Here is a 55,912-nt window from a genome sequence, read left to right as displayed (position 1 = left end):
AGCGGTAAATATCGTCGGGAGTCAGCCCGCGGGAGAGCATGATGACCTGCGCCCAGTACATGAGCTGGGAGACTTCCTCCGCCAGCTCCTCCTTGGACTGGTATTCCGCAGCCATCCACACCTCGGCGGCCTCTTCCACCACCTTCTTGCCTATGCTGTGGACGCCGGAGGCCAGGGCGGCGGCGGTGGCGGAATCCTCCGGGCTGGCCTGCGCGCGGGACTGCAATTCCTGATACAGCGAGTCAAAGTTCTTCACCCGCAGGATTATCTCATGCCGAGGCGCACAGAGTGAACCATCTCTCAACATCCTCGGCCCGCACCCCGTCAAAGGAACGCGAACCATCGCGCATCTCCTGCATGAGCAGCACCCCGGGCACCGCGTCGCGGGGATCCTCCGGCAGGCCGATCACCCGGCACCCGGCCGCCACGGCGGCGCTCATGCCCGCCGGGGAGTCCTCAAAGACCAGGCACTCCCCCGGCGCCGCCCCCACCCGGCGAGCGGCCTCCTCGTACATATCCGGGGCGGGTTTAAAGCGCGGCACCTCGTCCCCGGTCACGGAATCGCAGAAGAACTCCGCCCCCACGGCGGCAATGGCCTCATCGGCCAGGCTGCGCTCGGTGTTCGTGGTCACCAGCATGGGAATCCCGCGTTCGCGCAGGGCGGAAAGCAGGGCCCGCACCCCGGGCCGGGGCCCCAGGGACTGCGCAAAGAGTTCGCCCACGCGGGCAAACATGGCGTCGTGAAGCACCCGTTCCTCCCGCTCGGTGACGGTAAACCCGGCGTGCTCGGCGCAGACCCGCAGGGTGTTGCCGAAGGAACCGCCCACGGTGGCGGCGCGCAGCTCCGGGGTCAGGCGGCGGCCCAGGCGCTCGCTGAGCTCATAGGTGGCGATCCCCCACAGCGGCTCGGAGTCCACCAGGGTGCCGTCCATGTCCCAAAAGATGGCGCGGGGGCTATTCCAGGACGGGGAGGTCATGCAGGGCCTCTTCCTCTAATCCGGCGGAGCGGGCGACGGCGCGGAAGAGATCGTTGAGTTCCGCGTATTCTTCCGGCTCCAGCACCGCCCCGTGATGCTTCTCGTTGAAGGCGTGCAGCTCCGCGATGGTGGCCCGCAGGAACACCGGAACGGCCTCCGGGGGTTCGCCCTCCATGCGGTCGAGCAGGGTGTGCAGGATCGCCCGCAGCTCCTCCAGCGCGCTGGGATCGAAGGGCTGATCCCAGCGATCCCGCTCCTCCTCGTGCAGGTAGGCCCCGGAGACGAAGGTGGTGAGATCCGTGAGAAACTGATCGACGGCCGACTGAAACTCGCTGCGAAGAGCGGCGGAGGGAGTGCTCATGGACTCCATTGTGGAGTATGTTGCCTACAAACGCACGCCCAGCAGGGCGTCCACGGCCGCCACCACGGCGCTGCCCTGGCCCTCCTCGGAGCAGGTGCGCGCCCACTCGTCTACTGCGGCCAGGGCGCCGGGGGCATTGAGGTCGTGAGCAAGGCGCTCCCGAATCGCGGAGACCACGGCGCGCGCATGGTCGGCGGAACCACCGCGCCGGGCCGCCTCTCGCCAGCGGGCAAGGCGCTGCTCGGCCTCGGCAAGCACCTCCGTAGACCAGTCCCGGTCGCTGCGATAGTGCCCGGAGAAAACGCCCAGGCGAATGGCGCTGGGATCGTGGCCCTCGCGCACCAGGTCGGAGACAAAAACCAGGTTTCCCAGGGACTTAGACATCTTGGTGCCGTCCAGGGCCATCATGCCGGTATGCACGTAGTGCCCCGCCATGCGCTCGCAGCCCAGCGCGGCCTCCGCGTGCGCGGCGGAAAACTCGTGGTGCGGGAAGATCAGATCGGAACCCCCGCCCTGCACCGCGAAATGCGCGCCCAGGCGGTTGGTGGCGATGGCGGAGCACTCGATGTGCCAGCCGGGACGGCCGGGGCCGAAGGGGGAATCCCAGGCCGGCTCACCGGGGCGCTGCGCGCGCCACACCAGGGCATCCAGGCTGTGCGCCTTGCCTGGGCGTTCGGGGTCCCCGCCGCGCTCGGCAAAGAACTCCGCCATCTGGGCCCAGGAATAGCCGGACTCGTAACCAAATTGCTCCGTGGCGTCCACGGAGGCGTACACATCCGGGTACTCCGCGTCATCGACGGTATAGGCCGCCCCCCGATCCAGCAGCGCGGACACCATCCGAATCACCTCGTCCACGGATTCCATCGCACCCACGTAATCCTGCGGCGGGATCACGCTCAGGGCCTCCATGTCCCCGCGGAACTTGTCTATCTGCGAGGTTCCCAGCTCCCGCCAATCCACCCCGTCGCGCGCGGCGCGCTCGAAGAGTGGATCGTCCACGTCCGTGATGTTTTGCACGTAGCGCACCGCGTGTCCGTTATCTAGGAGCACCCGGTGCACCAGGTCAAAGGCCAGATAGGTGGCGGCGTGGCCGAGGTGGGTGGAGTCATAGGGGGTGATCCCGCAGACGTAGATCCCCACCGGGCCGTTCTCCGGGATTTCCACCTCGCGCACGGCCCGATCAGCGGTGTCATAAAGGCGCAGCGCCACGGGGCTGCCGGGAACGGAAGGAATGGAAGGCGAGGGCCAAGAACGCATGGCATACACCCTAACCTTTTTGCGCTGGCGGTGGGCGCTGACGGGTAGCAATCGGGTAGCAATCGCTGGTGGGCAGGCCCTGCCGCGCTCTACAACAGGCCCACCGCCAGCAGGATCATCACGAGGATACCCAGCGGAATGCGATACGCCGCAAACCACGCGAAGGAATGGTTGGCCACGAACCTGAGCAACCACGCGATGCAGGCGTAGCCCAAGACAAAGCAGATCGCCGTGCCCGCCAGCAACTGCCCACCCGAGGCGGCCTGCCCCACGGCGGGATCAAAAACATCCTTGAGGGAGAACAGGCCCGAGGCCATGACGGCGGGAATGGCCAGTAGGAAGGAGAACCTCGTGGCCACCTCGCGCTCTAGGCCCAGGAACAGACCGCCGGAGATGGTGCCACCGGAACGAGACACCCCGGGAATCAGGGCCAGGCACTGGCACAGGCCCATGACCAGCGCGTCTTTCATGGTCAGTTCCTCAAAGGAGCGATCCTTGCGGCCGATCCTTTCCGCGAGGATAAACACGAAGGAAAAGAGAATGAGCACCGTGGCCGTGATCCACAGGTTGCGCAGCGTATCCCGGATGGCGTCTTGAAAAAGCACCCCCACGACGCCGATGGGCAGGGAACCAGCGATCACCATCCAACCCATGCGGTAATCAAATCCCCGCTGCGCCTTATCGAACAACCCCCGGAACCAGGCCGTCACGATCTTCCAAATATCTCGGGCAAAGTACACCACCACCGCCAACTCGGTGCCCAGCTGCACCACGGCGGTAAAGGAGGCCCCGGCATCGGCCCCCCAGAACAGCTCGGAGACGATGCGCAGGTGCCCGGAGGAACTCACCGGCAGGAACTCGGTGAGACCCTGGACGATGGAGAGCACGATCACCTGAATCCAGGACATTTGCGCGGGATCGGCGGCAGCGGAAGCAAGCACGGTCATGTCAGTCACCCGCATGACCCTACTACTAGGCTAGGGACGGTGGACTTAAGAACACTGGGGCAATCCGGGTTGCGGGTATCCGCGCTGGGTCTGAGCACCGCGCACTGGGGGCACCGGGTGGCTATCGACGCCACCCCCGCCCTCCTGCGCGCCTTCCTCGACGCCGGGGGCAATCTGATGGACATTTCCTCGGTGGAGGCTCTTTCCGGCTTGGGCCGGGATATTCACCAGCGTGACCTGGTGCTTTCTGCCGCCTCCGGGGTCAACCCCGACTCCCCGGCCGGTCGCCGCGTGGATTGCTCGCGGCGCGCCCTGCTCAATGACCTCGATGGGATCTTAAGAAGACTCAACCTGGAGCACCTTGATCTATGGAGCGTGGCCTACTGGGACCCGCACACCCCCGTGGAAGAGGTGGCCGCAACCATGGATTACGCGGTGGAGACCGGCCGGGTGCGCTACGCCGGGGTGCGCGGCTATACCGGATGGCAGCTCGCCGTGACCCACACCCGCCGGGGGGTGGTGGCCGCGCAGGCGCCCTATTCCCTGCTCATGCGCGAGGCCGAGTGGGAGACGATGCCGGCTGCGGAGTACCTGGGCGTGGGGATCATCGCCGCCGATCCCCTGGCGCACGGCGTGCTCACCGGGGAGATCGCCCCAGACGATCCCCACGCGCCCCGGCTGCGCGGCCAGCGCGCGGGCCAGATCGCGGAGGCCCTGCGCACCGCGGCGGAGGGCCTGGGGCTATCCGCGGATACCGCGGCGGTGGCCTGGGTGCGCCAGCGCGAGACCGTGGCCTCGACCCTGGTGGAGGCCCGGGTGCCGGAGGACATCGCGCGTTGCGCGCAGGCGAGCCTGCCGGGGCCGATCCAGAAGGCGCTTGACGATATATCTCGATGAGGGCGCTGCTAGAGTTCCTAAGTGTGAAAATGGGTGTGAAGATGGCGAACAGGGCGAAGTACACGGCCATGCTTGCGCTGGCGGGCACGGCGCTGCTGGCGGCGGGCTGCCAATCGCAGGTTCCCTCCGATCTGGGCGATGAGATGGGAAACGCCACCGCCGCGCCCTCTGCCCCGAGCGTTCGCCCCGCAGGGGAGGTGATCGCGCTGCCGGAGCAGGTGGCCCAAGTGCAGGCGATGGAGAGCGTGGGCGAGGTCCTTGCCCTGCGTTCTGCCGGGGCGCTGAGCGTGGGTACGGTGGCGGATTTCCGGGACAACTCCGCCACCACGGTGAAGCTCTCCCCCGAGTGCGGTGAGCTGACGGCCGCCGGCTCTACCTTCGTGGTGGCCTGCGGCAGCGAGGTGCGCTTGTACCCGGCGGATAATCCCCGCGACGAGCAGGTGCGCGAGGTGGAGCACCCGGCCACCGCCGCCACGGTGCTTAGCAGCGGAGAGCTGGTCACGGCCAACGATGCGGATAACGAGGTGGTGATCTACCCCCAGGGGGAGGAACCCACCACCATCGGGGTGGCCGCCCCCACCACGCAATTGGTGTCCCTGCCCATCGAGGGCGCCCCCGACGCCATCGTGCGCACCTGGGCGGAGGACACCACCATTCAGGACGTGGATTGGACCCATGACCGCGAGGGCGGCCGCCTGCGCGTGGGCCTGGGCGTGGGGCGCATCAGCGCCGGTTCCGAGGGGCTGCTGCTGGCCTCCGATACCACCGGCAACCAATTGGCGGTGTGCACCGCAGATGATGTGATCCGCCTCCACCAGACGGTGCCGGTGCCGCCGTCCCCCTGGGGCGTGGCCTGGGACGATCATCATCGCATGGCGTGGGTGGCCTCCACGGCGGATAATCTCCTCACCGGCTGGGATATTTCCCAGGGGGTGCCGCAACAGCGTCACGATCTCCCCACCGTGGCACAGGCCACCTCCCTCGTGGCCCTCGACTCGGGAACCCTCGTGCTGGCCTCCGCCAGCGGCGAGGGTCTTCAAGTGATTTCTAACCCCACCTCTTCCACGTAAGGATTCCTATGGGTGCTATTCGCAATACCGCCTACCGTCTGATTCTCAAGGGTCTTTTCACCATGGAACCGGAGCGTATTCACGGCATGGTGAGCGACGTCTTGGGCATGTTGCAGTTTGTGGGGCCGCTCAATCGCCTCATCGGCCGCGTGATGCCGGTGCGCGACCCTATCCTGGAGCAGGAGGTCTTTGGGGTGGTCTTTCCCCGTCCCCTGGGGCTGGCGGCGGGCTTCGATAAGTCCGCCAACTCCCCCGACCTCTGGACCCCGCTGGGCTTCGGTTACGCGGAGATCGGCACCGTGACCGCCTCCCCGCAGCCGGGAAACCCCGCACCGAGGTTGTTCCGGCTCAAAGCGGATCGCGGAATCCTCAACCGCATGGGCTTCAATAATCCCGGTGCCGCCCAGGTGGCCACCAACCTGTATCGCCGCCGCTACGAGGACATCGTGGGCGTCAATATCGGCAAGACCAAGGTGGTTCCCCTGGAAGGGGCGGTGGAGGATTATCGTCGCTCCGCGAATCTCCTGGAGCACCTGGCCACCTACCTGGTGGTCAACGTCTCCTCCCCCAATACCCCGGGGCTGCGGGATCTTCAGGCGGTGGAATCCCTGCGCCCGATCTTGCAGGCGGTGCAGGAGACCACGGACGCCCCCGTGCTGGTGAAGATCGCCCCCGATCTCTCCGACGAGGACGTGGACGCGGTGGCGGATCTGGCCCTGGAATTGGGGTTGGCGGGCATCGTGGCCACCAACACCACCATCTCCCGGGAGGGTCTAGCCACCCGCAAGGTGGAGGAGCTCGGCCCCGGCGGAATCTCCGGCCCCCCGGTGGCGGCGCGCGCCCTGGAGGTTCTGGCCCGGTTGCGCGGGCGGGTGGGCGACCAGCTGGTGTTGATCTCCGTGGGCGGAATAGAGACCCCGCAGCAGGCCTGGGAGCGCATCGCCGCCGGGGCCACCCTGCTCCAGGGGTACACCGGGTTGATCTACGGCGGCCCGGATTGGATCCGGGATATTCACCGCGGCCTGGCGGAGCAGATCCGCGCCCAGGGCTTCAACAACATCGCCGAGGCCGTGGGCTGCGGGCGTCCCTGGGTGGATTAGTTCTCGTACCAGCCCCAGAGCACGGCGCGGCCCAGGGAGTGGAAATAGAGCTGGAAGCCCAGCACGGTGGGGCTGGCTGAGGCGTCGATGTCGAGGCTTTCCACGTCCACGGCGTGCACGGCAAAGAGATAACGGTGCGGGCCGTGCCCCTCGGGCGGCTGCGGCCCGTAGTAGGCGCGCTGCCCGCTATCGCCCACGAGGGTGAGGGCGGCGTCGAGAGTCTCGCCGTTGGCGATCTCGGATACGTCGGCGGGGATATTGCACACCGCCCAATGCCAGAAGCCGGCGGCGGTGGGGGCGTCGGGATCGAAGCAGGTGATGGCCAGTGACTTGGTTCCCTCGGGGAGGTCGGCCCAGGCGAGGTGGGGGGAACGGGACGTTGGTGCGGCGAGGGCGTCGGGCAGGCGCTGGCCGTCCTCGAAGTCCTGGGAGCGCAGCGGAAACTCGGGAAGATCCTTGAGGGGGGCGTAGGGGTCGGGGCCGGGGAAACGGGGATCGGTGGCGTAGGAATAACTCATGCCTCCACTTCTACACGAACTTTCACACGTGTTATTCCCATTCTGGGAAAATGCGCCGTGAACTGCTGATTTGTGGGCAAATATGGGGGTGGGTTAAGGTAAACGTCGTTCGCATGAACCACCTGCCCGGGTGGCGGAATGGCAGACGCGCTAGCTTGAGGTGCTAGTGTCCTATTAACGGACGTGGGGGTTCAAGTCCCCCTCCGGGCACAACCGGAAAAAGACCCGCCCCCTGGCGGGTCTTTTCGTCTTTGTAGGATGTTCTTATGCTTATTCGCTCATACCAGCCCAGTGACCGGGACGCAGCCGTGGGGGTTCTAGCCCGTGCCTTTCACGGCGACCCCTCCTTCGCGCGGGTGGCCACGTTGGCCACCTCCTCCGACACTTGGGGCGTGATCCACGAGATCTTTGATCTCCAGATCACCCACGAGTACGAGCCCGCCGGAGTCATCGACGTAGCCGAGGAGAACGGAGAAATCCTCGGCGTGGCCCTGTGGAACACCCCGGAAGGGAAAAAGGCGGGGCTTTCCGATCAAGCAACCGCGCTCAAGCGATACGCCAAGCTCTTCGGCCGCCACCTGCCCACCATGTATCTCCGGGAGCGGGAACTGGCGGCCCACCACCCCAAGTTCCCCCACTGGTACCTCTACGCCCTCGCGGTCTCGCCCGCAGCCCAGGGCAAGGGAGTGGGCTCGCAACTGCTCAAGGCGGGCATGGAGCGGGCCGGAAACCAGGCCGTGTACCTGGAATCCTCCACGCGGCGCTCGGCCAAGCTCTACGCCTCGCTGGGTTTCGCTCCGCTAGGGGAACTCCCCCTCCACGGAGAAGGCCCCACCGAGGTGGCCATGTGGCTGCCGCCGAGCCTGCCCGAAGAGTGAGGGACTTCCTCACCCTCCTGCTTCGCGACGCCTGGCGGGCTGTGGGCGGCTGGTCGTGGGGGCGTCGCCTGTGGGTGGCGGTGGCCCTGGCCTGTTTCCTCGCGGTCACCCTGTGGGCGGAGGTGCCGGGGCTGAGCACCCTGCGCGCGTGGTCGGAGCACACGGGCGCGTGGTTTCCGGTGTTCTTTTGGTTCCTCTACGTGGCAATCACGCAGTTTCCCATTCCCCGCACGGTGCTCACGCTGGCCTCGGGGGTGCTTTTTGGCCCGTGGTGGGGCGTGACGCTGGCGCTGAGCGCCACCACGGCCTCCGCGGTGGTCTCGCTGGTGCTCGTGCGCGGGTTACTCGGCGAGTGGATGCGCCCGCGCCTGAGGCACCCCGCCGTGGCCGGGCTGGTCATTCGCCTGGAGCGGCGCGGCTGGCTGGCCGTGGGGTCGCTGCGGATGATCGCCGGCATCCCCTTTAGCCTGCTCAACTACGCGGCGGCCCTCTCCCCTGTGCGCGTGCTTCCCTTCGCCGCGGCCACGGCGGTGGGTTCGGCGCCGGGAACCCTCGCCGTGGTATTCCTCGGAGATTCCCTGACCGGAACTCCCGACTCCTCCTTGATCGCGGTGCTGGCGCTTTTGGCCGTGGTCGGGCTGGCGGGGTTGGTGGTGGATCGCCGGTTGCCGGTGGGAACAGGGCGCTAGAATGAAGGAATGTTTGCCCTCCATGCCCGGTATCGCGGGCGCGCCACGCGGCGCGCCGATCTGGTGGAACGCTCCGCGCGGGCGCTGAGCACCGTCGCGGGGGTGGGCACGTTTGAGTCCCTGGGAGTGGAGGACATTCGCGCCCGCATCGAGACCCCGGAGGCGCTGTGCAACGTGGTTATGGCTTTGCTTTCCGATGGCGACTGGGCCGTCGGCATCGGGCTGGGTGAGGGGGCCGTGGTCGAGGCCACCGGCAGCCTCAGCCGCGCGGCACGCCCCGGCACCGTGAGCGTGGGCGCCACACAGGGAGTGCGCGGTGCGGAGGATATCGCCGCGGTATTCGCCCTATTGGGGCAGGTCTTGGCCAAGCGCACGGTGGAGGGGCGGGAGGCCACCTCCCTGGTGCGCGGGGGCCTAAGCCAGAACGAGGCCGCCGCCGAGTTGGGCATCTCCAAGCAGGCGATGTCCCAGCGCTTGCAGGCCGCCGGTTGGCACGCGGAAAACGCCGGCTGGCGGCTCGCGGTGAACCTGCTGCGCAGGGCGGCGGGCTAGTTCTCCTGTTCCTCCTTGACCAATTCGGCCAGGGAGGGATCCACGGGCTTATTGGCCACGGCGTTGGCGGCCGCTACGGCGGCGGCGATCTCGGGATCAGATTCCGTGGAGAACCAGCTATCGGTGTTCTCAGGCTCGGCCATCTCCTTGGTTTCTGCGTCCACGGCCTGCGGCTCGTAGCGGAATACGCCCTCCTCGTCCTTCTTGGCCATGGCACGGGCGAATTGTTCGAGGGAGTCACCGAACTGCGAGGGCACCATCCACATGGTAGAGGCCTGGCCCTCGGCCATCTTGGGCAGCTTTTCGAGGTACTGGTACGCCAGCACCTCGGGGGTGAGCTTGGCGGATTTGATGGCGGCGTTGACCTTTTGAATGGCGCGGGCCTCGCCCTGGGCCTCCAGGTAGCGCGCGGCGCGGCGGCCCTCGGCCCGCAGGATCTCGGCCTGGCGGTCGGCCTCGGCGGCCAGAATGGCGGCGTGCTTCTCGCCCTCGGCGCTGAGGATCGTGGCGCGCTTTTCCCGATCCGCCTTCATCTGCATCTCCATGGACTGCTGAATGGAGGGCGGCGGGTCGATGGCCTTGAGCTCTACTCGGCTGATGCGCAGGCCCCACTTGGTCGTGGCGGCGTCGAGTTCCCCGCGCAGGCGGCGGTTGATGACCTCGCGCGAGGTGAGGGTCTCCTCCAGCGTCATGCCGCCTACCACGTCGCGCAGGGTGGCCACGGAGATTTGCTCCACGCCCACGATGTAGTTGTCCACCCCGTAGATGGCGCGGGCGGGGTCGTTGATCTGGAAGGTCACCACCGTGTCAATGGCCACGGTGAGGTTATCCTGCGTGATGACGGCCTGAGGCGGGAAGGACACCACGCGCTCGCGGGTGTCCACGCGGGCGCGCACCCGGTCGAGGAAAGGCACGAGGAAGGTCAGGCCTCCCTCCACCGTGCGGGTGTAGCGGCCCAGCCGCTCGATCACGGCGGCTTGCCCCTGCGGGATCAGCGCGATGGCCTTGATGACCAGCAGGGCTATGAAGAGAATAAGAACAATGAGAACAAGGAACCCTGGTTCCATTTAGTTTTCCTTCCAGACGATGGCTGTGGGGCCGTCGATACGAACGACGGTGACGTGCTCGCCCTCGCTGTACGAGGCGTGGGGATCAACGGTGACGGCGGACCAAATGCTGCCGTCGAGCCTGATTTGCCCGCCCGAGCCCTGATGCACGGTCTCTAGAACCTCCGCTGCGTGCCCCACCAATGCCTCCGAGGAGGTATCGAGGGCCAGCGGAACCTGCATTTTGCGGCGCAAAATGGGCTTGACAAAGAACAGCAGTCCGAGGGAGACGAGGGCGAAGGCCGCCACCTGACCCCACAGCGGCGCGGCGGTGAGCGCGACGCCGCTGGCGGCGAGCGCCCCGCCGCCGAGCATGAGAAGGGTAAACTCCCCCACCGCTAGTTCTAGTCCCGCCAAGACGAGGGCTGCGATGAACCAAGCGATGATTTCCACCCCGCCCAGCCTACCGAAACCACGCCGCTTAGGTAGCCCTGGCTAAACCTAGAGGAGATCGGACTTGCTGAGTTCCGGGGTGGTCACGAAGTCCACCAGGCGCTCCACGGCGCCGATGAGGGTGGAATCGACGTCCCGGAAGGACCCCACGGCCCCGTACACGCGGCTCCACCCCTCCCTGGGATCGGACCACCCCAACCGGCGGCAGACCCCCGTTTTCCAGTCCTCCCCGTAGGGCACGTCCGGCCAGGCCCGCATGCCCAGGCGCTGCGGTTTTACCGCCGCCCAGATGTCGATGTACGGGTGCCCGGTGACCAGCACGTGCGGGCCCACCCGCTCGGTGAGCCGCGTTTCCTTGGAGCCCTCCACCAGGTGATCGGCCAGCACCCCCACCCGTCGGCCCGGGCCGGGGCGAAATTCCGCCAGGCGCTCGGGCAGGTGATCCAGGCCCTCAAGGTATTCCACCACCACCCCCTCCACGCGCAGATCGTGGCCCCAGATCTTTTCCACGATCGCGGCGTCGTGCACACCCTCGACCCAGATGCGGGAGGGGGCGGCCACCTTGGCCTGTACGTCGCGCACCCGCCGCGAACCGGAGTTGGAGCGCTGGGGGGTTTGCGTGGGCACAGAGCGAGTTAGCGTCACCCGCCTTCCCTCGTGGAGGAAGGCGCCGGGGCGCATGTGAAAGAGCCGCTGGGTGCCGTGGCGATCCTCTAGGCGCACGAAGTCACCGTCGTAGGTGCGCTCGGTGCCGATGATTGCGCCCACAAAATCCTGGGCCGGCACCTCCACCACCTCGCCGGGTTGGGCGGGCATGGTGGGATAGGTGGGGCGCTGGTTGCGGGAATGCCCGGAAAAAATATCGCCGTAGGGGTCGTTTCTCGCCATGGTGCCCTACACTACTGGGATCATGTCTATCCGCCCTCATGTGTATTCCCCGCTCCAGCACAGCGCCCTATGGTTGGGGGCATGGTTCCACGGCCAGGAATCTACGGACGCGCTTATCGACGCCCTGCTGGACCTCCACCAGCCGCACTCCGTGCAGGTTGTGCACAGGCTCCGCGCCACCGCCCTGCTTCACGGCGAGGAGCCCGCCGTGCGCCTGGTGCTGGCCGGCCCCGCGCAGCCCACCGGGCTTCCCGATCCCGCCGACGAGCACGGGGCTCTGCTCGTTCCCGACGGCGACGGGCGCCGTCATCACGTGCTCGTGGCGGTGCCGGGGGCGGAGGAATGGCAGTGGCGGACCGTCGAGGATGTCCCCGCGCCTCTGTCGCTCTCCCCCGGTGAGGCCGATCTACGCCTGGCCGATGCCACCCGTCGGGCGGCGGCGCTGATCGAGGCGCGCGGCTATCGGCGCGGCGACCTCGCCAATCCGCGCCTGAGCGTGGGGCGGCTGAGCGATTTCTATGAGACCCCGGGCGTGCCGCGCTCCACCCCACCCCGGGCGGCCAAACTGATCGCGCGGGCGGATCGGGTGGCAGCGATCACGGAGACGCTGCTGGATCAGGCTGGCGATCACAGCCTTGACCCGGAACTGCTGAGCCTGGGGCGCTATGTCCGCGAGGCCAGGATGGCCGCGGTGGATTACGCGGTGCGGGAGATGGGGCGCTTGGCGGGCTGACAACAGCCCTCGTGGCAGGCCTCCCCGTTGACGGTGCAACCGTTGAGGGTGACCTCGCCTAGCCCCTCCGGCTCTCGGCCCGAGGTGTGTTCCTCCACCAGATCCACCACCATCTGCGTGAATAGCTCGGTGGGGCCCGCCGTGCGGGTGCGCTCCATGTGCATGCCGCGCTCGTCGGTAGCCTGGCGCAGCTCCGTATCGAGGTCCCAGACCACCTCCATGTGATCGGAGATGAAGCCGATGGGGCACACCACGATGTTCTCAACCCCGTCTTCATCGTGCAGCGCCGAGGCGTGATCCACGATGTCTGGTTCTAGCCAAGGGATCGCGGGGCTGCCCGAACGAGACTGCCACACCAGGTCATAGTCGTGGATTCCCGCCTCCTGGGCCACCAGACGGGAAGCCTCGGCCACCTGGCGCTCGTAGAGCTGGGCATCCTCGGGCCCGCCGGCGGCGTTATTGGCGCTCAGCGGCACGGAATGCGCCGTGAAGATCATGCGGGGAGAGTCCTCGGGAGAAAACCGCCCGTAGGACTCGGTGACGGCCTGCGCCATGGCGGTGATGAACTTGGGGTGGTCGTAGAACTGGCGCAGCTTGGTAAAGGTGATCTCCGGGAGGCCCCGATCCGCGAGGTGTTGGCGAATCCGCCGAATGTCCTCGTCGTATTGGCGGCAGCCGGAGTACCCGCCCCAGGCGGAGGTGCTAAACACGAGCGCGTTGCGCACGCCATCGGCCGCCATCTGCTCCGCGGTCTCCTCCCCGAAGGGGTGCCAATTCCTATTACCAAAGTATATGGGCAGGTCATGGCCGCGCCGAAGCAACTCCTGCTCCACGTTGGCGATGATCTCTTTGTTGAGCCGGTTGAGGGGGCTGATGCCATCGAAGTGGAAGTAATGCTCCCCCACCACCTTGAGGCGCTCCCGGGGGATGCCGCGCCCCCGCGTGACGTTTTCCAAAAATGGAACGACCTCCTCGGGCCCCTCGGGGCCACCGAAGGAAAGAACGAGGAGGGCATCGTAGTGCTGCTCAAGGCTCATGGCATCAAGCCTACGACGTGGGCGAGAAGCAGAGCAAAGCTACACCATGCGCACGGCGTAGGGGCTCATTCCGGCCCAGCGCACCGGGGAGATCTGCACATAGGAACCGGATTGCGGGGCTTCGATCATCTGCCCATCGCCCAGATAGATCGCCACGTGATTGTTGCCGGCCGGGCCGTAGAAGATCAGGTCACCACGCTGCATATTGCTGGGATCAATCTGCGTGCCGCGCTGGTACTGGTAGCCCGTGTAATGCGGCAGGGAAATACCGGCCCCGGCAAAGGCGTAGAGGGTCAGGCCGGAGCAGTCGAAGCCCACCTTGTTGTAATCGCCGTAGGAATCGGCCACGCCGCCGTCGCGAATACCCTGGCTGGGGCCGCTCGCCGTGCCGCCGCCCCAGGCGTAGGGCTGCCCCACCTGAGACATGGCGCGGGCGATCACCGTCTCGATGATCTCGGAGCGGGCGCCGCTGGACGCGGAACTAGAAAGCTCGGAGGAACCGCTCGATCCCAGGGCACCGACACCGATCTCCTCGGCCTCCCCGCTGCCCTCCACGGCGGTCTCCGCCGCCACGGTTTCCTCGGTTTCTGGCTCCTCGACCTCCGCAGTGGCGCTGAACGAGGGTTCGGCCTCCTCAGTGCCGCTCTCCGCCTCCGGGGTGGCCTCCCAGGTGGGTGCCTCTTCGGCGGTGGTGGGTTCCGCCGTCTCCTCGATCGTGGGTTCCTCAGTCGTAGGTTCCTCGGTCGGGGTGATGGTGGTTGCTTCCGCGCTGGACTCCTCGGCGGCACCCGGGTTTTGAATCTCCGCCACCTCGGCGGCCTGGGCATCCTCCTCCTGGGGGTAGGGGTTGTCCAGCCGGGTGTGCTCGGGCTGCCTGCTTTCCACCGTCGCCGCAGCCGCCGCGGCGGCCTTCTGGCGCTCATTGTCCTGCGCGGCCTTTTCCGCTTCCTTTCGAGCCTCCGCCGCCTGGCGTTCCTGCTCCTTGGCGCGGCGCTCCTTCTCCTGCTCCTGGAACTTCTCAAATTCCTCGCGCTGGTTCAGCAGGCTCTGCGCGTTGTTCTTGGCGGCGTCGAGGCGCTGCTGCGCCCATTGCTGCTCGGTGAGCAGCCGATCGTGCTCCTGGGCGCTCTCGGTCAGCGCGCGAGAGTTTTCCTCGATGGCGGCCTGGGCGGAGTCCTGGGCCTGCTGGGCTTCCGCCTCGCGCTGCTCGGCGATGTTGCGGGCCTCGCGCAGTTCGGATTCCTTATTGGCCGTGATGGTGCGGGCGCGGTCAAGCTCCTCGATGGCCCGGCGCTGCTTCTCCGAGTTCGTGCGCAGATAGGTGCTGCGGTCCAAGGCCTCTTCCGAGGTGGTTTCCCCGGACACGGCCCCGAGCGGGCTGGAGGCCCCACGACGATACGCGGTACGCGAGATCTCGTTGAGGGTGCCCTGGGCCTTTTCCAATTCCTTTTGGCTGTTGCTGAGCTGTTCCTTGGCCGCGGCGGCGGCCTGGCGGGCTTGCTCCGCGGTGCCCTGAGCGTCATGCAGATCCACGAGGGACTTATTCACTGCCTCGCGCAGCTCTCCCATGGATAGCTCCAAGCGGGCGAGGCGCTCCTGGGCGGAACTGACCTGCCCCGCGAGGTCGGCTACGGAGGTGGCCCCGGATTCTAATGCCTGGTGGGCGCGTTCTAGGTCGCCGTCGCTGGGATTGTTGGGAGCGGCCGCCACCGGCGTAATGGTGGAGAGCGAGGAGGCACACACGATCGTGGCCACGCTGACCCTCATCATGCGCTTGAACGAGGCGTTCCTGGAGGTCACGGTCGTGGACGTAGGCGTCGTTGGCGAGGTCTTGGGCGCAGATGTTCCCACAAAAGTCTCCCTTCGGAGCCTAAAGTAAAGCCTAAAGGCTTTACAGGCTTCCGTGAAGCGTGCTGACACGGAGGTGGCACACGGGCCGCGCGAGCGTCTCGACGGGGCCTCAACGGGGCGGAGATGAAAGATCCGATGGCAGGCTTCCCCACGTGCCCGAATCTCTTCACCGTCCCACTTGCGCCTCTCAAGTCTCAGAACTTGAAAGAAGCCTCGCGTAACTCGTGTGCCAATAGGGAAACAATAGATCACCCGTTTCCCATAAGCCCCATCCGCTGCGCTGCACGACGGCCGGCGGGGTCAGAAAAAGACCCCGGCGGCGGGCTGTGCAGGGGGAATGGCGGGTTCAGTATTTTTTATGATTCGAGTCACTATTTCGGGAAACCGCGTGTCGCTGCCTGCCGGTCAAGCTTTCCCTCTTGACCTTTAGGGCCGTGCTGGCGAGCGTGAAGAGGCAAACGATGAGCGCCGTGAGGGAAAGGGGGAACCACGGTATCGGCGCGGCGGAAAGGTGCTCTGGATATTCCCGCACGGCGGTGGCGTAGTTGGTGGTGCTGAGGAAATCGTCTTGAGCGCGCTCGATGTCATCCCGGGAATAGACGGAACTGACCGTGGCTCCCGACCCGGGCGCGCGCACGATCACGGTGTCAAGCTCTGTTCCTTGATGGATCTCCTGGGCAATGTCGCGGAGATCGGCGGTATGGGTAGGAGTGAAATCCAGGACCGCGATGCCGAAGCTCCCCTGCCCGGTGGCCTCGGCGGCGTCGATAGCGGCGGCGAGCTTGTCCCGGTAGGCGGTGTCGGTGCTGCCCTTGCCGTGAATGGCCACGCCGCGATCGGCGATCTGGGTGCGCATGGCATCGAGATCGATGTTGTCGGGGATCATCGCGGCCTCCTGCGTGGGTGGGGTTGTTCTATTTATATATGCCGGGGCGGATGTGGGGGTGGCCCGGCGCGGGGATTCACCAACAGAACGCGCGTACTGTTATGATGCTGTGAAACGAGGAGCCGGTGTGAGCCGGATAGTAAACTCGTGGACAAGTCTCGTGATAGCGCTGGACTCCGGCTCCGGCGACGAGTCTTATTCTCACAACCCGTTAGGAAATGGAGCTCACTGTGATAGAAAGCAAGAACTCCTTTGACGCCAAGCGGAAGCTGAAGGTTGGCGACAAAGAATACGACTACTTTGCTCTCGATGCCGTGGACGGCATGGACAAGCTGCCGTACTCCCTGAAGGTGCTCGGGGAAAACCTCCTGCGCACCGAGGACGGCAAGAACGTCACCGAGGATCACATTCGCGCCATTGCGAACTGGGATCCCAAGGCTGAGCCCTCCACGGAAATCCAGTTCACCCCGGCTCGCGTGCTCATGCAGGACTTCACCGGCGTGCCCTGCGTGGTGGACCTGGCCACCATGCGCGAGGCCGTCACCGCCCTGGGCGGTGACCCGGATCAGGTGAATCCGCTGAACCCGGCGGAGATGGTGATTGACCACTCCGTGATCGTGGAGGCTTTCGGCGGCCCCGAGGCCCTGGCTAAGAACGTGGAGATCGAGTACCAGCGCAACGAGGAGCGCTACCAGTTCCTGCGCTGGGGCTCGGAGAACTTCTCCAACTTCCGCGTGGTGCCCCCCGGAACCGGCATCGTGCACCAGGTGAACATTGAGTACCTCTCCCGCGTGGTCTTTGATAACGAGGGCGTGGCCTACCCGGATACCTGCATCGGCACGGACTCCCACACCACGATGGAAAACGGCCTGGGCATTCTGGGCTGGGGCGTGGGTGGCATTGAGGCGGAGGCCGCCATGCTCGGCCAGCCCGTGTCCATGCTGATCCCCAAGGTGGTGGGCTTCAAGCTCACCGGCGAGATCCCCGTGGGTGTGACCGCCACCGACGTGGTGCTCACCATCACCGAAATGCTGCGCAAGCACGGCGTGGTGCAGAAGTTCGTGGAGTTCTACGGCAACGGCGTGAAGTCCGTTCCCCTGGCCAACCGCGCCACCATCGGCAACATGTCCCCCGAGTTCGGTTCCACCTGCGCGATCTTCCCGATCGACGAGGAGACCGTGAACTACCTGCGCCTGACCGGCCGCCCGGAGGAGCAGGTGGAGCGCGTGGAGGCCTACGCCAAGGCCCAGGGCATGTGGCTGGAGCAGGATGCCCCCGAGGCCGAGTACTCCGAGTACCTGGAGCTGGATCTCTCTACCGTGGTGCCCTCCATCGCCGGCCCGAAGCGCCCGCAGGATCGCATCCTGCTCACGGAGTCCAAAAAGACCTTCCGCGAGCAGCTCGGAGCCTTTACCAACGATCCGATCTGTGAGGACGACTCCCCCGCCGGTGCCCGCATGGAGGCCGAGGGCGAGGCGGAGGATTCCGCCGAGGCTCTGGTGGCGGGATACAACTCCTCCCCGCGCGGCCACGGCGAGTCCGCCGCGGAAGGGGCCAAGGGCCGTCAGTCCAAGCCCGTGGTGGTGAAGTCCCCCAACGGTGGGCACTACACCCTGGATCACGGCATGGTGGCCATCGCCTCCATCACCTCCTGCACCAACACCTCCAACCCCTCGGTGATGGTGGGTGCGGGCTTGATCGCCCGCAAGGCCGCGGCCAAGGGCCTGAAGTCCAAGCCCTGGGTCAAGACGATCTGCGCCCCCGGCTCGCAGGTGGTGGATGGCTACTTCAAGCGCGCCGACCTGTGGAAGGATCTAGAGGCCCTGGGCTTCTACCTCTCCGGCTTCGGCTGCACCTCCTGCATCGGCAACTCCGGCCCGCTGCCGGAGGAAATCTCCGAGGCCATCAACGATAATGACCTCACCGCCACGGCCGTTCTCTCCGGTAACCGCAACTTCGAGGGCCGCATCTCTCCCGACGTGAAGATGAACTACCTGGCCTCCCCGATCATGGTCATCGCCTATGCCATCACCGGCACGATGGACTTTGACTTTGAGACCCAGCCGCTGGGCCAGGATCAGGACGGCAACGATGTTTTCCTCAAGGACATCTGGCCCTCCACGGAGGAGATCGAGTCCACCATCGCGGAGTGCATCACTCGTGAGATGTACGTGGAGGACTACGCCGACGTGTTCAAGGGCGACGAGCAGTGGCAGAACCTGGACGTGCCCACGGGCAAGACCTTCGAGTGGGACGAGGAATCCACCTACATCCGCAAGGCCCCGTACTTCGAGGGCATGCCCATCGAGCCCGCCCCGGTGGAGGACATCCACGGCGCTCGCGTGCTGGCCAAGCTGGGCGACTCCGTGACCACGGACCACATCTCCCCCGCCTCCGCGATCAAGCCGGGTACCCCGGCCGCACAGTACCTGGATTCCCGTGGCGTGGAGCGTCAGGACTACAACTCCCTGGGTTCCCGACGCGGTAACCACGAGGTGATGATGCGCGGCACCTTCGCCAACATTCGCTTGCAGAACCAGCTGGTGGACGTGCAGGGCGGCTATACCCGCGACTTCACCCAGGAGGGTGGCCCGCAGTCCTTCATCTTCGATGCCTGCCAGAACTACAAGGCCTCCGGTATCCCGCTCGTGGTGATCGCCGGTAAGGAGTACGGCACGGGTTCCTCCCGCGACTGGGCCGCCAAGGGCACCAACCTGCTGGGCGTGCGCGCGGTGATTACGGAGTCCTTCGAGCGTATCCACCGCTCCAACCTCATCGGCATGGGCGTGATCCCGCTCCAGTTCCCCGAGGGCTCCTCCCACGAGTCCCTGGGACTGGACGGCACGGAGACCTTTGATCTCACGGGGATCACGGCGCTGAACGACGAGTCCGCCGGTATCCCGGAGACGGTGCACGTCACCGCCACCAAGGACAACGGCGAGAAGATCGAGTTCGACGCCAAGGTGCGCATTGATACCCCCGGTGAGGCGGATTACTACCGCCACGGCGGCATCTTGCAGTACGTGCTGCGCGCGATGGCCAAGGCTCAGTAGCGTCGAACCGTGCCCGTCGTTAGCGAAGCGGAGCTGGAACGGCGCCGCCACGACATCCTCGAAGGGGCCCGCAGGTGCTTCGGGGAGTTCGGCTACGAGGGGGCGACGGTGCGGCGCCTGGAGGCGGCGACGGGTAAGTCGCGGGGAGCGATCTTTCATCATTTCGGTGATAAGGAATCGCTCTTCCTCGCCATCGCCCGGCAGGACGCGGAGCGTCAGGCCGAGGTGGTGGCCACCGAGGGCCTCGTGGAGGTCATGCGGGACATCCTGGATCACCCGGAGCGCCACGACTGGTTGGCCACCCGGTTAGAGATCGCCCGGCTGCTGCGCACCGATACCTCCTTTCGGGCGCGCTGGCAGCAGCATCAAGAGGTGCTGGATCGGGCCGTGCGCTCGCGCCTGGAGCGCAACGCGGAGCAGGATCGCATGCGTACCGACGTCCCCGTGGAGGTGCTTATCACCTACTTGGAAACGGTGATGGAGGGGCTTATTACCCAATTGGCCTCGGGGCAGCCGGTGGAGGGGCTGGCCCGAATGTTGGACGTGGTGGAGGCCTCGATAAGGAAATAGATAGACCGCTTAGTTCATATTTTTCGGGGATTAATATAGACTAAGCGGTATGTCTGTATTTCTGCTGCTCTCCCTGCGGGAGAAGGAGGCCGTGGCGGCCTCGGAGTATCGGGACTTTCAACAGGCCACCGGCCTGGGGCCCACGCAGCTAGAACAGCGGATATGCGGATCTGCGGACTTTCGGGTGGGGGACGTCACGCGCTACGCCGGAGTATTCGTGGGTGGAAGCTCCCTCAACATGAGCAACGCCCATTACGGCCCCTGGCAGCGCGCGGTGGTGCGCGAACTTACTCAGCTCATTGACTCCCCCACGCCCGTATTTTTCACCTGCTTTGGCACCGGGCTCATCGCCCAGGTGCTCGGCGGGAGCATCGGGCACGAAAATGCGGAGGAAACCAGCGCCAGCCGAGTGGAGATCACGGCCGAAGGCAGCGCCGACCCGGTCTTTGGCCCCCTTCCCCCGGCCTTCGAGGCCTTTACCGGTCACACGGAATCCGTAGCCTCCCTCCCCCAGGGAGTGACCGTGATAGCCAGCGGCCCCACCTGTCCGGTTCAGGCCCTGCGCGTGGGAGAACACACCTGGTCCACGCAGTTTCACCCGGAGATGGACATAGCGGGCATGGCGCGCCGCATGGACTTTTATCGAAACCACGGATACTTCCGGGACGAGGAGTATGAGGCAATCGTGGACTCGTTGCGGAGGGTGGACACCGGCCCCGCACACCAGATTCTGCGGAATTTTGTGGACTACTGTCTCTCGCGGCGGGCGGTAGGGGCTGATTACACTGTCAAGGCATGTACGCGATCATGACCGTCACGGGCCAGGATCACACCGGCATCATCGCCGCGGTGACCTCCGCCTTGGCCCACCAGAACATCAACATCCTCGACGTCTCCCAGACCCTCATGGATCAGTGGTTCACCATGATCCTGCGGGTGGAGTTCGACGAGGCGGAACACGGCATCGCCGCCATTCAGCAGCGCATGGCCGCAGTGGAGGCGGAGCAGAACCTCACCATACGCTTGCAATCGGAGGCGCTGTTTAGCGCCGTTAACGAGGTCTAGGGGCGCGCCGTGAGCTTGAGCTTTAATCCCGGATCGGTGCTCGACACGATCGAGATGATCCAGAAGTATCGCCTGGATATTCGCACGGTCACGATGGGCATTTCTCTGCTGGAATGCCGCCGCTCCACCATGGCCGATACCGCCGAGGCCATCTATGACCGAGTGACCACCCAGGCCGCCCGCCTGGTGACGGTGTGCGAGGAGATCGAGGCGGAACTGGGCGTTCCCATCGTGAATAAGCGCATCAGCGTGACACCGGTGGCGCTGCTCTGCGGAGGCCTGGAGGGTAACCCCGCGGATCTGGCCCGGGCGCTGGACCGCGCTGCCACGGAGGTGGGCGTGAACTTCATCGGCGGTTACTCCGCTCTGGTGGAAAAGGGCGCTACGGCGGCGGACTCCCGCCTCATTGCCTCCCTCCCGGAGGCGCTGAGCCACACGCAGGTGGTGTGCTCCTCGGTGAACGTGGCTTCCTCCCGCGCCGGCATCAACATGGATGCGGTGCGTGACCTGGGCGCGGCCATCAAGGAGGCGGCCCAGGCCACGGCGGAGGAAGCGGCGATCGCGTGCGCCAAGCTGGTGGTCTTTGCCAACGCCGTGGGCGATAATCCCTTCATGGCGGGGGCCTTCCACGGCGTCGAAGAGCCGGACTGCGTGGTATCCGTGGGCGTTTCCGGCCCGGGCGTGGTGGGCCGCGCTCTGGGGTCCCTGTCCGGGGCCAGCCTGGATCAGGTGGCCGAGGAGATTAAAAAGGCGGCCTTCAAGATCACCCGCACGGGGCAGCTGGTGGGCACGATGGCCGCGCAACGCCTGGGCGTGCCCTTCGGGATCGTGGATCTCTCCCTGGCCCCCACGGCGGAACTCGGGGATTCCGTGGCGCATATCCTGGAGAACATGGGGCTGGATCAGGTGGGCACGCACGGCACCACCGCGGCGCTCGCGCTGCTCAACGACGCCGTGAAGAAGGGCGGCATGATGGCCTGCTCCCGGGTGGGCGGGCTGTCCGGCTCCTTCATTCCGGTCTCCGAGGACAAGGGAATGATCGATGCGGTGCGTTCGGGGGCGATCTCCATTGACAAGCTGGAGGCCATGACGGCTATCTGCTCGGTGGGGTTGGACATGATCGCGATCCCCGGCGATACCTCGGCGGAGACGATCTCCGCCATGATCGCGGATGAGGCCGCCATCGGCGTGATGAACCATAAGACCACCGCGGTGCGGGTGATCCCGGTGCCGGGCACCGTGCCCGGGGACGAGGTGAACTTTGGTGGTCTCTTGGGTTACGCCCCGGTCATCGACGTCAATAGGGTCTCGGCCGCAGAGTTCATCCGGCGCGGGGGCTTTATTCCCGCGCCGGTGCACGGCTTCCGCAACTAGCTTGGCTGCGGGAGATTTCGGGGCACGACCTTGCCGGCATCGTTGCGCGGCAGGGAATCCATCCAGCAGATGTAGTCCGGGATATTGTGCTGGGCGAGGCTGGTGCGCACCAGATCGCGCACGGATTCCTCGGTGAGCGCCTGGCCCCGCTCGGTGTTTTCTCGCACGATGTAGGCGTCGAGGCGGGCCACGATGTCGTTGCGGACGCCGCGCACAAAGACGTCATCGATGCCTTCTTGGCGCAGCAGGAAGTCCTCTACCTCGCGCGGGTAGACGTTCTCCCCGCCCTTAATCACCATGTCATCGCAGCGCCCGTGCACGTGCAGGAATCCCTCGGAATCGAAGTGCCCGTAGTCCCCGGTGCTGAGCATGTGATCGCGCACCTCCACGCCGTCGCGCAGGGAGAGGTAGCCGATCATGGACTCGGAGTTCGCGCTGTAGATGATGCCGCGTTCCCCCGGTGCCGCCGGGGTGCCGTCCTCCTTGTAGAGGGTGATGCGCACGCCGGGGGCCACCGTGCCGGTGCGGGTGGGATCCACGGCGAGTTCCGGGCCGCTGGCCGAGGCCACGGGGCCGTGCTCGGTGGAGCCGTAGAAGTTGCACACCACGGGGCCAAACCGCGCGTGGAGGGCCTGGATCAGGGTGGGCGGAATGGCATTACCGGAGGAGGCGATGAACTCCGGAGGGCGGAGTGAGCGCAGCTTCTCCGCGGGCTGGTTGGCCAGGGTCTTTTCAAAGTCCCGCAGGAAAACCGCGGCGGAGAGAATCCCGGTGACCCCGTAGCGCAGGCAATCATCCACCGCCTGCTGGGGATCAAAGACGCGCCGCAGGATCGTGGTGGACTTGGTGGCAAAGGTGAGGTTGACGTTGAGCCAGCCCCAGGCGTGATAGGTGGAGCAGGTCATCTGGATCACGCCCTCGCGCCGCCACGGGATCTTAGGCAGGAGGCTGGCGGCCACGGCGGGAGACTTGGGCACGCCGCGCACCACGCCCTTGGGCGTGCCGGTGGTGCCGGAGGACATGATGACGGTGGGGCCGGGAGTGGGGTGGAAGCGCAGCCGGGGCGCCGGGGATTGGTCGATGACCTCCTGGAACCCAGCTACGCCGGGGTGATCCCCGTACCCGGTAATCAGGGGCAGATCCCCCACCTCCAGGGTGGGAATGAACTCGGCATCCGCGATCACCACGGCGGCGCCGTAATCGGTGATGGTGCGCGAGATCTGCTGCGGGGAGGAGCCCGGATTGATAATCATGGGCACCGCGCCGAGATAGGTGCAGGCGGCTAAGGTCATGGGCGTCACGCGGCTATTGCGCGCGATGATCGCCACCTGCACGCCCTGATCCACTCCCCTGCGCTGCAGGGCGGAGGCCAAGCGGAGGGCCTGGCGATGCAGCTCGGCGTAGGTGATGGTGCCGATGTCATCGATAATGGCGATGCGCTCGGGGCAGTACCGCGCCGCGGTATCCAGGAAGGTGCCCACGGAGAATCCCCAGCGGGCGTAGCAGCGCGCCCAGTTGAGGAGATCTTTGGGACCGTGCATGCTGAGCACCCCCGCGCGCAGGATATGCGGTACCGCGTGGGCGAAGGATCGTGCCTGCTCTCCCACGGGAATGGGAAGAGCAACGGGTTGTTCCATGTGGAAGAGCGAGGACATACGTACCCCCTAACTAGCGGCGATAATTTCTGAAGTCTTGGCCACGCCCAGATCCGTCATGTGCACGGGGACGTTGCGGGGCTGGCCGAGGTCGATGGCGGCGCCGTACCAGCGCTCGCCATCGGGGGCGCACATGCCGTGGCCCATCGAGGCGGAGCGCAGGTCAATGTATTGCACCCCGGCCTGGGCGGCGGCGTCGCGGTTCATGGCTTCCGCCATGTTTTCGAGATCGGTGGTCAGCGGAACGCCCTCGAAGGAATGGATGTTGTTGCCCAATTGCACCAGGCAGGTGCCCACGTTATCGGAGATGGAGGGGTACCCCACCACCTTGATGGTCGCCTGGGGAGCGGCCTGGCGGATGCGGTGAATCTGCTCGGTCATGGCGGCCACGTAGTTGCGGTGGATCTCCTCCGGGTTCTTACGATCCGCGAGGTTGAGGTAGGTGTCGTTGAAACCGATCTGAATGAGCACCTCGCGGGTCTGGTTATCCAGCGCTCCCTGGGCGATGGCGTCGTTAATCTGCGCGTCAATGCGCTTGCCGCCGGTGGAGACGGAGGCGCCGGGGCAGGAATAATCCTTGGCCTCCATGCCCTTGATCCGGGCCACCTGCTTGACCATGCCGTTGGGGTCGGTGGCGCAGTGGTTATGCACGTTGGGCTTTTGTTCCTCCGGGATGGGCAGGCCTGCGGAGAGGTGATCCAGGGCGCGCGGGTTGGCCATCACGGAATCGCCGAAGCCCACCAGGGCGTTCGGGGATGCGCTGGCCGGGACGGCGGCCAGACCCAGCGCGACCGTGGCGGTGGTGGCCAGGACGGCGGTGCGCTGGTACAGGGAACGGATACTCATGGGTGCTTTCCTCTTGGGACGGCGTGATACGTACGGGGTAGATGTTACTGGCGTTAATCAAAAGGGCTCAACGCGACCATACTAACCCGATGTTATTTTGCTTCCAAAATCGCGTGCGGTTACCAGGCGCATCGGCACGCACATCTACACCCAGGGCATCGCGCCACGTGGCCCTGCCGTTACCGGACTTCAAAAAATGGAGATCGCGCAGCGATTTATTTTCACGGATTGACCTGCGCGAATGGTGTGATTTTCGGGAAAGTGTACCGCACGGTCTGTCTTGTGCTCTAGGCTGAGCAACAACCTATTCAGAGCGGCCGAGAGACCCGGCTCTACGACGCCGCAGCAACCCCCAGAGCCCTGGAAGGGTGCTACAGCCAGGTTCGATAGGGAGCAGCCATGTCTACCGCACACTTGTACATCGGGCACCGGCCCGGTGTGAGAACGGATACCCCCACGGTGTCCTTCGAGCTTTACCCGCCGCGTAACCCCTCCCGGGGTTCGGGCGTGTGGGCCGGAATAGGGCGGCTCATTGATACCGCCCCCGATTACGTATCCGTCACCTACGGCGCGGCCGGCAAGAGCACCGATACCCGCGACCGCTCTGTTCAGGTACTCCTCAACGTCCTGGATCGGCACCGGGATCTGCCCGCCGTCGCGCATCTGACCTGCCTGGGCTCCACCAAGGAGGAGCTGACCCTCCTGGTGCGATTGCTCCTGCGGGCCGGGATCAGGGACTTCCTGGCGTTGCGCGGTGATCCCCCCGGGGGTGACCCCACCTATCAGCCGCCGCCGGGTGGTCCCACCCGCGCGGTGGAACTGGTGCGGTTGATCCGAGAGATCGCCGCGGAGGAACTTCCCCTGGGCGTGGGACGCGGATACAACGGAGCCGGGGCCGCCACCGCCGCCAAACCGGAGGATTACGTCTCCATCGCGGTGGCCGCCTACCCCGCCACCAGCGGGCAGGCGCGGGCCAATGACATCGCGGCGCTGGCAGAAAAGGAGCAGGCCGGGGCCGATTACGCCATCACGCAGGTGTTCTACTCCCCCGAGGAGTATGCCTCGATGGTGCGGGAACTCAGCATGGTGGGGTCCCGGCTGCCCATCGTGCCGGGGATCATGCCGCTGCATGATCTCAAGCGCCTGCGCACCATGGAAAAACTGGCGGGGATTCCCGTGCCCAAGCGCATCGAGAGGATCTTCTCCCAGGCCACCAGCCCGGAGCGGCTGGTGCGCGATACCCTCAGCGCCACCGTGGATCTCATCGGCGGGGTGCTTGACGTCGGCGCCCCAGGCATTCACCTCTACACCTTCAACCGTCCGCGTCCCACGCTGGACATTCTGGAATACCTCCGAGCCTCGGGGTATCTGGGCAGGAATACCGGGGCCCGCACCCCCAGCGATCCCCGCGTGGACACCGAGCTGGTGTCCCTCGCCCTGCGCCGCATGACCCCTAGCTACTACTGACCCCTGTGAAAGAAAGGTTAAGAATCATGACTCGTTTTCCCTCTGCCACCGTGCTGGGCTATCCCCGGATCGGGGCGAATCGTGAACTCAAGCGCGCCCTAGAGTCCTTCTGGTCTGGACGGGGCGGCAACCCTGCCGAGACCGCCGAGGAATTGCGCACCGTGCGCACGCAGCGCCTGGTGGACCTGGGCCTGACCGAGGACGCCGGGGTTCCCGAGGACTTCAGCTATTACGATCAGGTTCTGGACATCACCATCGCCACCGGGGCGCTGCCCAGCCGCTTTGCCCCGGAGCGCGAGGTGTTGCGGGAGCAGGCCGCCACGCCGGAGTCCGAGGAGGCGCTGCGCGCCCAGTTCACGGTGGCGCGCGGCCAGGGGGACCGCCCGGCGCTGGAACTGACCAAGTGGTTTGACTCCAATTACCACTACCTCGTTCCCGAGATCGGCCCGGAAACCTCCTTTGCCTGGCTGGGCTCCCTCCGCGTGGCCACCGCACAGCGCCTGGGTGACCCAACCCGCCCCGTGCTGGTGGGCCCCGTGACCTTCCTGGCGCTGGCCAAGGCCAGCGAGGAGGCCCCCGAGGGATATAACCCCCTGGATCGCCTCGATGATCTCTTGGCCGTGTACGCCCAGTACCTTGCCGCGCTCAAGGAGGCCGGGGCGCAGTGGGTGCAGCTCGACGAGCCGGCCCTGGTGACCGATCGCCACCGCACCCCCCAGGAACGCTCCGCCCTGGTGGAGGCCCTGCGCCGGGCCTATACCGCCCTGGCCACACCGGAGGCTCCGCAGCTGGCCGTGGCGCTGACCTACGGGCACGCCTTCGACGCGGTGTACGCCCTCGCGCAGACCGACGTGCAGGCCGTGATTATTGACGTCGTGCGCGGCACCGTTCCCGGTTCGGAGGAACTTCAGCGGTGGGCGGGTGCCCTGGCCAGCAAGACGCTGGGCGTGGGCGTGGTTTCCGGGCGCAACATCTGGCGCGCCGACCTCGACGAGGCCTTGAGCACCCTGCGCACCATCAAGGAGGGGGTGGGTGCGGACGTCAACGTGGCGGTCACCACCTCCACGTCCTTGCAACACGTCCCGCACGACGCCGAGCGGGAAACCCACTTCGACGAGCAGCTGCGCTCCTGGTTGTCCTTCGCGGATCAGAAGGTCCGCGAGGTGGCGGTGCTCGCGCGCGGCCTGGCCGACGGGGATGAGGCCATCACCGAGGAACTGGTGGCCGCGCGCGCCGCAGCCGCCTCGCGGGCGGCCCACCCCGGCGTCGAAAAGCAGGAGGTGCGCGCCGCCACCGCTGCGGTGACCGAGGAGCAGCGTACCCGTGGCGACGCCGCCGAGCGGCACGAGGCGCAGGCGGCGGCGTTGGGGCTGCCGGTGCTGCCCACCACCACCATCGGCTCCTTCCCGCAGACCGATGAGATCCGTCGCGCCCGCGCCGCGCACCGCAGCGGCAAGATCGACGATCAGGCCTACGAGGAGGCGATGAAGAAGGAGATCGCGGAGGTCATCGCGGCGCAGGAGGAAATCGGCCTGGACGTGCTGGTGCATGGCGAGGCCGAGCGCAACGACATGGTGCAGTACTTCGCGGAGAACTTCGAGGGCTTTGCGACGACCGCGCACGGCTGGGTACAGTCCTACGGCTCCCGGTGCACGCGCCCCTCGATCCTGTGGGGCGATGTGACCCGCCCGCAGGCGATCACCGTGGAGTGGTCCCGCTACGCGCAGTCGCTCAGCGAACGCCCGGTCAAGGGAATGCTCACCGGCCCGGTGACCATCATGGCGTGGTCCTTCGTGCGCGAGGACATTCCCTGGGGCGAGGTGGCCGATCAGCTTGGCCTGGCGCTGCGCGCCGAGGTGGGAGACCTGGAGGCTGCGGGCATCAAGGTGATTCAGGTGGACGAGCCCGCGATCCGCGAGCTTCTCCCCCTCCGCGAGGAGGACCGCGAGGAATACCTGGAGTGGTCGGTGGGATCCTTCCGCCTGGCCACCGCCGGTGCCGCCCCCGCCACCAGCATCCACACCCACCTGTGCTACTCGGACTTTGCCACCATCGTCGATGCCATCGACCGACTAGACGCGGACGTGACCTCCATCGAGGCCTCGCGCTCCAAGCTCAAGGTGCTGCCCGCCGTGGCCGAGCACGGCTTCCACCGGGGCCTGGGCCCCGGCGTGTGGGACATTCACTCCGCGCGCGTTCCCTCCACCGAGGAGATCGTGGAGCTGCTGCGCGTGGCCGTGGGCGCTCTGGACCCGCAGCAGGTGTGGGTGAACCCGGACTGCGGGCTTAAGACCCGCGGCTGGGAGGAAACCTCCGCCACCCTGCGCAACCTTGTGGCGGCCACCGCCATCGTGCGTGGTGATCTGAGCAACTAAACGGATTATGCTCATGGTCACATTCAACCTCGCTGGAAGGGAGTGGGGCCATGAGCACCCGGAGGCCAGATTCGGCGGAGAAGCAATCCTCGCTGAGCACAGCCCGCACCATCGTTGCCGCCTCCAGCGGCAACCTCGTGGAGTGGTTTGATTTTTATATCTACGCCTTCTTCAGCGTGTACTTCGCGGACAAGTTCTTCACCGGCACCGGGGAGACGGGGGCGCTGCTGAAGTCCGCCGCAGTGTTCTTCGTGGGGTTCCTCATGCGGCCTCTGGGGGGTTATATCTTTGGGCGGATCGCCGATCGGCACGGCAGAAAGAAGTCCATGCTCATCGCCATCATCATGATGTGCACGGGCTCCCTCCTGATGGCCGTGCTGCCCACGGCGGATACGGTGGGCGTCCTCGCGCCGGTTCTTTTGCTTCTGGTGCGCTGCCTCCAGGGCATCTCCGTGGGCGGGGAATACGGCTCTACCGCCACCTACATGTCCGAGGTGGCCACCGCGAACCGCCGGGGATTCTTTTCCAGCTTTCAATACGTCACGCTCATCGGCGGGCAACTGCTGGCCAGCCTGCTCGCGGTCATCATGACGTTCTTTCTCACCGACGAGGAGATCGCCAACGGCTGGTGGCGGCTGCCCTTTGTGATCGGAGCCTGTGCCGCCGTGGTGGCGTTGTGGTTGCGCACGCATCTGCACGAGACCACCTCTGAGGAAAGCCGCAGCGCCTCCTCCGCGGGCACGTTCCGCGAGGTGCTTTCCCATCCGTGCGCCTTCTGGGTGGTCTTGGGCATGACGGCGGCGGGCTCACTCGCCTTTTATACCCTCACCACGTATATGCAGAAATATCTGATTAATACGGGTGGTTTTGCCAAGGCCGAGGTGGCGCAGGCAATGACGCTCTGCCTCTTTCTTTTCATGTTGCTGCAACCGGCCATTGGGGCGCTATCGGATAAGATCGGCCGCAAGAACTCCATGCTGATCTTTGCCGGCGGAATGGTGCTGATCCCGGTGCCGCTTTTTCGCTTTCTGGGCGGCCAGGATTCCCTGGCGGCCTGCGTGGCGGGGATTCTCGCCGCGATGTTCTTTTTAAGCTTTTATACCTCGGTATCGGGAATCGTGAAGGCGGAGATGTTCCCGGCGCATATCCGCGGCCTGGGCGTGGGATTTACCTATGCCATTGCCAACTCGCTCTTTGGCGGTTCCGCGGAGTACATCGCCCTCGGGCTCAAGGATGTTGGCTTGGACTGGGCCTTCCCCTGGTACCTGGTGGCGATCTCCCTCCTGGGGCTGGTGGCGGTGCTCTTCATGCGGGATAACCGCCAGCACTCCACGATTGATGGGGAATGAATCGTGCGGCGTCTACTCTATGCTGAAAGAGTAACTGCCGGTGAGCCAGTTATGGATCACCACGGAGTAGTTCCGCCCGTTGGCCTCCGCCCCCTCCACGAGGACCTCGACCTCCTGCGCGTTGTAATAACGGGTCAGGCCCAGGTATAGCGCCAGCAAAAGGAATAACCCCGCCACGATAATCGCGGCGACCACCAGGGGGACCGTGGACTGGGAATTGTTTTGCAAGCCGGTACCTTTCTTCATTGCGGCGGAATCGGTGTTTCCCCTCATATCATAGACATTATTGCGGGACCGCCGCGACCCCATCGTGGTGCCCACGCTGGCGCTGATGACCAGGGCCACGGCTAGCCACTGCCCCGCCCCCAGCGCCTGCCCCAGCACCAACCAGCCGATCACGGCGGCAAAGGCGGGTTCCAGGCTCAACAGGATGCCAAAGACCTCGCGGGGCATCCTCCTGAGCGCCCCCATTTGTAGGGCATAAGGGATCACGGAGCCCAATAGGCCGGTAAAGAGCGCGAGGATCAGCAGCGTGGGATCACCGAGCAGGATGCCCGCCCCGTGCGCCCCGGCGGGCAGAGGATGGTGTGGAAAGGATCTCTGAGATCAGAATGCCCGCCCCGTGCGCCCCGGCGGGCAGGGGAACCAGCGTTCCTAGCGCTATGGCCACGGCCAGGCCGTCGAGCCCGGGCGCCTTTGCCCCCACGGTGGAACTGGCCAGGATATAGCAGATCCAGAACCCACCGGCGACGAGTGCGAGGCAGAGGCCCGTCACACTCAGATCATTCGAGGAAAGGAAGGCATCCTTGCCCAATAGCCCGATGCCCAGGAACGCGATGAACGCCCAGAGGAGATCTAGGGGGCGCCGGGAAAGGGCGGCGGCAAGCAGCAGCGGGCCTAAGAACTCCACGGTCACGGCGATGCCGAGGGGGGTGTGTTCTAAGGAGGCGTAGAAAAAACTGTTCATCGCGCCCAGGGAGAGACCGAGGAAGAGGACGCTGCGCCAGGTGTTCGCGGGCCAGGAGGTCACCCTGGGGCGGGCGATGAGCAGCAGAATGACGGCGGCGAAGGCCAGGCGCACCGTGGTGGTTCCCCAGGCCCCGGCGTGGGGAAAAAGCCTCGTGGCGATGGCGGCTCCCCATTGCAGGGATAGGCAGGATCCCATGACCATGAGGATGCCTACGGGTTGTGTCTTGCGATTCATATATCGAGTATGCGGCGCACAATAGTATAGCGTCTAGCGAGATTTTGTACGAGCCAAGCTTAAGAAAAACTACGAGGTTTTCCTATGGAAATGAACATGATACGGCTGCGCATGCTCGTGGAGTTGCGCCGCCAGGGCACCATCACCAAGGTTGCGCAGGCGCTGCGCTACACTCATTCCGCCGTCTCCCAGCAGCTACAAAAGCTGGAGCGGGAAACGGGGCACCGCCTTGTGGAACGGGTGGGACGCAACGTACGGCTCACCGAGCAGGGAGAAATACTTGCGGATTACGCGGTGAAGATCCTTATGCTTGCCGACGACGCCACGGTGCCCCTGGCTTCTGCCGCCAATCAGGTGCTGGGCACGCTCCGCGTGGCCTCCTTCCAGACGGTGCTGGCAACCCTCGCCCCGAGGGCGCTCAACAGCCTGGCGGAGAAATACCCCGATCTTCGGGTGGAGATATATCAGCGCGAGGTGGAAAGCGCGCTCAAGGGGCTGATGCAGGGAGACTTCGACGTCATCCTGGGCGAGTCCTACCAGGATATTGACGTGCTGCTGCCCCAGGGGGTGCACCGGGAGGAGATATTCTCCGATCCCCTGCATCTGGTGCTGCCGCGCACCGGGCCGCTGAGCGCCGGAGTGGCGTCGATCAGCGATCTTGCGCGGCAGCCCTGGGCGATCGACCCCGCCCACCTTATCTTCGGCCGGTGGGCGCGGGAGTACTGCCGTGGGCACGGCTTCGAGCCGCGCGTGCTCTTTGAAACCCCCGACCCATTCTTGCAGATATACCTCGCCCGCGAGGGACACGCCGTGACCATCGCCCCCGCCCTGATTACCTCGGCGTTCCGTCGGGAGGTGCAGGTTCTTCCCCTCGATGAGCAGTCCTCGCGCACCCTGTACTCCGCGGTGCGCGGTAGCCACGAGCGCAGCCCGGCGATCCGGGCCTTCCGGGCGGCCGTGGCCGAGGCCGCCCGCGAACTCAGCCCGCTTACCTCCGCCTACGGATCTCCCCGTAATTGATCCCGCCGTGCGTCATGCCCGGAATCAGCGGCCACTGCCGCTTCCAGTTGGCGCACTCCGAGGACGGGAGGATCTGCTTCCACCGGGGTCCTTCTTGCAGTAGGAGGCCATCTCGAACTCCTTAATCATGGAGTCGTACTGATCCAGGGAATCCTCAAGGGTGTTGCCGTTGAGCACCACGTCTCGCTCGTAGAACTTGGCCTGGGCGCGCACGCCGGGAATCCTAGAGAGTTCCGGTTGCCAGGAATCGGCGGCCATGCCGTTCTCGGAGGAGATCCACACGCCGTCGGGGGTGTTCACGCACAGGGAATGGTTGCCGTCGGTGTGGGCCGGGCGTCCACAGCAGGGATATCCCCACGCCGAGTTCCACATCTCCCCGGAACGTGGAGAGGGCCTCACGCTCCACCCCGTCGAGCCCTTCCTTGACGTACCAGGCGCGCTGCATCGGATGCTGGGGACTCGAAGGTGCCCAGCTCCGCCTCGTGCACGATGAGCCGCGCGTGCGGAAAGATCGGCCGGTAAGGGGTGTTCCGCGCGCCCATAATCATGCGCCCATCCTGCACGTGCAGGTGATCGAAGGATACGTAATCCACGTCCGCGTTGTTCATGCCCAGCATGGGCAGAATCTCGTCGGGATCGTTGTAGTACTTGACCATCAGCTTCTCCCCGCCCCACTTGGCGCCGAAGCGCGCAAGTTTGTTGTAGAAGGGGGAGTTCTTGGAGCCGGTGGGCACCGTGGGCTCCCACACCAGGGTGCGTTCCACCCCGTTGAAGTCCTCGTACTGGATGATGATCATGCGGTTGATGATGCTGATGAAGGGGTTGAGGTTCACCGAGTATCCCTGGAACGCGAACCTCGCGGGGTAGGGTGCCGCGGCGATATTAAAGGATCGCACCCCCAGCACGGTTCCCTGCTGGAGGAAGCGCTCCCGGTATTCGCGGGCGGCCTGACGCACGGCCTCAAGCCGGTCGCCGCGTGGCCACACGTCGTGAACCCCCTCGAACTCCGGGATCGCACGGAAGGTGGGCTGTTCCACCAACCCCTGGGACTCGGCATAGCCGGGGGTGTAACTGTACGGGGCCTTGTGCTCCGTGTGGGCAGCAGTCATCATCTTCTCCTTTTCGCCAGAAACGATGCTGTGCCCCTCACCCTAAAGGTTTTCGCGAGGAAATACTTGGGTTTGGGAAAACTTTTTAGGCCAGTTCCACGATCTCCATGTACTCGTCCCCCCAGAGGTCCTCGGTGCCGTCGGGAAGCACGATCACGCGCTCCGGCTCCAGGGCGCGCACGGCCCCCGGATCGTGGGTCACCAGCACCACGGCACCCGTGTAGGAGCGCAGGGCGTCGAGCACCTGCTCGCGGGAGATGGGATCGAGGTTGTTGGTGGGCTCGTCGAGAAGCAAAACGTTGGCGCGGGAGGAGACGAGCGTGGCCAGGGCCAGGCGGGTCTTTTCGCCGCCGGAGAGCGTTCCCGCGGGCTGGTCGAGCTTTTCCCCGGAAAACATGAAGGCCCCCAGCAGCCCACGGAGATCCTGCTCCCCCGCCTCCGGGCAGGCGTCGATGGTGTTGCGCCACACGGACTTATCCGGGTCAATGGTGTCATGCTCCTGGGCGAAGTACCCCACCTTCAGCCCGTGCCCGGTGACGATGCCCCCCTCCCCGTCCGTGCGCTCCACGCCCGCGAGGAGTTTGAGCAGGGTGGTCTTGCCCGCGCCGTTAAACCCCAGCACCACCACCCGGGAGCCCTTATCGATGGCCAGGTCGATCCCGGCAAAGACCTCTAGGGAGCCGTACATCTTGGTCAGCCCCTTGGCAAACATGGGGGTCTTGCCGCAGGGAGCGGGCTCGGGGAAGGAAATATGCGCCACCTTATCGGCCACGCGCACCTCGTCGAGCGCATTCATCATGCGGTCGGCGCGGGCGGCCATCTGCTTGGCTGCCTTGGCCTTGGTGGCCTTAGCCCCGAGCTTCTCGGCCTGGGTACGCAGCGCCGAGGCCCGCTTCTCCGCGTTGGCGCGCTCGCGTCGGCGACGGGCCTCGTCGAGAGCGCGAGCGTCCTTGTACTTGCTAAAGCCCATGTTGTACACGTCCGCCTCGGCGCGCACCGCGTCTAGATACCAGATCTTGTTGCACACGTCGTCGAGGAGGTCTACGTCGTGGGAGATCATGATGAGCCCGCCCTCGTGCTTGCGCAGGAAGCCGCGCAGCCAGGTAATCGAGTCCGCGTCGAGGTGGTTGGTGGGCTCGTCCAGCAGCAGCGTGGTGGCGGACTTCCCCGAGCCCGCGGTGGCGGCAAAGAGGATCTGGGCCAACTCCACGCGGCGGCGCTGCCCGCCGGAAAGGGTGGTGAGTTTTTGATCCAGAATACGGGCGGGAAGGCCCAGGTTATCGCAGATCTGGGCGGCCTCGGAATCCGCCTCGTAGCCGCCCAGGGCATGATAGCGCTCCTCCAGGCGGGAGTACTTGCGGATCGCCTTGTCCCGCGCGGCGTCATCCGCAGCGCTCCCCATGATCTCCTGCTGGCGCAGCATGGAGGCGCGGATGCTATAGAGCCCCCGCGCGGAGAGCACGCGATCCCGGGCGGTTTGTTCGATGTTGCCCTCCCGGGAATCCTGGGGCAGATAGCCCACCTCCCCGGAGACCGTCACCGAACCGCCGTAGGGCTGGGTCTCCCCCGCCAGGATGCGCATGGTGGTGGTCTTGCCCGCGCCGTTGCGGCCCACCAAGCCGATGCGATCCCCCGCCTGCACCCGAAGGTGCTGGCCGGGGGCCGTCAAGAGGGTGCGGGCGCCAACGCGAACTTCCAGATCATTGGTGACAATCACAAGGAAGCAGTGTATCAATCCCGCCGCGCGGGCAGCCGAGCGGAGAATCTAGACGGAGAAGCCCAGGGCACGAAGCTGCTCGCGCCCCTCCTCCGTAATCATGTGTGGGCCCCACGGGGGCATCCACACCCAGTTGATCTGGAGCTCGTCCGCGGCGCCGTTGCCCACCACCGCCGCCTCGGACTGATCCTCCAGCATGTCCGTGAGCGGGCAGGCCGGGGAGGTCAGCGTCATGTTTACCACGGCCCGCTTGACCCCCTCGGTGGAGTGATCCACCCAGATGTCATACACCAGGCCCAGATCCACCACGTTGATCCCCAGCTCCGGGTCAATCACGTCGCGCATGTACTCCTCGATGGTCGAGGCATCGGCGGCGTCCTGCTCCGTCTGCTCCGGGCGCTGCGTGGGTTCTTCTAGCGGGTCAGTCATGGCGTTCCTCCTGTGCCTCTAGTGCTTGCCTCTAGTGCTTCCGTGGTCGCGGCCTCAAAGGCCTTCCAGCCCAAGAGCGCGCATTTTACCCGCGCGGGGTAGCGCGAAACCCCGGCGAAGGCGATGCCGTCCCCGATCAGTTCCGGGTCTCCCTCGCGCTGCCCACGGGAGGTAATCATGGCCTCGAACTCCGCGAGTTTGGCCCGGGCCTCGGCCACGGGACGGCCGATGATCTCCTGGGCCATCACGGAGGTGGAGGCCTGGCTGATGGAACAGCCCTCGGCGTGGTAGGAGACGTCCTCCACCACGCTGCCATCGGCGGAGAGATGCACGCGTAGCGTGAGCTCGTCGCCGCAGGAGGGGTTCACGTGGTGCACCTCCGCATCGAACGGATCGCGCAGGCCCGCGTGCTCGGGGTTCTTATAGTGATCCAGGATCACCTCTTGGTACATGGACTCCAGATTCATGCGCTCACCCCAAAGAACTTCTTGGCGGACTCGATGGCCTCCACCAGGCGATCCACCTCTTCCCTGGTGTTATACAGGTAAAAGGAGGCGCGCGCGGTGGACTGCACTCCCAGGCAGCGGTGCGCTGGCCAGGCGCAGTGGTGCCCCACGCGGATGCACACGCCGTGATCATCAAGCACCTGGCCCAGATCGTGCGGATGCACCCCCTCTACCACGAAGGAGATCGCGCCGCCGCGATTCTCCGGGGTTTCCGGCCCCACGATGCGCAGCTTATCGACGCCCCCCAGCCGCCCCAGCGCGTAGGCGGTGAGGTCGTGCTCGTGAGCCGCGATGGCCTCCATGCCGACGGCCTCCAGGAACTCCACCGCGGCGCCGAGGCCCACCACCTGGCTGCTCATCTGGGTGCCCGCCTCGAAGCGCTGCGGCGGGGCGGCGAAGGTGGTGCCCTCCATGGTCACCACCTCGATCATGGAGCCTCCGGTGAGGAAGGGGGGCAGCTGCGCCAGGAGTTCCCCGCGCCCGTAGAGCGCCCCCACGCCCGTGGGGCCGCACATCTTGTGCCCGGAGAAGGCCGTGAAGTCCACGCCGAGGTCATGGAAGTTGACCGGCTGGTGCGGCACGGACTGGCAGGCGTCGAGCACGGTGAGCGCGCCCACGGCGCGGGCGCGCCGTACCATCTCGGGTACGTCGGCTATCGCGCCCGTCACGTTGGACTGGTGGGTAAAGGCTAATACCTTGACGGAATCGTCTAGTTCCAGGGAATCCAGGTCGATCCGGCCCTCCGGGGTGGCGGCATACCACCTCAGCGTGGCCCCCGTGCGGGCGCAGAGCTCCTGCCAGGGTACGAGGTTAGCATGATGCTCCAGCTCCGTGACCACCACCGTATCCCCTGGCCCCACCGCCAGGTCGCCCGCGCGCGGGTCACCCAGGGTAAAGGCCACGAGGTTGAGCGCCTCCGTGGCGTTCTTGGTGAAGGCGATCTCCTGGCCCTGTGCGCCCACGAAGCGCGCGATGGCCTCGCGGGCGTGCTCGTAGGCGTCGGTAGCCTCCTCCGCGATCTGATAGGCGCCGCGATGAACGGGGGCGTTGGTGTGGAGCACAAAGCGCTCCTCCGCCCGCCAGACTCGCTCGGGCCGCTGCGAGGTGGCCCCGGAATCGAGGTACACCAGGGGCCTATCCGAGCGCACCGTGCGCGAGAGAATGGGAAACTCCGCGCGCACGGCGGCCACGTCCAGGGTGCCGTCCGGGGAAAGGAAACCTGCCTGCGCCATTACAGGAACTGCTCGTAGCCATCGGCCTCAAGCTGATCGGCCAGTTCGGGCCCGCCGGTGGTCACGATCTGCCCGTTGGCAAACACGTGGATCACGTCCGGCTTCACGTACTCCAGAATGCGCTTGTAGTGCGTAATCATGAGGATTCCGCCGTTGGTATCGCGCTGGTAGCGGTTGATTCCCTCGGACACCACGCGCAGGGCGTCCACGTCCAGGCCGGAATCGGTCTCATCCATCACGGCAAACTTGGGCTTCATCAGATCCAGTTGCAGCACCTCGTGGCGCTTCTTCTCGCCGCCGGAGAAGCCCTCGTTCACGGAGCGCTCGCTAAACGACTTATCGATCTTGAGGTTCTCGCGGGCCTCGTTGACCTCCTTGACCCACTCGCGCAGCTTGGGGGCCTCCCCGCGCACGGCGGTCACGGCGGTGCGCATGAAGTTAGACATGGACACGCCGGGGACCTCGGTGGGGTATTGCATGGCCAGGAAGAGGCCCGCGCGGGCGCGCTCGTCCACGGACATCTCCAGGATGTTCTCGCCGTCGAGCAGCACCTCCCCATCGGTGATCTCGTAGCGGGGGTGACCGGCCAAGGTGTAGGCCAGCGTGGACTTGCCGGAGCCGTTGGGGCCCATGATGGCGTGAATCTCGCCGGAGTTGAGGGTGAGGTTCACGCCCTTGAGGATGGGCTTGGGCTCGGCGGACTCATCGGAGGGAAGAACCTGGGCGTGGAGGTTCTTGATTTCCAGGGTAGACATCGTGTTTTCTCCTGATCGTAGCGTGCAGTGCGGGTGCTTTGTATCGGCGTATCGGCTCTTAGGCGGTCACGCGTTCTAGTTCATTGACCACGCGGGATTCCAGCTCCTCCCGGATCCCCTCCACCGGAATGTGGTTGATGACCTCGGTAAAGAATCCGCGAATGATAAGGCGACGGGCCTCGGCCTCGGGGATGCCGCGGCTCATCAGATAAAAGAGCTGCTCATCGTCGAAGCGCCCCACCGTGGCGGCGTGGCCGGCCCCGGCGATCTCGCCGGTCTCGATCTCCAGGTTCGGGATCGCATCGGCGCGGGCGGCCTCGCTGAGCACCAGGTTGCGGTTGGTCTCGTAGGTATCGGTCCCCTGCGCGTTGGCCCGGATCAGCACGTCACCCACCCAGGTGGTGCGGGTATCGGGCTTGCTGGTGCCGGGATCGCCTTGCAGCGCTCCCTTGTACAGCACGTTGGAGCGGCAGTTGGGCTGGGCGTGATCCACCAGCAGGCGGTTTTCAAAGTACTGGCCGTCGTCGGCAAAGTACACGCCCAGCATCTCGGCGTCGCCGCCCTGATCCTCAAACTTCACGCGCGGCACCAGGCGCACTACCTCGCCGCCAAAGACGGCCACGTTGTGCCGTAGCACGGCGTCGCGGCCCACCAGCGCGGACTGGTTGGATAGGTGCACCGCGTCATCCTCCCAATCGGCGTCCACGATCACCGTGAGGCGGGAGTTGGCGCCCAGCACGAACTGGACGTTATCCGCGTGCGTGCCGCTGCCCCGGTAATTCAGGGCCACGGTGGCCTCCGCGCCCTGCTCCAGCTCCACGACCACGGCACCAAAGGAGGTCACGCCCTCCCCCTTGCCGGTGACCGTGATGGTCACAGGCTCGGTGGTGGCGGAGTCCTTGGCGAAGCTGACCAGGGTGGCCTCCTCCATGGAGGTCCAGGCCTGCGCGCCCACGCGATCCGAGGGCGCCCCGGCGCGGGTGGCGCGGGCGTCATCCTTGGCGATGCTGCGGCTACTCGCCTGGGCCCCGTCGGGAATCTCCACGGCGATGTCGGGGGCTACGGCCGGGCTGAAGGAGCCGTTGTGCAGGCCGCGCAGGCGGCGCAGGGAAATGAAGCGCCACTCCTCGTCCTTGCCGCGGGGAACCTCGAAGTCCTCCACGTTAAAGGAGGTGAGCACGTCACCCTTGTTGTTGTGCGTGGTGGCGTTCTTGAGCGTCTCGGCCATTTATCCCACCGATCCTTCCATCTGTAGCTCGATCAGCCGGTTGAGTTCGAGCGCGTACTCCATGGGCAGTTCCTTGGCGATGGGCTCCACGAACCCGCGAACGATCATCGCCATGGCGTCGGCCTCGTCGATGCCGCGGCTCATCAGGTAGAAGAGCTGCTCCTCGGAGACCTGGGAGACGGTGGCCTCGTGGCCCAGCGTCACGTGGTCATTGCGGATGTCGTTGTAGGGGTAGGTATCCGAGCGCGAGATGTTATCCACCAGGAGAGCATCGCACTCCACGTTGGCGGTGCAGTGATGCGCGTTGGCGTTGATCTGCACCAGGCCGCGGTAGGCCGCGCGCCCCCCGGAGCGGGCCACGGACTTGGAGACGATGTTGGAGGAGGTGTACGGGGCCATGTGCACCATCTTCGCGCCGGTGTCCTGGAACTGGCCCTCTCCGGCGAAGGCGGCGGAGAGAACCTCGCCCTTGGCGTAGGGGCCGGTCATCCACACGGCCGGGTACTTCATGTTCACCTTGGAGCCGATGTTGCCATCGATCCACTCCATCGTGGCCCCCTCCTCCGCCTTGGCGCGCTGGGTAACCAGGTTGTACACGTTGTTCGACCAGTTCTGGATGGTGGTGTAGCGGCAGCGGCCGCCCTTTTTCACCACGATCTCCACCACGGCGGCGTGCAGGGAATCGGACTTATAGATGGGGGCCGTGCAGCCCTCCACGTAGTGCACATAGGCGTCCTCGTCCACCACAATGAGGGTGCGCTCGAACTGCCCCATGTTCTCCGTGTTGATGCGGAAGTAAGCCTGAAGCGGGATGTCCACGTGCACGCCCTTGGGCACGTAGATGAAGGATCCGCCGGACCACACGGCGGCGTTGAGGGCGGAGAACTTATTGTCCCCGGCCGGAACCACGGTGCCAAAGTATTCCTTGAATAGCTCCGGGTACTTTTGCAGCGCGGTATCCGTGTCCACGAAGATCACGCCCTGCTCCTCTAGATCCTCGCGGATCTGGTGGTAGACCACCTCGGATTCGTACTGGGCGGCCACGCCGGCCACCAGGCGCTGCTTCTCCGCCTCGGGAATGCCCAGACGATCGTAGGTATTGCGAATGTCATCGGGGAGGTCGTCCCAGGACTTCGCCTGCTCCTCGGTGGAGCGCACGAAGTACTTAATGCTGTCAAAGTCGATATTGCTCAAGTCCGCACCCCAGGTGGGCACGGGCTTCTTATCAAAGATGTTGAGGGCCTTGAGGCGCTGCTCTAGCATCCACTCGGGCTCGTTCTTCTGCGCGGAGATGTCGCGGACGACCTCCTCGCTCAGCCCGCGGCGGGCGGCGGAGCCCGCGGCGTCGGAATCGTGCCAGCCGTAGTTATAACCGCCCATGGACTCGATGATCTCGTCATCGTTCATGGGGCGCTGCGCGTCAAGGTTCTGCGTCGCCTGGGTCATGAACCGCTCCTTTCTTCAGGAGAATTGGTGGGATAAAGAGGAATGTTTGTGGTGCAGATGCCGTGCCCCTCGGCAATAGAGGCCAGGGGCTGCACGTGGGTGCCCAGCAACTCGGAGATTACCTCGTGCTCCGCCTCACATAATTCCGGGTATTGCGCTGCCACCTGGGAAACCGGGCAGTGGTGTTGGCAGATTTGGATACCGCCGCCCGCGCGTTGCACGGTGGCGGCATAGCCGTGGTCGTCGAACGCCCGTGCCAGGGCGCGCGCCGTCTCCTCGACGGAATCGGTGGTGCCCTCGCGCACCGAGGCCACGATGGATTCCGTGCGGGCCCGGGCGAGGTCGCGCACGGCCTGCGGGCCGCCGACCCGCCCCAGGCGCGCGAGCGCGAGGGCGGCGAGGGAATCGTAATCGTGGCCAAAGTGCTCGCGGCCGCGGTGGGTAAGCCGGAAGTGCTTAGCCGGGCGGCCCCGGGTGGCCGGTGCGGGGGAACGGCGGGACTCGGCATAGGCCAGCCCCTCTTCCAGGAGAATGTCCAGATGCCTTCTCACACCTGCGGTGGAGAGGCCAAGACGCTCGCCCAGGGCGGCGGCGGTGAGCGGGCCGTGGGTGAGCAGGCTGCGCATGATCGCGTTCCGGGTGTCTCCATCGGTGGAGCCGGTCTTGCGCACCATGCGTTTCACCTCCTGCCCTGGCTGGGCCTCGCGTACCGCCGCGTAAGCGACCGTCTCTTTTAGACAACACTAGTGTTACTAAAATTGTTCCCGGGCGCAAAAAGGTCCCCTGCCTTCCGCCGGTTTTCCGTCAGACGGGGGCGTTCTGGCTACGATGAGCCTGTGCAACAACAACCATCTGCGCTCTGGCAGGCGCTCCTGCGCGACCTCCCGCGCTTAGGCGTGGCGGGTTCGCGCTCGGCCGGCCTGCACCGCGATAGCGATGCCACAGATGGCTCCCGGGCGGACGCGGATTCGGCCACCACCCGCAGCGCCGGGCTCGTGCGCTTTGCCCTCCTGCGGTGGATCGGCACCACGGGGGCGCTGCTGCTCGCGCTGGGCGCGCTGGGGGGCGGCGCTCTGCCCGTGGTGGATAACCCCTACCAGTCCTTCCCCGGCGGCACCACCCTGGGGCAGATGATGCAGGCCTCGTCGTCGATAGTTCTCGTCGGCGTGGCGTTGGTCGTGCTGGCCTGGATCGGAATGGCCCCCCTCGTGGGGGTGTCGCTGTGGGGACGGCACCGCGCGCTGCGGGTTGTTACCACCGGAGATCTTTGGCGCACCTGGATCGCCTGGCTGCTTCCACTGCTGCTGAGCGCGCCGATCTTCACCCAGGACATTTATTCCTACCTCGCCCAGGGGGCCATCGTGCGGGAGGGCATGGACCCCTATTCCGCCGGGCCCATCGATCTGCTGGGCACGGATCACCACCTCGCGCGCTCGGTGCCCTTCATTTGGGCGCACTCCCCCTCCCCGTACGGGCCGGTGGCGATGGGCTTGTCCGCCCTCATCAGCGCGCTCACCGGGGACTCGATCGTGCTGGGGGTGTTGGCGCACCGGGTGTTGAGCGTGCTCATGCTGACGGCGGCGGGTTGGGCGGTGCTGAGCATCGCTCGGCGGTGTCGGGTCTATCCCCCGGCGGCGTTATGGCTGGGAATCCTCAATCCCCTGGTGCTGCTGCACCTGGTGGGCGGAATCCACAACGAGGCCCTCATGCTGGGGCTCATGCTGGTGGGCCTGGAACTGGGGCTACGCGCCCTGGATCGGGCTGATGGGTGGACGCTCCCCCTCCTGGCGGCCTCCGGCGCGCTCCTATCCTGCGCGGGAATGGTTAAGGTGGTGGCCTTTCTTTCCCTGGGCTTCATCGGCATGGCCTATGCGCGCTATCTCCACCAGCGAGGCCGCCGCGCCTGGTGGGCCATCGCCGTGGCGGGATTCTTCTTCCTCGCGGTGCTCGTGGCCACCGTCGCGCTGGTTTCCGCGCTCAGCGGCATCGGCCTGGGCTGGGTCACGGGGCAGGGCGGGGCCACCACGATCCGCAGTTGGATGTCTGTTACTACCGACGTCGGGGTGATCGCCGGGGGGATCGGCATGCTACTGGGCCTGGGCGATCACACCACGGCGATCCTGGTGGTCACCCGTCTCGCGGGACTGGCCGTGGCAGGGATCCTCACCCTGCGCATGCTCCTGGGCACGTTCCTCGGGCGGATTCACCCGGTGGGAGCGCTCGGCGTAGCCACCTTCGTCCTCGTGGTGCTCTTTCCCGTGGTCCACCCCTGGTACGTGCTGTGGGCGGTGGTACCGCTCGCGGCGTGGGCGAACCGCCCCCTCTTTCGGGTCGCCGTGGTCGGGTACTCCGCAGCCTTTAGCTTCTTCGTCCTGCCGCGAGGTTTGGCGCTGCCCCCCGGCACCGTGGTGAATATCTACGTGGGTGCGGCGGTATCGCTAGCGGTGATCCTCGCCGCGGGCTGGTGGTGGCTCCGGCGCTCGGGATTGGTTGGCCTCAACTGAAAGTTCTAGACTGAGCAACCGTGGTTGTCCCAAACGCTCTCGAACTGCGCGGCGTGGTCAAGTCTTTCCCCACGATCACCGCCGTCAATGAGCTATCACTGTGCGCCCGCCGCGGGGAAATCTTAGCCCTGCTCGGTCCGAACGGGGCCGGAAAAACCACCACCATTGACATGTGCGTGGGCTTCGTCAAACCCACCTCCGGGAGGATCACCGTGCTGGGCCTCGATCCCACCACGCAACCGGAGCGAGTCCGCGAACGCATCGGCATCATGTTGCAGGGCGGTGGCTCCTACTCCGGGATCAAGGTGGAGGAGATGCTGCGGCTCACAGCGGCCTATAGCGCCCATCCCCTCGACCCCGCCTGGCTCATGGAGGTGGTGGGCCTAGAGGGCGTGCGGAAGAACACCTATCGCAGGCTTTCCGGGGGGCAGCAGCAGCGCCTTTCCCTGGCCTTGGCCCTGATCGGCCGCCCGGAACTGGTCTTTTTAGACGAGCCCACCGCCGGCATGGATGCGCAATCGCGCCTGGCGGTGTGGGAACTCATGCGGGTGCTTCGCCGCGACGGGGTGACGGTGGTGCTCACCACGCACCTCATGGACGAGGCCGAGGCCCTGGCCGATCGCGTGGTGATTATGGATCGCGGCCGCGCCGTGGCCAGCGGCACGCCCACGGAGCTGACCACCGGTGCCCAGCCACAGGTGCGCCTGGGCACGGATAGAGAGATAGACGCAGCCGCCGTGGAGCGCCAGGCGCACCTGCCCGCCGGATCCTGCGCGCCGGTGCGTCCCCTGCATTACGCGGTGCGGGTGCCGCCCAGCCCGGAGGCGGTGGCCCGGGTGGTATCCGCGGTATCCGCCCAGGGGGTGCTGGTGCGCAGCCTAGATGTGGCGCAGCGCAGCTTAGAGGACGTTTTCCTCGACATCACGGGCCAAGAACTGAGGAGTTGATATGGTGAGCGATTATCCCGCCGGTACCTTTGCCCCCGCTCCGCAGCGCGCTCCCAGGGGCGCGCTCGTCGCCGCGCAGGGGCGCATTGAGACACTGCTTTTTCTCCGTCACGGCGAGCAACAGCTGCTCAGCCTCATCATTCCCCTCGGCCTACTCATCGGCATCTCCCAGGTGCCCATCCTGGACGATCCCGATCCGCTGCGCCAAGGATTTCCCATGATGCTGGCGATCGCGACCACCTCCTCCGGCTTCACCGGGCAGGCGATCTCGCTGGCCTTCGATCGCCGGTATGGGGCGCTCAAACGCACGGGAGCCTCCGGCGTGCCCACCTGGGTCATCATCGTGGGCAAGATCATCGCCGTGGCCGCGATGGTGCTGCTACAAACCCTGGTGCTGGGGGCCACCGCCGCCGTTTTGGGCTGGCAGGTCTCCGCACCCGGCCTTGTCCTGGGCGTGGTGACCCTCGTGCTGGGAGCGGCCGCCTTTACCTCGATGGGGTTGCTCATGGGCGGAACCCTCAGCTCGGAGCTGGTGCTCGCGCTGGCCAATCTCATCTGGGTGCTCATGGTGGGCGTGGTGGGGCTGGTGCTGTATCACTCCGGGCTTGACGGCAGCAGTTGGTGGGATCTGATCCCCTCGGTGGCCCTGGCCAGCGGTCTCACCAACGCCTTTGGCGGCACGATCCCGTGGGCCCAGTGGCTCAGCCTGATGGTTTGGCTCGTGTTGGTGTCCGCGGCGGCCCGGCGATGGTTCCGGTTTAGCAGCTAAAACCACGCTCCCTGGGCGGCATAAGGTGTAGGGTGGGCGAGGCAAAATCCCGCTTTCGCTTTAAGGAGCGCCCCATGAAGGCCACCTTCATTCACGGTACCGGCGATGTTCGCGTCGCCGAGGTGGAGAAGCCCACCATCGCCGAACCCACCGACGCCATCATCAAGATCACGGCCACCTGCGTGTGCGGCTCTGATCTCTGGCCCTATCGCGGCACCGATGAGATCGCCGAACCCACCCGCATGGGCCACGAGTACGTGGGCGTGGTGGAAGAGGTGGGTGAGGAGGTCAGCAGCGTGAAGCCCGGCGACTTCGTGGTGGGCTCCTTCTGCCTCTCCGATAACACCTGCGAGATCTGCGCGGATGGCTACCCCTCCCGCTGCGCCAACGGCGGGTTCGTGGGCGAGGCGCAGTCCGAGTACCTGCGCGTGCCGCTCGCCGACGGCACCCTGGTGCCCACCCCCTCCCACCCGGAGGAGGATCTCATTCCCTCCCTGCTCGCGGCCTCCGACGTGCTGGGTACCGGCTGGTTTGCCGCCGACGAGGCCCAGGCGGGCCCCGGAAAGACCGTCGTGGTGGTGGGCGACGGAGCGGTGGGCCTCCTGGCGATCCTCTCGGCCAAGCAGATGGGCGCGGAACGGATCATCGCCATGAGCCGACACGCGGATCGCCAGGCCTTGGCCCGCGAGTTCGGTGCCACGGACATCGTGGAGGAACGCGGCGAGGAGGGCGTGGCCAGGATCAAGGACCTCACCGGGGGCCTGGGCGCCCACAGCGTGATCGAGGCCGTGGGCACCCAGGAATCCATGCACCAGGCCATCGCCTCCTGCCGTCCCGGCGGGTATGTGGGATATGTGGGTGTCTCTCACGGGGTCTCCCTGCCCGGCGAGGAACTCTTCGCCTCCGAGGTGCACCTCATGGGCGGTCCCGCCCCGGTGCGCAAGTACCTGCCGGAACTCATCCGCCTGATCTTTGATCGCGCCATCGAACCCGGCAAGGTCTTTACCAAGGAGGTGGCCCTGGACAACATTGCCGAGGGCTACCGCGCGATGGATCAGCGCGAGGCCATTAAGGTGCTGGTGCGCCCCTAGGGCGTCGGATAGCGGGCGCGCTCAGTTCCGCCGCGCGTGCGTGTTTCTTCTAACTCCGAGCCGCCCGGCGCTGTGTGGTGTTTTTTCACGGCAGAGCATTAGGCTAGGGGGCTGTGAGTACCCTGCTGCGTCCCGTGAAAAGCGATTTTGTGCCCTCCCTGCGCCTTCAGCGCGCGCTGGCGTTGGTTCTCCTGATCTGCCAGGGCGGCATCACGGTGACCGGCTCCATCGTGCGCGTCACGGGCTCCGGCCTGGGCTGCAATACCTGGCCGCAGTGCCATGAGGGATCGCTCGTCCCCGTGGAGGGGGCTGCTCCCCTGGTGCACCAGGTCATCGAATTTGGCAATCGCCTGCTTACCTTCGTCCTCGTGGCCGCGGTGATCGCCGTCTTTGTGGCCCTGCGCCAGGCGCAGCGCCGCCGGGAGCTCCTCGCCTACGCGCTCATCTCCGGCTTCGGGGTGATCCTCCAGGCCGTTATCGGCGGAATGTCCGTGCTCCTGGATCTCCGATGGTGGTCCGTGGCCCTGCACTTCCTCCCCTCGATGGCGCTGGTGTGGGTGGCCGCCCTGCTGTTCATTCGGGTATCCGAGCCCGATGAGGTGGAGCCGGTGCGCGCCTATCCGCGCGCGGTACGGATCAGCGCGGTGGTGGCCGCGTGCGCCCTCGTGGTGGTCTTGGTGACCGGGACGATGGTGACCGGCGCCGGCCCCCACGCCGGGGACGCGGAGGCCGGAATGACGGGCCGCCTTGACGTAGACATTGACCTCATGGCGCATATCCACGGCTACCTCATGTACGCGTATCTCTTTTTCACCTTCATCACCGTGGTGCTGCTCTATCAGCGCAAGGCCTCCGATGAGGCCAAGCGCACCGGCCTGATCCTCCTGGGAATGATCGTGATCCAGGCGGGCATCGGGATCGCGCAGTACCGGCTGGGGGTTCCCCGCTGGTCCGTGCCCATGCACATCGCCATGTCCTCGGTGGTGGTGGCCTTCACCGCCTTCCTCTACGCCCTGGGCATGCGGCGGCGCTTAGCCGAACCGGCCCCCGAGGCTGCGCCCACGACGGCGCGCGTTGGGCGAGAATGAGGGCGCTGATCTGGGGAGATAACCGCGCCGCCGGGGTGGTCTCCCGCGAAGATCCTCGCCTTGGGGAGAACCAGGTGCTCGTGGCGGTGCAGGCCGCCGAGCTGGCCCCCACCCGGCCGGGGGCCATCCCGGGTACCCAGGGCACGGGGAAGATTCTCCACGATCCCCAGGGGCTCCTGCCGGAGGGCACCCTGGTGGCCTGGGCCGGGGTGCCCGGCTCCTGCGCGTCCCTCGCCTGCGTTCCCCGCGACCGCATCGTGGCGGTACCCAGGGGCATACCGCCGGAGTCCGCCGCCCTCGCGCTTAATCCGGCGATGATGGCCCACGTGTTGCTGTTTTCCCTGCGTCCCGTGGAGGCGGGGAGCACGGTGCTGATTAATCCCGCCGATGATCCCGTGGGGCTCATCAGCTCCCAGTGGGCCGGAGCCCTGGGCGCACGGGTGATCGCTGTGTCTCCCTCTGGGGAGGCATCCCCGCACCTGGATCGGGCCGCCGTGGTGCGGCGCGCGCACGTGGCTCCCCGGCGCGCCGCCGAGGTGGGTGGGGCGGACATCGCCCTGCATGGCACGGGGAAACCGGGCCTGGATCACGCGCTATCGAGCCTGCGCGCTCGCGGCATGCTGTGCGTTTATGGCACGCCCGCCCAGCCCATCAAGCGTATTTCGCCCCTCGATCTCGCTGCTCGGGGCTCACTGAGCCTCGCCTGCCCCGTGGCGGAGGATTACGTGCGGGAGCCGGACGGTTTTCGGATGCGCTCCCAGGCGGTCACTCAGGCCCTGGCTGAGGGGCATATTACCGTTCCCCTTGGGAGCGTGTACTCCCCCGAGGAGGCCGAGGGGCTGGGCGTGGAGGCGCTCCGGGGCCTCGTGGCGCTGCGCTTTTAGCGCCTAGAACGCCGCCGCGCTCCACCCCGCCATCTGGCCAAAGGTCTCCCAGCCGAGGATCGCATCGACGGACAGGGCCACAAAGAGTACCGCCAGGTAGTTGTTGGAAAGGATGAAGAGTTTGAGCGGCTTGACCGGCTGTCCGTCGCGCACCCCCCGGTGTAGCTGGGTGGCCATGACCAGGAACGCCGCCCCGGAGGCCACCGCCCCCACCAGGTAGATCCAGGAGGCGGCGGGAACTAGCAGCAGGGATACCCCCACGGTGACCCAGCTGTACCAGAGGATCTGCCGGGTGACCTCTACCGGCGTGCGCACCACGGGCAGCATGGGCACGCCGGCGCGCTCGTAATCGTCGCGGTACTTCATGGCTAGGGCCCAGGTGTGCGGGGGCGTCCAGAAGAAGATAATCAGCCACAGCACCAGGGCCTGCCACCAGGCCCATGCGGAGGCGTCGGGGGTGTTGTCCGTAATCACGGCCCAGCCCACCACCACGGGCATGCAGCCGGCGGCCCCGCCCCACACGATGTTCATGTGGGTGCGGCGCTTGAGGTATTTGGTGTACACCACGATGTAAAACCAGATGGTGAACATGACGAACACGGCCGCCAAGAGCGATCCACAGAGCAGCCACAACCACAGGAAGCTCACCACCGTGAGCGTCCAGGCAAAGATGGTGGCGTCGCAGTTGGATACCGTGTGACGCACGAGGGGGCGGGCACGGGTGCGGCCCATTTTTTGGTCAATATCGGAGTCCGCCACCATGTTGAAGGTATTGGCGGCCGCGGCCCCCATCCAGCCGCCCACGAGGGTCAGCAGGATGAGCAGGATATTGTTTTCGCCACGATCGGCTTGGAGCATCGCGGGGATCGTGGCCACCAGGAGAAGTTCGATGACCCGTGGCTTCGTCAGCGCGATGTATGCCTTGATCGTGTTCAAGGAAGATGCCTCCAGCAATCTCGTGGTGTTGTCAGCCGCCCCACACTAGTCGAGCCGGGATACGCGATAGTTCCCGCAGCGATCATATCTCTCATCCGAGGCCGCGGGCGCGCATAATCCTTTTCACTCTATCGCGTGGTGGCGGCGGGACGAACATCGCCCGGGGCATGGCGGGTCTGGCTGTGGGAGGAGGAAAAACACTAAGGTGGTGTCTACGCCATTTTGCTGATACGAATGCGAGGATCCTTATCGTGTCCCTTTCCCCTGAGCTTCAGGCCCTCACCACACGCCGCTATCCCGAGGACTGGGCGGAGGTGGATACCCAGGCCGTAGACACCGCCCGCGTTTTGGCCGCCGACGCCGTGCAGAACTGCGGCAGCGGCCACCCCGGCACAGCCATGAGCCTGGCTCCCCTGGCCTACACCCTCTACCAGCGCGTGCTGCGCCACGATCCGTCCGATCCTGCCTGGGTGGGTCGCGATCGCTTCGTGCTCTCCGCCGGCCACTCCTCCCTTACCCAGTACATTCAGCTCTACCTGGGCGGCTTTGGTCTGGAGCTGGAGGATCTCAAGGCGCTGCGCACCTGGGGTTCGCTCACCCCCGGCCACCCCGAGTACGGCCACACCAAGGGCGTAGAGATGACCACGGGCCCGTTGGGCCAGGGCCTGGCCTCCGCCGTGGGCATGGCGATGGCCGCCCGCCGCGAGCGGGGGCTTTTCGATCCCGAGTCCGCCCCGGGGCAGTCCCCCTTTGACCATCACATCTACGTGATCGCCTCCGATGGTGATCTGGAGGAGGGCGTGACCGCCGAGGCCAGCTCCCTGGCTGGAACCCAGCAACTGGGCAATCTCATCGTTTTCTGGGACGATAACCGCATCTCCATCGAAGACGATACCCAGATCGCCTTCACCGAAGACGTGGTGGCGCGCTACCGGGCCTACGGCTGGCAGACCCTGGAGATCGAGGGCGGCGAGGACGTGGTGGCCCTGGAGGAGGCCGTGGCGCAGGCCAAGGCGGATACCTCTCGCCCCACCTTTATCCGCGTGCGCACCGTGATCGGCTACCCCGCGCCCACCCTGGCTAACACCGGCAAGGTGCACGGCGCGGCCCTGGGCGAGGAGGAGGTGGCCGGGGTGAAGGAGGCGCTGGGCTTCGATCCCCAGGAGCATTTTGCCGTCTCCTCGGAGGTCATTGAGCACACCCGCGCCCTGGTCGAGCGCGGTGCCCGCGCTCATACGGAGTGGAACGAGGGCTTCGCCCGCTGGGCGGAGGCCAACCCGGAGCGTCATGCCCTGTTCGAGCGGCTTTTCTCCGGTGAGCTTCCCCAGGGTTGGGACGCGGAGCTGCCCTCCTGGGAGCCGGACGCCAAGGGTGTGGCCACGCGCAAGGCGTCGGAAGCCGTGTTGCAGGCCCTGGGCGCTACCCTGCCGGAGCTGTGGGGCGGATCCGCCGACCTCGCGGGTTCCAATAACACCGTGATTAAGGCGGACGCTTCCTTCGGCCCGGAGGCGATCTCCACGGGGGCGTTCCAGGCGAACCCGTACGGGCGCAACCTGCACTTTGGTATCCGCGAGCACGCAATGGGCTCGATCCTCAACGGCATCGCCCTACACGGCCCCACCCGCCCGTATGGTGGAACCTTCCTCATCTTCTCCGATTACATGCGCCCCGCCGTGCGCCTGGCCGCGCTGATGGGCACGAACGTGTACTACGTGTGGACGCACGATTCCATCGGCCTGGGCGAGGACGGCCCCACCCACCAGCCGGTGGAGTCCCTGGCTGCGCTGCGGGCGATCCCGAACCTTGCGGTGCTGCGCCCCGCCGATGCCAACGAGACCGCTGCCGCGTGGCGGGCCGCCCTGGTGAGCGAGGGGCGCGGCCCCAAGGCCTTTGCCCTGACCCGCCAGAACGTGCCGGTGTTGGAGGGCACGAAGGAGCGCGCCGCGCAGGGCGTGGCCCGCGGGGCGTATGTGCTGGTGGAGGGCTCCGCATCCACCCCGGACGTGATCCTGATGGGTTCCGGCTCGGAGGTGCAGCTGGCGGTGGAGGCCGCGCGGGACCTCGAGGCCCAGGGGATCGCCGCCCGCGTGGTGTCCGTGCCGTGCCTGGATTGGTTTGCTCAGCAGGATCAGGAGTATATCGACGAGGTGCTGCCCCCCGAGGTCACCGCCCGCGTCTCCGTGGAGGCGGGGATCGCGATGCCGTGGCACCGCTTCCTGGGCACCCGGGGCCGCGCGGTATCCCTGGAGCACTACGGCGCCTCGGCCGATTATCAGCGCCTGTACCAGGAGTTTGGCATCACCGCGCAGGCCGTGGTGAACGCCGCCAAGGAATCCCTTGCCTAGCCCGTTCCCCACCTCCCCAGATCAAGGAGCACCCGCATGAGCACTACCGGCAACACCATCGAGCGCCTCGCGCAGATCGGCACGATGACCTGGCTGGATGATCTCTCCCGCGAGAGGATTACTTCCGGCAACCTAGCAAAGATGGTCGCCACCGACGGCGTCGTCGGCGTGACCACCAATCCGGCGATCTTCGCCGCCGCGATGTCCAAGGGCACCGCCTATGATGCGCAGATCGCGCAGCTGCGCGAGGCCGGAGCGGACGTTGACACGGCCGTCTACGCCATGAGCATCGAGGACGTTCGCGCCGCCTGCGACATTTTCGCGGAGGTATTCCGCGACACGAAGGGCCGCGACGGGCGCGTGTCCATCGAGGTTGATCCCCGCATCTCCGCCGATGCCCAGGCCACCCTGGCCCAGGCCCGCGAGCTGTGGCGGCAGGTGGATCGCCCCAACGTGATGATTAAGATTCCGGCCACCGAGGGCTCCCTGCCCGCCATTGCCGACGCCCTCGCGGAGGGGATCAGCGTGAACGTCACGCTGATCTTCTCCGTGGAGCGCTACCGCCGCGTCATCGAGGCCTACCAGGAGGGCATTCGCCGCGCCGCGCAGGCGGGCCACGACGTCTCCCGGATCTTCTCCGTGGCCTCCTTCTTTGTCTCGCGCATGGACACCGAGGTAGATAAGCGGCTGGAGGCCATCGGCACGCAGGAGGCCCTCGCTCTGCGGGGCAAGGCGGGGGTGGCCAACGCGCGCCTCGCCTACGGGCTCTTCCACGAGGCTTTCGGCTCCCCCGAGGCCGCCGATCTGCCCGAGGGCGCGCAGGTGCAGCGCCCGCTGTGGGCCTCCACCGGGGTCAAGAACCCCGAGTACCCGGCCACCCTCTACGTCGCTGAGCTGGCCGGGCCGCAGACCGTGAACACCATGCCGCAGGCCACGATCGACGCGGTTCTGGGCAGCGATGACCTCCACGGCGATTCCCTGACCGGTACCCAGGAGGAGGCCAAGGAGATCTTTGCCGCCCTGGAGCGCGTGGGGATCGACCTCGACGATGTGTTTGCGGTGCTAGAAAAGGAGGGCGTGGATAAGTTCGTGACCGCCTGGGAGGAACTGCTGGGCTCCATGAGCCAGCGCCTCTAGGCGGGCTCTCCGCACCACCCTCACGGGCATGGGGCCGGGGCCTGGGCGAGTATTATCGCCGCCCCGGCCACATGCTATTCATTCTGCGAAAGGGAGAAGAACGTGACCAACCCGCTCCGCGATCCGCGGGATAAGCGATTGCCCCTCATTGCGGGGCCCTCGGGCATGGTGATCTTTGGGGTCACCGGCGACCTCGCCCGGAAAAAACTCCTTCCGGCCATTTATGACCTCGCCAATAGGGGGCTTCTCCCGGCCGGCTTTACCCTGGTGGGATACGGCCGCAGGCAGTGGAGCAAGCAGGACTTTGAGGACTACGTGCTGGCCGCCGTGAAGGAGAAGGCCCGCACCGAGTTCCACCAGAACGTGTGGGACCGCCTGGCGGAGGGAATGCACTTTGTCACCGGCGATTTTGACGATGACTCCGCCTTTGATTACCTGGCCGAGACCCTGGCGCAAATGGACGCCACCCGCGGCACCTCCGGCAACTGGGCGCTATACCTCTCCGTGCCCCCGGGCTTTTTCTCCACCGTGTGCCACCAGCTAGAGCGCAGCGGCGTGGCCGAGGCCCCGGCGGGCTCCTGGCGGAGGGTGATTATTGAAAAGCCTTTCGGCCACGATCAGGAATCCGCCGAGGAACTCAACGGCATCGTCAACGCCGTGTTCCCGGAGTCCTCGGTTTTCCGCATCGATCACTACCTGGGCAAGGAGACGGTGCAGAATATCATGGCGCTGCGTTTTGCCAATCAGCTCTTCGAGCCGTTCTGGAACGCCCACTACATCGACCACGTGCAGATCACGATGGCCGAGGACATCGGCGTGGGCGGCCGCGCGGGCTATTATGACACGATCGGCGCGGCCCGCGACGTGATCCAAAACCACCTGATCCAGTTGCTCGCCCTGGTGGCGATGGAGGAGCCCATCTCCTTCTCCCCGCAGCAGCTGCGGGCGGAGAAGATCAAGGTGCTGCGCGCCACCAAGCCGGTGTATCCGTTAGAGGAAACCACCGCGCGTGGGCAGTACACCGCGGGCTGGCAGGGTTCCACCTACGTGCAGGGCCTGCGCGAGGAGGAGGGCTTCGATCCCGATTCCACCACGGAAACCTACGCCGCCTGCACCCTGGAGATCGCCTCGCGCCGCTGGGCGGGCGTGCCGTTTTACCTGCGCACCGGCAAGCGCCTGGGGCGACGGGTCACGGAGATCGCCCTGGTGTTTAAGTCCGTCCCGCACCACCTCTTTGGCCACCAGGAGGCCCCCGTGCTGGAGCACAATGCCGTGGTGATCCGCATCCAGCCAGACGAGGGCGTGCTCATGCGCTTTGGTTCCAAAGTTCCCGGCTCCGCCATGGAGGTGCGCGACGTAAACATGGACTTCTCCTACGCGGAGGCCTTTACCGAGGAATCCCCGGAAGCCTACGAGCGCCTGATCCTTGATGCCCTGCGCGATGAGTCCAGCCTCTTCCCCACCAACTCCGAGGTGGAGCTGAGCTGGAAGATCCTCGATCCGGTGCTGGAGCACTGGGTGGCCTCCGGCCAGCCGGACGAGTATCGGGCCGGAACCTGGGGGCCCGATTCCGCCGATCATATGCTCACCCGAACCGGCCGCGCCTGGCGGCGCCCCTAAAGAAAGGCATAGGACGTGATAATTGATCTGCCCAATACCACGACCCGTGATATTGCCGCGTCATTGCAGCACATTCACGAGACCACGGCGCAAACCACCGGCCGCGTGCTCACCCTCATCGTCATGGCCACCAGCGGCGACGACCTTCCCGAGATCATCAGGGTGACCACCGATGCCTCCTGGGAGCACCCCTCCCGCGTGCTCGTGCTGATCGACGGCGGCCCCGCCCGCAGCTCCGGGGTGGACGCGGAGATCCGCGTGGGCGGCACCGTGGGGGCCAGCGAGTTCGTCATCATGACCCTGCGTGGGGAGGTAGCGGCGCACGCCGACGCCGTGGTGACTCCCCTGCTCCTGCCGGATACCCCCATCGTGGTGTGGTGGCCCTCCGAGGCCCCGCCGGTGCCCGCCGAGCATCCCGTGGGCCGCCTGGCCCAGCGGCGGATCACGGATGGGGCTCGACAAACAGAGGGCTACACCCCCGGCGATTCCGATCTCTCCTGGGCTCGGATCACCCAATGGCGCGGGGTGGTGGCCTCCTCGCTGGACGCTCACCCGAAGGAAAACGTCACGGCCGTGAGCGTGAAGGGCCCGCGGGATAATCTCAGCATTGACCTCGCCGCTGGGTGGTTGGCCAGCCGCCTGGGGGTGCCCGTGCGCCGGGGCGTGGCCACCCATCAGATCAAGGGAGACCTGGAGCCCTGCGAGTTGCGGATGGAGTTCCCCAGCGGCCCCATCACCATTCACCATCGCAGCCACTCCACCATCTCGGTGCGCATGCCCCAGCGGCCGGAGTCGCTCGTGGCCATGAACCCCAGGTCCACGGCGGATTGCCTGGCGGAAGAACTGCGCCACCTCGACCCGGACGTAATCTATGCGGAGGCTTTGCGTGGGATCGGCGCGGTGGCCTTTGAGGACTCAGAGAATAGCGAGGAGAACTAGGATGCCGGATATTCGGCGCTATGCGGATCTTTCCGCGCTCGTGACCGCCGCGGCCGAGGGGGTGGCCGAGGTGATCCGGCGGGCGCAGTCCGGCGGGGACGGCTCCGCGCGGATCGTGCTCACCGGCGGTGGGGCGGGCATCGCGCTCCTGCGCAGCCTGCGCGAGCGCGGGGATATCAATTGGGAGCGCGTGCACGTCTTTTTTGGCGACGAACGCAACGTCCCCGTCAGCGATCCCGAGTCCAACGAGGGGCAGGCGCGCGCCGCCCTACTCGACGCCGTGGCGATCCCCCCGGAGAACATTCACGGCATGGGCCTGAACGGCGCCAACGGAGACGGAGCCCTCGTGGAGGAGTCCGCGCGGCGCTACGAGCGGGCATTGGAGCGCTATGCCCCGGAGGGCTTCGATCTGCACCTGCTGGGCATGGGCAGCGAGGGGCACATTAACTCCCTCTTCCCCCACTCCGCCGCCACCGCCGAGAGGCGACGCTGGGTGGTAGCCGTTCCTGATTCCCCCAAACCCCCGGCGCAGCGGGTGAGCCTCACCCTGCCCGCTATTGGCCGGGCCCAGCGGGTGTGGCTGCTGGTCTCCGGCGCCGCGAAGGCAGAAGCCGCGGCGGCGGTGGCGCGTAATGAAAACGCCACGCTCTGGCCCGCAGCGGGGGCACAGGGCGTGGCGGAGACGATCCTCTTCCTCGACGAGGAGGCCGCGAGCGCGCTCTAGGCGTAAGCCTGGATGAGGTTCAGGGCGATGATGCAGACAACCCAGATCAGCGCCACCACGATGGTGTAGCGATCAAGGTTCTTCTCCACCACGGTGGAACCGGAGAGGTTGGACTGCACGCCGCCGCCGAAGAGGCTGGACAGGCCGCCGCCCTTGCCCTTGTGCAGCAGCACCAGCACCGTCATGAGCACGGCGGCCAGCACAAGGATGATCTCAAACGCAAGAACCATGTCATTCCTTTTCAAGAATAAATCGGGGGAACTGCCCCCACCCTACACCACTGGCGGGGGCTCAAAGATCACCACACCGGCTATTTAACCGGAATTGCGCAGGGCCGTGGCGAGGCCATTCATGGTGAGCTGGATACCGGCGGTCACGCTATCGCGGT

The 55,912-nt window shown here is 66.1% G+C and carries 56 protein-coding genes, 1 tRNA gene and 1 riboswitch (2 of these 58 cut by a window edge); of the genes, 28 read left to right on the top strand and 29 right to left on the bottom strand.

Translation table 11 applies throughout. The annotated features are described in order from the left end of the window. From Cocul_RS03535 to Cocul_RS03515, 5 genes are all read right to left on the bottom strand, one after another. Positions 1–256, bottom strand: partial view of a phosphoribosyl-ATP diphosphatase gene (locus Cocul_RS03535; protein WP_055121897.1) — the 5' portion only. 8 nt of this gene lie to the left of the window's left edge; the window shows 256 of its 264 coding nt (coding positions 1–256); it begins with the start codon at positions 254–256; the stop codon falls past the left edge of the window. Between the two features lie 13 nt (positions 257–269). After that, positions 270–977, bottom strand: a complete 708-nt coding sequence (locus Cocul_RS03530; RefSeq protein ID WP_055121896.1) for an HAD family hydrolase — start codon at positions 975–977, stop codon at positions 270–272. After that, a complete protein-coding gene (locus Cocul_RS03525) occupies positions 955–1,338 on the bottom strand; it encodes a hypothetical protein (RefSeq protein WP_150114330.1) in 384 nt (127 codons plus the stop codon). The genes Cocul_RS03530 and Cocul_RS03525 overlap by 23 nt, the downstream gene beginning before the upstream one ends. 24 nt (positions 1,339–1,362) lie before the next feature. Continuing rightward, positions 1,363–2,595 carry a cysteine--1-D-myo-inosityl 2-amino-2-deoxy-alpha-D-glucopyranoside ligase gene (gene mshC, locus Cocul_RS03520; protein WP_055121894.1) on the bottom strand — a complete coding sequence of 411 codons (1,233 nt, stop codon included), beginning with the start codon at positions 2,593–2,595 and terminating at the stop codon, positions 1,363–1,365. Positions 2,596–2,684: 89 nt separating this feature from the next. Continuing rightward, positions 2,685–3,542, bottom strand: coding sequence for an undecaprenyl-diphosphate phosphatase (locus Cocul_RS03515; RefSeq protein WP_055121893.1), 858 nt, complete (start codon positions 3,540–3,542; stop codon positions 2,685–2,687). Between the two features lie 39 nt (positions 3,543–3,581). Here Cocul_RS03515 and Cocul_RS03510 point away from each other — a divergent pair, with 39 nt between their 5' ends. Genes Cocul_RS03510 through Cocul_RS03500 form a run of 3 tightly spaced genes read left to right on the top strand, consistent with a single transcriptional unit; the run spans position 3,582 to position 6,609 of the window. Then, positions 3,582–4,439, top strand: coding sequence for an aldo/keto reductase (locus Cocul_RS03510; protein WP_069723551.1), 858 nt, complete (start codon positions 3,582–3,584; stop codon positions 4,437–4,439). A 41-nt stretch (positions 4,440–4,480) separates the two neighbouring features. Beyond that, positions 4,481–5,509, top strand: coding sequence for an NHL repeat-containing protein (locus Cocul_RS03505; RefSeq protein ID WP_245622086.1), 1,029 nt, complete (start codon positions 4,481–4,483; stop codon positions 5,507–5,509). Positions 5,510–5,517: 8 nt separating this feature from the next. After that, entirely contained in the window at positions 5,518–6,609 is a 1,092-nt protein-coding gene (locus tag Cocul_RS03500) for a quinone-dependent dihydroorotate dehydrogenase (RefSeq protein WP_055121891.1), read from the top strand. Here the strand turns inward: Cocul_RS03500 and Cocul_RS03495 are convergent. Next, positions 6,606–7,127 (bottom strand): YbhB/YbcL family Raf kinase inhibitor-like protein, encoded by a 522-nt coding sequence (locus tag Cocul_RS03495; RefSeq protein WP_055121890.1) that lies wholly within the window; start codon positions 7,125–7,127, stop codon positions 6,606–6,608. The genes Cocul_RS03500 and Cocul_RS03495 overlap by 4 nt on opposite strands. 124 nt (positions 7,128–7,251) lie before the next feature. Between Cocul_RS03495 and Cocul_RS03490 the strand changes: the two genes are divergently transcribed. The 4 genes from Cocul_RS03490 to Cocul_RS03475 all read left to right on the top strand — a co-directional run bounded on the left by Cocul_RS03490 (position 7,252) and on the right by Cocul_RS03475 (position 9,246). Next, positions 7,252–7,337, top strand: a tRNA-Leu gene (locus tag Cocul_RS03490). Positions 7,338–7,393: 56 nt separating this feature from the next. Further along, a complete protein-coding gene (locus Cocul_RS03485; protein WP_055121889.1) occupies positions 7,394–8,005 on the top strand; it encodes a GNAT family N-acetyltransferase in 612 nt (203 codons plus the stop codon). After that, positions 7,975–8,694, top strand: a complete 720-nt coding sequence (locus Cocul_RS03480) for a TVP38/TMEM64 family protein (protein WP_245622085.1) — start codon at positions 7,975–7,977, stop codon at positions 8,692–8,694. Before Cocul_RS03485 ends, Cocul_RS03480 begins: the two co-directional genes overlap by 31 nt. Before the next feature lie 9 nt (positions 8,695–8,703). Beyond that, positions 8,704–9,246 (top strand): hypothetical protein, encoded by a 543-nt coding sequence (locus Cocul_RS03475; protein WP_055121887.1) that lies wholly within the window; start codon positions 8,704–8,706, stop codon positions 9,244–9,246. Here the strand turns inward: Cocul_RS03475 and Cocul_RS03470 are convergent. The 3 genes from Cocul_RS03470 to Cocul_RS03460 are packed head-to-tail and all read right to left on the bottom strand — an operon-like array spanning position 9,243 to position 11,633. Further along, positions 9,243–10,313, bottom strand: coding sequence for an SPFH domain-containing protein (locus Cocul_RS03470; RefSeq protein WP_055121886.1), 1,071 nt, complete (start codon positions 10,311–10,313; stop codon positions 9,243–9,245). The two genes, Cocul_RS03475 and Cocul_RS03470, sit on opposite strands and share 4 nt — an antisense overlap. After that, the gene (locus tag Cocul_RS03465; RefSeq protein ID WP_150114329.1) at positions 10,314–10,745 is read right to left on the bottom strand and encodes an NfeD family protein; all 432 of its coding nucleotides are present in this window, start codon (positions 10,743–10,745) and stop codon (positions 10,314–10,316) included. A gap of 48 nt (positions 10,746–10,793) precedes the next feature. After that, positions 10,794–11,633 carry a DUF3097 domain-containing protein gene (locus tag Cocul_RS03460; RefSeq protein ID WP_055121884.1) on the bottom strand — a complete coding sequence of 280 codons (840 nt, stop codon included), beginning with the start codon at positions 11,631–11,633 and terminating at the stop codon, positions 10,794–10,796. Between the two features lie 22 nt (positions 11,634–11,655). On the opposite strand from Cocul_RS03460, the gene Cocul_RS03455 reads away from it, so the two are divergent. Continuing rightward, on the top strand, positions 11,656–12,366 hold the full coding sequence (locus Cocul_RS03455) for a hypothetical protein (RefSeq protein WP_055121883.1): 711 nt from the start codon (positions 11,656–11,658) through the stop codon (positions 12,364–12,366). Here the strand turns inward: Cocul_RS03455 and Cocul_RS03450 are convergent. From Cocul_RS03450 to Cocul_RS03440, 3 genes are all read right to left on the bottom strand, one after another. Next, on the bottom strand, positions 12,330–13,403 hold the full coding sequence (locus tag Cocul_RS03450) for a ferrochelatase (RefSeq protein ID WP_055121882.1): 1,074 nt from the start codon (positions 13,401–13,403) through the stop codon (positions 12,330–12,332). The two genes, Cocul_RS03455 and Cocul_RS03450, sit on opposite strands and share 37 nt — an antisense overlap. 39 nt (positions 13,404–13,442) lie before the next feature. Next, positions 13,443–15,173 carry a DIP1281 family NlpC/P60 protein gene (locus tag Cocul_RS03445; protein ID WP_069723549.1) on the bottom strand — a complete coding sequence of 577 codons (1,731 nt, stop codon included), beginning with the start codon at positions 15,171–15,173 and terminating at the stop codon, positions 13,443–13,445. A gap of 427 nt (positions 15,174–15,600) precedes the next feature. Then, a complete protein-coding gene (locus tag Cocul_RS03440; RefSeq protein WP_055121880.1) occupies positions 15,601–16,140 on the bottom strand; it encodes an Rv1476 family membrane protein in 540 nt (179 codons plus the stop codon). 230 nt (positions 16,141–16,370) lie between these two features. Here Cocul_RS03440 and can point away from each other — a divergent pair, with 230 nt between their 5' ends. The 5 genes from can to Cocul_RS03415 are packed head-to-tail and all read left to right on the top strand — an operon-like array spanning position 16,371 to position 22,202. Next, positions 16,371–19,193, top strand: coding sequence for an aconitate hydratase (gene can / locus Cocul_RS03435; protein WP_055122031.1), 2,823 nt, complete (start codon positions 16,371–16,373; stop codon positions 19,191–19,193). 9 nt (positions 19,194–19,202) lie between these two features. Further along, positions 19,203–19,763 carry a TetR/AcrR family transcriptional regulator gene (locus Cocul_RS03430; protein WP_055121879.1) on the top strand — a complete coding sequence of 187 codons (561 nt, stop codon included), beginning with the start codon at positions 19,203–19,205 and terminating at the stop codon, positions 19,761–19,763. Positions 19,764–19,812: 49 nt separating this feature from the next. Further along, on the top strand, positions 19,813–20,574 hold the full coding sequence (locus tag Cocul_RS03425; protein WP_055121878.1) for a glutamine amidotransferase: 762 nt from the start codon (positions 19,813–19,815) through the stop codon (positions 20,572–20,574). After that, positions 20,559–20,828: an ACT domain-containing protein gene (locus tag Cocul_RS03420; RefSeq protein WP_055121877.1), complete on the top strand. Its 270-nt coding sequence runs from the start codon at positions 20,559–20,561 to the stop codon at positions 20,826–20,828. Before Cocul_RS03425 ends, Cocul_RS03420 begins: the two co-directional genes overlap by 16 nt. A 9-nt stretch (positions 20,829–20,837) precedes the next feature. Further along, positions 20,838–22,202, top strand: a complete 1,365-nt coding sequence (locus Cocul_RS03415; RefSeq protein ID WP_055121876.1) for a PFL family protein — start codon at positions 20,838–20,840, stop codon at positions 22,200–22,202. On the opposite strand, the gene Cocul_RS03410 is transcribed toward Cocul_RS03415, so the two are convergent. Both Cocul_RS03410 and Cocul_RS03405 read right to left on the bottom strand, forming a co-directional pair. Further along, positions 22,199–23,857, bottom strand: a complete 1,659-nt coding sequence (locus Cocul_RS03410) for an AMP-binding protein (RefSeq protein WP_245622083.1) — start codon at positions 23,855–23,857, stop codon at positions 22,199–22,201. The genes Cocul_RS03415 and Cocul_RS03410 overlap by 4 nt on opposite strands. Before the next feature lie 9 nt (positions 23,858–23,866). Beyond that, entirely contained in the window at positions 23,867–24,703 is an 837-nt protein-coding gene (locus Cocul_RS03405; protein ID WP_055121875.1) for a GDSL-type esterase/lipase family protein, read from the bottom strand. A gap of 301 nt (positions 24,704–25,004) precedes the next feature. Next, positions 25,005–25,096, top strand: a riboswitch (SAM riboswitch). Between the two features lie 6 nt (positions 25,097–25,102). Between Cocul_RS03405 and Cocul_RS03400 the strand changes: the two genes are divergently transcribed. The 3 genes from Cocul_RS03400 to Cocul_RS03390 are packed head-to-tail and all read left to right on the top strand — an operon-like array spanning position 25,103 to position 29,894. Further along, complete coding sequence (locus tag Cocul_RS03400; RefSeq protein WP_055121874.1) at positions 25,103–26,170, top strand: methylenetetrahydrofolate reductase; 1,068 nt, start codon at positions 25,103–25,105, stop codon at positions 26,168–26,170. A 26-nt stretch (positions 26,171–26,196) separates the two neighbouring features. Next, a complete protein-coding gene (metE, locus tag Cocul_RS03395; RefSeq protein WP_055121873.1) occupies positions 26,197–28,545 on the top strand; it encodes a 5-methyltetrahydropteroyltriglutamate--homocysteine S-methyltransferase in 2,349 nt (782 codons plus the stop codon). Positions 28,546–28,595: 50 nt separating this feature from the next. Continuing rightward, positions 28,596–29,894: an MFS transporter gene (locus tag Cocul_RS03390; RefSeq protein WP_055121872.1), complete on the top strand. Its 1,299-nt coding sequence runs from the start codon at positions 28,596–28,598 to the stop codon at positions 29,892–29,894. A gap of 12 nt (positions 29,895–29,906) precedes the next feature. Here the strand turns inward: Cocul_RS03390 and Cocul_RS11705 are convergent, their stop codons facing one another. Both Cocul_RS11705 and Cocul_RS03380 read right to left on the bottom strand, forming a co-directional pair. Further along, positions 29,907–30,419: an EamA family transporter gene (locus Cocul_RS11705; RefSeq protein ID WP_281176053.1), complete on the bottom strand. Its 513-nt coding sequence runs from the start codon at positions 30,417–30,419 to the stop codon at positions 29,907–29,909. A gap of 13 nt (positions 30,420–30,432) precedes the next feature. Then, positions 30,433–31,098, bottom strand: coding sequence for an EamA family transporter (locus Cocul_RS03380; protein ID WP_150114328.1), 666 nt, complete (start codon positions 31,096–31,098; stop codon positions 30,433–30,435). Positions 31,099–31,188: 90 nt separating this feature from the next. On the opposite strand from Cocul_RS03380, the gene Cocul_RS03375 reads away from it, so the two are divergent. After that, positions 31,189–32,118 carry a LysR family transcriptional regulator gene (locus tag Cocul_RS03375; protein WP_055122028.1) on the top strand — a complete coding sequence of 310 codons (930 nt, stop codon included), beginning with the start codon at positions 31,189–31,191 and terminating at the stop codon, positions 32,116–32,118. A 24-nt stretch (positions 32,119–32,142) separates the two neighbouring features. On the opposite strand, the gene Cocul_RS12775 is transcribed toward Cocul_RS03375, so the two are convergent. The 10 genes from Cocul_RS12775 to Cocul_RS03330 all read right to left on the bottom strand — a co-directional run bounded on the left by Cocul_RS12775 (position 32,143) and on the right by Cocul_RS03330 (position 41,214). Next, positions 32,143–32,517, bottom strand: coding sequence for a hypothetical protein (locus tag Cocul_RS12775; protein ID WP_245622081.1), 375 nt, complete (start codon positions 32,515–32,517; stop codon positions 32,143–32,145). Next, entirely contained in the window at positions 32,514–33,230 is a 717-nt protein-coding gene (locus Cocul_RS12770) for an MBL fold metallo-hydrolase (protein WP_245622080.1), read from the bottom strand. Before Cocul_RS12770 ends, Cocul_RS12775 begins: the two co-directional genes overlap by 4 nt. A gap of 82 nt (positions 33,231–33,312) precedes the next feature. Next, entirely contained in the window at positions 33,313–34,944 is a 1,632-nt protein-coding gene (locus Cocul_RS03365) for an ABC-F family ATP-binding cassette domain-containing protein (protein ID WP_055121870.1), read from the bottom strand. 48 nt (positions 34,945–34,992) lie between these two features. Further along, positions 34,993–35,373, bottom strand: a complete 381-nt coding sequence (locus Cocul_RS03360) for a metal-sulfur cluster assembly factor (RefSeq protein ID WP_055121869.1) — start codon at positions 35,371–35,373, stop codon at positions 34,993–34,995. Next, positions 35,370–35,840 (bottom strand): Fe-S cluster assembly sulfur transfer protein SufU, encoded by a 471-nt coding sequence (gene sufU, locus Cocul_RS03355; protein WP_055121868.1) that lies wholly within the window; start codon positions 35,838–35,840, stop codon positions 35,370–35,372. Before sufU ends, Cocul_RS03360 begins: the two co-directional genes overlap by 4 nt. Next, a complete protein-coding gene (locus Cocul_RS03350; protein WP_055121867.1) occupies positions 35,837–37,111 on the bottom strand; it encodes a cysteine desulfurase in 1,275 nt (424 codons plus the stop codon). The genes sufU and Cocul_RS03350 overlap by 4 nt, the downstream gene beginning before the upstream one ends. Beyond that, positions 37,111–37,866 (bottom strand): Fe-S cluster assembly ATPase SufC, encoded by a 756-nt coding sequence (sufC, locus tag Cocul_RS03345; RefSeq protein WP_055121866.1) that lies wholly within the window; start codon positions 37,864–37,866, stop codon positions 37,111–37,113. The genes Cocul_RS03350 and sufC overlap by 1 nt, the downstream gene beginning before the upstream one ends. Before the next feature lie 58 nt (positions 37,867–37,924). Beyond that, positions 37,925–39,094 carry a Fe-S cluster assembly protein SufD gene (sufD, locus tag Cocul_RS03340; RefSeq protein WP_055121865.1) on the bottom strand — a complete coding sequence of 390 codons (1,170 nt, stop codon included), beginning with the start codon at positions 39,092–39,094 and terminating at the stop codon, positions 37,925–37,927. Further along, on the bottom strand, positions 39,095–40,540 hold the full coding sequence (sufB, locus tag Cocul_RS03335) for a Fe-S cluster assembly protein SufB (protein WP_055121864.1): 1,446 nt from the start codon (positions 40,538–40,540) through the stop codon (positions 39,095–39,097). Continuing rightward, positions 40,537–41,214, bottom strand: a complete 678-nt coding sequence (locus Cocul_RS03330; RefSeq protein WP_055121863.1) for a helix-turn-helix transcriptional regulator — start codon at positions 41,212–41,214, stop codon at positions 40,537–40,539. The genes sufB and Cocul_RS03330 overlap by 4 nt, the downstream gene beginning before the upstream one ends. Before the next feature lie 162 nt (positions 41,215–41,376). Here Cocul_RS03330 and mptB point away from each other — a divergent pair, with 162 nt between their 5' ends. The 6 genes from mptB (at position 41,377) to Cocul_RS03300 (ending at position 47,823) form a co-directional block, all read left to right on the top strand. After that, on the top strand, positions 41,377–43,044 hold the full coding sequence (gene mptB / locus Cocul_RS03325; protein WP_055121862.1) for a polyprenol phosphomannose-dependent alpha 1,6 mannosyltransferase MptB: 1,668 nt from the start codon (positions 41,377–41,379) through the stop codon (positions 43,042–43,044). A gap of 20 nt (positions 43,045–43,064) precedes the next feature. Further along, positions 43,065–43,991, top strand: a complete 927-nt coding sequence (locus Cocul_RS03320) for an ABC transporter ATP-binding protein (RefSeq protein ID WP_055121861.1) — start codon at positions 43,065–43,067, stop codon at positions 43,989–43,991. 1 nt (position 43,992) lies between these two features. Beyond that, positions 43,993–44,760 (top strand): ABC transporter permease, encoded by a 768-nt coding sequence (locus Cocul_RS03315; protein WP_055121860.1) that lies wholly within the window; start codon positions 43,993–43,995, stop codon positions 44,758–44,760. A 74-nt stretch (positions 44,761–44,834) separates the two neighbouring features. Then, positions 44,835–45,851: a zinc-dependent alcohol dehydrogenase family protein gene (locus tag Cocul_RS03310; protein ID WP_055122027.1), complete on the top strand. Its 1,017-nt coding sequence runs from the start codon at positions 44,835–44,837 to the stop codon at positions 45,849–45,851. Between the two features lie 113 nt (positions 45,852–45,964). Next, on the top strand, positions 45,965–46,939 hold the full coding sequence (locus Cocul_RS03305) for a COX15/CtaA family protein (RefSeq protein WP_169786395.1): 975 nt from the start codon (positions 45,965–45,967) through the stop codon (positions 46,937–46,939). Continuing rightward, complete coding sequence (locus Cocul_RS03300; protein WP_055121859.1) at positions 46,936–47,823, top strand: zinc-binding dehydrogenase; 888 nt, start codon at positions 46,936–46,938, stop codon at positions 47,821–47,823. Before Cocul_RS03305 ends, Cocul_RS03300 begins: the two co-directional genes overlap by 4 nt. A gap of 3 nt (positions 47,824–47,826) precedes the next feature. Here the strand turns inward: Cocul_RS03300 and Cocul_RS03295 are convergent, their stop codons facing one another. Further along, on the bottom strand, positions 47,827–48,759 hold the full coding sequence (locus Cocul_RS03295; protein WP_082422127.1) for a heme o synthase: 933 nt from the start codon (positions 48,757–48,759) through the stop codon (positions 47,827–47,829). Between the two features lie 251 nt (positions 48,760–49,010). On the opposite strand from Cocul_RS03295, the gene tkt reads away from it, so the two are divergent. The 5 genes from tkt (at position 49,011) to pgl (ending at position 55,524) form a co-directional block, all read left to right on the top strand. Then, entirely contained in the window at positions 49,011–51,104 is a 2,094-nt protein-coding gene (tkt, locus tag Cocul_RS03290; protein ID WP_055121857.1) for a transketolase, read from the top strand. Positions 51,105–51,140: 36 nt separating this feature from the next. Continuing rightward, the gene (gene tal, locus Cocul_RS03285) at positions 51,141–52,241 is read left to right on the top strand and encodes a transaldolase (RefSeq protein WP_055121856.1); all 1,101 of its coding nucleotides are present in this window, start codon (positions 51,141–51,143) and stop codon (positions 52,239–52,241) included. Positions 52,242–52,406: 165 nt separating this feature from the next. Continuing rightward, positions 52,407–53,861, top strand: a complete 1,455-nt coding sequence (zwf, locus tag Cocul_RS03280; protein ID WP_342669500.1) for a glucose-6-phosphate dehydrogenase — start codon at positions 52,407–52,409, stop codon at positions 53,859–53,861. A gap of 15 nt (positions 53,862–53,876) precedes the next feature. Beyond that, positions 53,877–54,800 carry a glucose-6-phosphate dehydrogenase assembly protein OpcA gene (locus Cocul_RS03275; protein ID WP_055121854.1) on the top strand — a complete coding sequence of 308 codons (924 nt, stop codon included), beginning with the start codon at positions 53,877–53,879 and terminating at the stop codon, positions 54,798–54,800. A gap of 1 nt (position 54,801) precedes the next feature. Then, complete coding sequence (pgl, locus tag Cocul_RS03270; protein ID WP_055121853.1) at positions 54,802–55,524, top strand: 6-phosphogluconolactonase; 723 nt, start codon at positions 54,802–54,804, stop codon at positions 55,522–55,524. Here the strand turns inward: pgl and secG are convergent. Beyond that, positions 55,521–55,754: a preprotein translocase subunit SecG gene (gene secG / locus Cocul_RS03265; protein WP_055121852.1), complete on the bottom strand. Its 234-nt coding sequence runs from the start codon at positions 55,752–55,754 to the stop codon at positions 55,521–55,523. The two genes, pgl and secG, sit on opposite strands and share 4 nt — an antisense overlap. A gap of 84 nt (positions 55,755–55,838) precedes the next feature. Further along, a protein-coding gene (gene ppc, locus Cocul_RS03260; protein WP_055121851.1) for a phosphoenolpyruvate carboxylase crosses the window boundary here: on the bottom strand, positions 55,839–55,912 show its final stretch. 2,692 nt of this gene lie beyond the right edge of the window; only the last 74 of its 2,766 coding nucleotides appear in the window; the start codon falls outside the window, past its right edge; the stop codon is at positions 55,839–55,841.

Origin of the sequence: Corynebacterium oculi (assembly GCF_001412105.1) — a bacterium.
In the GTDB taxonomy this organism is placed as follows: Bacteria; Actinomycetota; Actinomycetes; order Mycobacteriales; family Mycobacteriaceae; genus Corynebacterium; species Corynebacterium oculi.
This window is presented reverse-complemented; position numbering and strand designations above follow the sequence as displayed.

Excerpts from the sequence above, each read along its gene's own strand:
- Cocul_RS03460 (WP_055121884.1), bottom strand. The coding sequence starts at position 11,633 with ATGGCGAGAAACGACCCCTACGGCGATATTTTTTCCGGGCATTCCCGC.
- Cocul_RS03445 (WP_069723549.1), bottom strand. The coding sequence starts at position 15,173 with ATGATGAGGGTCAGCGTGGCCACGATCGTGTGTGCCTCCTCGCTCTCC.
- Cocul_RS03425 (WP_055121878.1), top strand. The coding sequence starts at position 19,813 with ATGTCTGTATTTCTGCTGCTCTCCCTGCGGGAGAAGGAGGCCGTGGCG.
- Cocul_RS12770 (WP_245622080.1), bottom strand. The coding sequence starts at position 33,230 with ATGATGACTGCTGCCCACACGGAGCACAAGGCCCCGTACAGTTACACC.
- Cocul_RS03360 (WP_055121869.1), bottom strand. The coding sequence starts at position 35,373 with ATGACTGACCCGCTAGAAGAACCCACGCAGCGCCCGGAGCAGACGGAG.
- Cocul_RS03375 (WP_055122028.1), top strand. The coding sequence starts at position 31,189 with ATGAACATGATACGGCTGCGCATGCTCGTGGAGTTGCGCCGCCAGGGC.
- Cocul_RS03380 (WP_150114328.1), bottom strand. The coding sequence starts at position 31,098 with ATGAATCGCAAGACACAACCCGTAGGCATCCTCATGGTCATGGGATCC.
- Cocul_RS03495 (WP_055121890.1), bottom strand. The coding sequence starts at position 7,127 with ATGAGTTATTCCTACGCCACCGATCCCCGTTTCCCCGGCCCCGACCCC.
- Cocul_RS03530 (WP_055121896.1), bottom strand. The coding sequence starts at position 977 with ATGACCTCCCCGTCCTGGAATAGCCCCCGCGCCATCTTTTGGGACATG.
- Cocul_RS03315 (WP_055121860.1), top strand. The coding sequence starts at position 43,993 with ATGGTGAGCGATTATCCCGCCGGTACCTTTGCCCCCGCTCCGCAGCGC.
- Cocul_RS03500 (WP_055121891.1), top strand. The coding sequence starts at position 5,518 with ATGGGTGCTATTCGCAATACCGCCTACCGTCTGATTCTCAAGGGTCTT.
- Cocul_RS03330 (WP_055121863.1), bottom strand. The coding sequence starts at position 41,214 with ATGGTGCGCAAGACCGGCTCCACCGATGGAGACACCCGGAACGCGATC.
- Cocul_RS03420 (WP_055121877.1), top strand. The coding sequence starts at position 20,559 with ATGTACGCGATCATGACCGTCACGGGCCAGGATCACACCGGCATCATC.
- Cocul_RS03405 (WP_055121875.1), bottom strand. The coding sequence starts at position 24,703 with ATGAGTATCCGTTCCCTGTACCAGCGCACCGCCGTCCTGGCCACCACC.
- Cocul_RS03400 (WP_055121874.1), top strand. The coding sequence starts at position 25,103 with ATGTCTACCGCACACTTGTACATCGGGCACCGGCCCGGTGTGAGAACG.
- Cocul_RS03310 (WP_055122027.1), top strand. The coding sequence starts at position 44,835 with ATGAAGGCCACCTTCATTCACGGTACCGGCGATGTTCGCGTCGCCGAG.
- metE (WP_055121873.1), top strand. The coding sequence starts at position 26,197 with ATGACTCGTTTTCCCTCTGCCACCGTGCTGGGCTATCCCCGGATCGGG.
- Cocul_RS03390 (WP_055121872.1), top strand. The coding sequence starts at position 28,596 with ATGAGCACCCGGAGGCCAGATTCGGCGGAGAAGCAATCCTCGCTGAGC.
- mshC (WP_055121894.1), bottom strand. The coding sequence starts at position 2,595 with ATGCGTTCTTGGCCCTCGCCTTCCATTCCTTCCGTTCCCGGCAGCCCC.
- sufD (WP_055121865.1), bottom strand. The coding sequence starts at position 39,094 with ATGGCCGAGACGCTCAAGAACGCCACCACGCACAACAACAAGGGTGAC.
- Cocul_RS03505 (WP_245622086.1), top strand. The coding sequence starts at position 4,481 with ATGGCGAACAGGGCGAAGTACACGGCCATGCTTGCGCTGGCGGGCACG.
- Cocul_RS03410 (WP_245622083.1), bottom strand. The coding sequence starts at position 23,857 with ATGTCCTCGCTCTTCCACATGGAACAACCCGTTGCTCTTCCCATTCCC.
- Cocul_RS03470 (WP_055121886.1), bottom strand. The coding sequence starts at position 10,313 with ATGGAACCAGGGTTCCTTGTTCTCATTGTTCTTATTCTCTTCATAGCC.
- Cocul_RS03450 (WP_055121882.1), bottom strand. The coding sequence starts at position 13,403 with ATGAGCCTTGAGCAGCACTACGATGCCCTCCTCGTTCTTTCCTTCGGT.
- Cocul_RS03350 (WP_055121867.1), bottom strand. The coding sequence starts at position 37,111 with ATGGCGCAGGCAGGTTTCCTTTCCCCGGACGGCACCCTGGACGTGGCC.
- tal (WP_055121856.1), top strand. The coding sequence starts at position 51,141 with ATGAGCACTACCGGCAACACCATCGAGCGCCTCGCGCAGATCGGCACG.
- Cocul_RS03525 (WP_150114330.1), bottom strand. The coding sequence starts at position 1,338 with ATGAGCACTCCCTCCGCCGCTCTTCGCAGCGAGTTTCAGTCGGCCGTC.
- Cocul_RS03485 (WP_055121889.1), top strand. The coding sequence starts at position 7,394 with ATGCTTATTCGCTCATACCAGCCCAGTGACCGGGACGCAGCCGTGGGG.
- zwf (WP_342669500.1), top strand. The coding sequence starts at position 52,407 with ATGGTGATCTTTGGGGTCACCGGCGACCTCGCCCGGAAAAAACTCCTT.
- Cocul_RS03455 (WP_055121883.1), top strand. The coding sequence starts at position 11,656 with ATGTCTATCCGCCCTCATGTGTATTCCCCGCTCCAGCACAGCGCCCTA.
- sufU (WP_055121868.1), bottom strand. The coding sequence starts at position 35,840 with ATGAATCTGGAGTCCATGTACCAAGAGGTGATCCTGGATCACTATAAG.
- Cocul_RS03515 (WP_055121893.1), bottom strand. The coding sequence starts at position 3,542 with ATGACCGTGCTTGCTTCCGCTGCCGCCGATCCCGCGCAAATGTCCTGG.
- sufC (WP_055121866.1), bottom strand. The coding sequence starts at position 37,866 with ATGTCTACCCTGGAAATCAAGAACCTCCACGCCCAGGTTCTTCCCTCC.
- sufB (WP_055121864.1), bottom strand. The coding sequence starts at position 40,540 with ATGACCCAGGCGACGCAGAACCTTGACGCGCAGCGCCCCATGAACGAT.
- Cocul_RS03440 (WP_055121880.1), bottom strand. The coding sequence starts at position 16,140 with ATGATCCCCGACAACATCGATCTCGATGCCATGCGCACCCAGATCGCC.
- Cocul_RS03300 (WP_055121859.1), top strand. The coding sequence starts at position 46,936 with ATGAGGGCGCTGATCTGGGGAGATAACCGCGCCGCCGGGGTGGTCTCC.
- pgl (WP_055121853.1), top strand. The coding sequence starts at position 54,802 with ATGCCGGATATTCGGCGCTATGCGGATCTTTCCGCGCTCGTGACCGCC.
- secG (WP_055121852.1), bottom strand. The coding sequence starts at position 55,754 with ATGGTTCTTGCGTTTGAGATCATCCTTGTGCTGGCCGCCGTGCTCATG.
- Cocul_RS03475 (WP_055121887.1), top strand. The coding sequence starts at position 8,704 with ATGTTTGCCCTCCATGCCCGGTATCGCGGGCGCGCCACGCGGCGCGCC.